49 protein-coding genes (2 of these 49 running past the window's edge) are annotated in these 57,671 nt (G+C 36.7%); 27 read left to right on the plus strand and 22 right to left on the minus strand.

Annotated features, from left to right (window positions below):
* From D017_RS12785 to D017_RS12795, 3 genes are all read left to right on the plus strand, one after another.
* Positions 1–674: the 3' portion of an iron-containing alcohol dehydrogenase gene (locus tag D017_RS12785; RefSeq protein ID WP_035336943.1), read on the plus strand. Its footprint begins 487 nt before the window's first position; the window shows 674 of its 1,161 coding nt (coding positions 488–1,161); the start codon falls outside the window, past its left edge; it ends in the stop codon at positions 672–674.
* 8 nt (positions 675–682) lie between these two features.
* Positions 683–1,489: a type 1 glutamine amidotransferase domain-containing protein gene (locus tag D017_RS12790; RefSeq protein ID WP_192816517.1), complete on the plus strand. Its 807-nt coding sequence runs from the start codon at positions 683–685 to the stop codon at positions 1,487–1,489.
* A 278-nt stretch (positions 1,490–1,767) separates the two neighbouring features.
* Positions 1,768–2,508 (plus strand): SDR family oxidoreductase, encoded by a 741-nt coding sequence (locus D017_RS12795; protein WP_035336944.1) that lies wholly within the window; start codon positions 1,768–1,770, stop codon positions 2,506–2,508.
* A 65-nt stretch (positions 2,509–2,573) separates the two neighbouring features.
* On the opposite strand, the gene D017_RS12800 is transcribed toward D017_RS12795, so the two are convergent.
* Both D017_RS12800 and D017_RS12805 read right to left on the minus strand, forming a co-directional pair.
* Positions 2,574–4,601 carry a M13 family metallopeptidase gene (locus D017_RS12800; protein ID WP_035336946.1) on the minus strand — a complete coding sequence of 676 codons (2,028 nt, stop codon included), beginning with the start codon at positions 4,599–4,601 and terminating at the stop codon, positions 2,574–2,576.
* 25 nt (positions 4,602–4,626) lie between these two features.
* Positions 4,627–5,196, minus strand: coding sequence for a hypothetical protein (locus D017_RS12805; protein ID WP_081804694.1), 570 nt, complete (start codon positions 5,194–5,196; stop codon positions 4,627–4,629).
* Positions 5,197–5,464: 268 nt separating this feature from the next.
* On the opposite strand from D017_RS12805, the gene D017_RS12810 reads away from it, so the two are divergent.
* Positions 5,465–7,105 (plus strand): hypothetical protein, encoded by a 1,641-nt coding sequence (locus D017_RS12810; protein WP_035336948.1) that lies wholly within the window; start codon positions 5,465–5,467, stop codon positions 7,103–7,105.
* A gap of 95 nt (positions 7,106–7,200) precedes the next feature.
* On the opposite strand, the gene D017_RS12815 is transcribed toward D017_RS12810, so the two are convergent.
* The 4 genes from D017_RS12815 to D017_RS12830 all read right to left on the minus strand — a co-directional run bounded on the left by D017_RS12815 (position 7,201) and on the right by D017_RS12830 (position 10,341).
* Complete coding sequence (locus D017_RS12815) at positions 7,201–8,034, minus strand: phospholipase A (protein ID WP_035336951.1); 834 nt, start codon at positions 8,032–8,034, stop codon at positions 7,201–7,203.
* A gap of 95 nt (positions 8,035–8,129) precedes the next feature.
* Positions 8,130–9,470, minus strand: coding sequence for a DEAD/DEAH box helicase (locus tag D017_RS12820; protein WP_035336952.1), 1,341 nt, complete (start codon positions 9,468–9,470; stop codon positions 8,130–8,132).
* Positions 9,471–9,544: 74 nt separating this feature from the next.
* Complete coding sequence (locus D017_RS12825) at positions 9,545–9,994, minus strand: KTSC domain-containing protein (RefSeq protein ID WP_035336954.1); 450 nt, start codon at positions 9,992–9,994, stop codon at positions 9,545–9,547.
* Positions 9,995–10,149: 155 nt separating this feature from the next.
* On the minus strand, positions 10,150–10,341 hold the full coding sequence (locus tag D017_RS12830; protein WP_035336957.1) for a cold shock domain-containing protein: 192 nt from the start codon (positions 10,339–10,341) through the stop codon (positions 10,150–10,152).
* Positions 10,342–10,761: 420 nt separating this feature from the next.
* Here D017_RS12830 and D017_RS12835 point away from each other — a divergent pair, with 420 nt between their 5' ends.
* The gene (locus tag D017_RS12835; protein WP_035336958.1) at positions 10,762–11,088 is read left to right on the plus strand and encodes a hypothetical protein; all 327 of its coding nucleotides are present in this window, start codon (positions 10,762–10,764) and stop codon (positions 11,086–11,088) included.
* A 225-nt stretch (positions 11,089–11,313) separates the two neighbouring features.
* Entirely contained in the window at positions 11,314–11,625 is a 312-nt protein-coding gene (locus D017_RS12840; protein ID WP_192816518.1) for a YtxH domain-containing protein, read from the plus strand.
* 64 nt (positions 11,626–11,689) lie between these two features.
* On the opposite strand, the gene D017_RS12845 is transcribed toward D017_RS12840, so the two are convergent.
* The gene (locus D017_RS12845) at positions 11,690–12,622 is read right to left on the minus strand and encodes an EamA family transporter (protein WP_035336960.1); all 933 of its coding nucleotides are present in this window, start codon (positions 12,620–12,622) and stop codon (positions 11,690–11,692) included.
* Between the two features lie 161 nt (positions 12,623–12,783).
* On the opposite strand from D017_RS12845, the gene D017_RS12850 reads away from it, so the two are divergent.
* Positions 12,784–13,356 carry a Crp/Fnr family transcriptional regulator gene (locus D017_RS12850; RefSeq protein WP_035336962.1) on the plus strand — a complete coding sequence of 191 codons (573 nt, stop codon included), beginning with the start codon at positions 12,784–12,786 and terminating at the stop codon, positions 13,354–13,356.
* A 50-nt stretch (positions 13,357–13,406) separates the two neighbouring features.
* Positions 13,407–14,162, plus strand: coding sequence for an acyl-CoA desaturase (locus tag D017_RS12855; RefSeq protein ID WP_035336964.1), 756 nt, complete (start codon positions 13,407–13,409; stop codon positions 14,160–14,162).
* Here D017_RS12855 and D017_RS12860 read toward each other — a convergent pair.
* The 9 genes from D017_RS12860 to D017_RS12900 form a co-directional block, all read right to left on the minus strand.
* Positions 14,159–14,659 (minus strand): peptide-methionine (S)-S-oxide reductase, encoded by a 501-nt coding sequence (locus D017_RS12860; RefSeq protein WP_035336967.1) that lies wholly within the window; start codon positions 14,657–14,659, stop codon positions 14,159–14,161. The two genes, D017_RS12855 and D017_RS12860, sit on opposite strands and share 4 nt — an antisense overlap.
* Positions 14,660–16,147, minus strand: a complete 1,488-nt coding sequence (gene mqo, locus D017_RS12865) for a malate dehydrogenase (quinone) (protein ID WP_035336970.1) — start codon at positions 16,145–16,147, stop codon at positions 14,660–14,662.
* A 607-nt stretch (positions 16,148–16,754) separates the two neighbouring features.
* The gene (locus D017_RS12870; RefSeq protein WP_035336972.1) at positions 16,755–18,008 is read right to left on the minus strand and encodes an NAD(P)/FAD-dependent oxidoreductase; all 1,254 of its coding nucleotides are present in this window, start codon (positions 18,006–18,008) and stop codon (positions 16,755–16,757) included.
* A gap of 135 nt (positions 18,009–18,143) precedes the next feature.
* A complete protein-coding gene (locus tag D017_RS12875) occupies positions 18,144–20,375 on the minus strand; it encodes a BamA/TamA family outer membrane protein (RefSeq protein ID WP_225969306.1) in 2,232 nt (743 codons plus the stop codon).
* Between the two features lie 42 nt (positions 20,376–20,417).
* The gene (locus tag D017_RS12880) at positions 20,418–25,457 is read right to left on the minus strand and encodes a translocation/assembly module TamB domain-containing protein (protein ID WP_035336977.1); all 5,040 of its coding nucleotides are present in this window, start codon (positions 25,455–25,457) and stop codon (positions 20,418–20,420) included.
* Between the two features lie 218 nt (positions 25,458–25,675).
* The gene (locus tag D017_RS12885) at positions 25,676–26,155 is read right to left on the minus strand and encodes a fasciclin domain-containing protein (protein ID WP_160164973.1); all 480 of its coding nucleotides are present in this window, start codon (positions 26,153–26,155) and stop codon (positions 25,676–25,678) included.
* 291 nt (positions 26,156–26,446) lie between these two features.
* A complete protein-coding gene (locus tag D017_RS12890; protein ID WP_035336981.1) occupies positions 26,447–27,490 on the minus strand; it encodes an NAD(P)-dependent alcohol dehydrogenase in 1,044 nt (347 codons plus the stop codon).
* A gap of 48 nt (positions 27,491–27,538) precedes the next feature.
* Positions 27,539–28,495, minus strand: a complete 957-nt coding sequence (locus D017_RS12895; RefSeq protein WP_035336984.1) for a YihY/virulence factor BrkB family protein — start codon at positions 28,493–28,495, stop codon at positions 27,539–27,541.
* 29 nt (positions 28,496–28,524) lie between these two features.
* The gene (locus tag D017_RS12900; protein WP_035336986.1) at positions 28,525–29,634 is read right to left on the minus strand and encodes an alkene reductase; all 1,110 of its coding nucleotides are present in this window, start codon (positions 29,632–29,634) and stop codon (positions 28,525–28,527) included.
* Positions 29,635–29,840: 206 nt separating this feature from the next.
* Between D017_RS12900 and D017_RS12905 the strand changes: the two genes are divergently transcribed.
* From D017_RS12905 to D017_RS12925, 5 genes are all read left to right on the plus strand, one after another.
* Positions 29,841–30,110, plus strand: coding sequence for an EF-hand domain-containing protein (locus D017_RS12905; RefSeq protein ID WP_013752195.1), 270 nt, complete (start codon positions 29,841–29,843; stop codon positions 30,108–30,110).
* A 108-nt stretch (positions 30,111–30,218) separates the two neighbouring features.
* On the plus strand, positions 30,219–31,619 hold the full coding sequence (locus tag D017_RS12910) for an exonuclease domain-containing protein (protein ID WP_035336988.1): 1,401 nt from the start codon (positions 30,219–30,221) through the stop codon (positions 31,617–31,619).
* Between the two features lie 2 nt (positions 31,620–31,621).
* Positions 31,622–31,906, plus strand: a complete 285-nt coding sequence (locus tag D017_RS12915) for a hypothetical protein (protein WP_035336990.1) — start codon at positions 31,622–31,624, stop codon at positions 31,904–31,906.
* Positions 31,907–32,031: 125 nt separating this feature from the next.
* Positions 32,032–32,916: a 23S rRNA (adenine(1618)-N(6))-methyltransferase RlmF gene (gene rlmF, locus D017_RS12920; RefSeq protein ID WP_343215426.1), complete on the plus strand. Its 885-nt coding sequence runs from the start codon at positions 32,032–32,034 to the stop codon at positions 32,914–32,916.
* 60 nt (positions 32,917–32,976) lie between these two features.
* The gene (locus tag D017_RS12925; RefSeq protein ID WP_035336992.1) at positions 32,977–33,552 is read left to right on the plus strand and encodes a pseudouridine synthase; all 576 of its coding nucleotides are present in this window, start codon (positions 32,977–32,979) and stop codon (positions 33,550–33,552) included.
* On the opposite strand, the gene D017_RS12930 is transcribed toward D017_RS12925, so the two are convergent.
* Positions 33,549–33,995: a cold shock domain-containing protein gene (locus tag D017_RS12930; RefSeq protein ID WP_035336995.1), complete on the minus strand. Its 447-nt coding sequence runs from the start codon at positions 33,993–33,995 to the stop codon at positions 33,549–33,551. The two genes, D017_RS12925 and D017_RS12930, sit on opposite strands and share 4 nt — an antisense overlap.
* A gap of 309 nt (positions 33,996–34,304) precedes the next feature.
* Here D017_RS12930 and D017_RS12935 point away from each other — a divergent pair, with 309 nt between their 5' ends.
* Both D017_RS12935 and D017_RS12940 read left to right on the plus strand, forming a co-directional pair.
* On the plus strand, positions 34,305–34,628 hold the full coding sequence (locus tag D017_RS12935; RefSeq protein ID WP_035336997.1) for a hypothetical protein: 324 nt from the start codon (positions 34,305–34,307) through the stop codon (positions 34,626–34,628).
* An 87-nt stretch (positions 34,629–34,715) separates the two neighbouring features.
* Positions 34,716–35,066 (plus strand): DoxX family protein, encoded by a 351-nt coding sequence (locus D017_RS12940; protein WP_035337000.1) that lies wholly within the window; start codon positions 34,716–34,718, stop codon positions 35,064–35,066.
* Here D017_RS12940 and D017_RS12945 read toward each other — a convergent pair.
* Complete coding sequence (locus D017_RS12945; RefSeq protein WP_035337002.1) at positions 35,059–35,421, minus strand: DoxX family protein; 363 nt, start codon at positions 35,419–35,421, stop codon at positions 35,059–35,061. The genes D017_RS12940 and D017_RS12945 overlap by 8 nt on opposite strands.
* A gap of 133 nt (positions 35,422–35,554) precedes the next feature.
* Between D017_RS12945 and D017_RS12950 the strand changes: the two genes are divergently transcribed.
* Positions 35,555–35,932, plus strand: a complete 378-nt coding sequence (locus D017_RS12950) for a DUF2237 domain-containing protein (RefSeq protein WP_035337005.1) — start codon at positions 35,555–35,557, stop codon at positions 35,930–35,932.
* 70 nt (positions 35,933–36,002) lie between these two features.
* Here D017_RS12950 and D017_RS12955 read toward each other — a convergent pair whose 3' ends face one another.
* Positions 36,003–37,754 carry an ABC transporter ATP-binding protein gene (locus D017_RS12955; RefSeq protein WP_035337008.1) on the minus strand — a complete coding sequence of 584 codons (1,752 nt, stop codon included), beginning with the start codon at positions 37,752–37,754 and terminating at the stop codon, positions 36,003–36,005.
* A gap of 84 nt (positions 37,755–37,838) precedes the next feature.
* Entirely contained in the window at positions 37,839–38,291 is a 453-nt protein-coding gene (locus D017_RS12960) for a Dabb family protein (RefSeq protein ID WP_035337010.1), read from the minus strand.
* A 239-nt stretch (positions 38,292–38,530) separates the two neighbouring features.
* Here D017_RS12960 and D017_RS12965 point away from each other — a divergent pair, with 239 nt between their 5' ends.
* The 4 genes from D017_RS12965 to D017_RS12980 all read left to right on the plus strand — a co-directional run bounded on the left by D017_RS12965 (position 38,531) and on the right by D017_RS12980 (position 41,312).
* Positions 38,531–39,397: an RNA polymerase sigma factor RpoD/SigA gene (locus tag D017_RS12965; RefSeq protein WP_013752207.1), complete on the plus strand. Its 867-nt coding sequence runs from the start codon at positions 38,531–38,533 to the stop codon at positions 39,395–39,397.
* A gap of 403 nt (positions 39,398–39,800) precedes the next feature.
* Positions 39,801–40,277, plus strand: a complete 477-nt coding sequence (locus D017_RS12970; protein WP_081804695.1) for an RNA polymerase sigma factor — start codon at positions 39,801–39,803, stop codon at positions 40,275–40,277.
* Positions 40,278–40,313: 36 nt separating this feature from the next.
* Positions 40,314–40,841 carry a hypothetical protein gene (locus D017_RS12975; protein ID WP_035337014.1) on the plus strand — a complete coding sequence of 176 codons (528 nt, stop codon included), beginning with the start codon at positions 40,314–40,316 and terminating at the stop codon, positions 40,839–40,841.
* 3 nt (positions 40,842–40,844) lie between these two features.
* The gene (locus D017_RS12980; protein ID WP_152023901.1) at positions 40,845–41,312 is read left to right on the plus strand and encodes a hypothetical protein; all 468 of its coding nucleotides are present in this window, start codon (positions 40,845–40,847) and stop codon (positions 41,310–41,312) included.
* 10 nt (positions 41,313–41,322) lie between these two features.
* Here D017_RS12980 and D017_RS12985 read toward each other — a convergent pair whose 3' ends face one another.
* Positions 41,323–42,435 (minus strand): oxidoreductase, encoded by a 1,113-nt coding sequence (locus tag D017_RS12985; RefSeq protein ID WP_035337016.1) that lies wholly within the window; start codon positions 42,433–42,435, stop codon positions 41,323–41,325.
* 69 nt (positions 42,436–42,504) lie between these two features.
* On the opposite strand from D017_RS12985, the gene D017_RS12990 reads away from it, so the two are divergent.
* Positions 42,505–43,716, plus strand: a complete 1,212-nt coding sequence (locus tag D017_RS12990; protein ID WP_035337018.1) for a class I SAM-dependent methyltransferase — start codon at positions 42,505–42,507, stop codon at positions 43,714–43,716.
* Between the two features lie 127 nt (positions 43,717–43,843).
* Here D017_RS12990 and D017_RS12995 read toward each other — a convergent pair whose 3' ends face one another.
* Positions 43,844–46,840, minus strand: coding sequence for a GEVED domain-containing protein (locus D017_RS12995; protein ID WP_035337021.1), 2,997 nt, complete (start codon positions 46,838–46,840; stop codon positions 43,844–43,846).
* A 174-nt stretch (positions 46,841–47,014) separates the two neighbouring features.
* Here D017_RS12995 and purL point away from each other — a divergent pair, with 174 nt between their 5' ends.
* The 6 genes from purL to D017_RS13025 all read left to right on the plus strand — a co-directional run.
* Positions 47,015–50,752, plus strand: a complete 3,738-nt coding sequence (gene purL, locus D017_RS13000) for a phosphoribosylformylglycinamidine synthase (RefSeq protein ID WP_035337023.1) — start codon at positions 47,015–47,017, stop codon at positions 50,750–50,752.
* A gap of 379 nt (positions 50,753–51,131) precedes the next feature.
* Entirely contained in the window at positions 51,132–52,901 is a 1,770-nt protein-coding gene (locus D017_RS13005; protein ID WP_035337026.1) for a long-chain fatty acid--CoA ligase, read from the plus strand.
* Between the two features lie 74 nt (positions 52,902–52,975).
* On the plus strand, positions 52,976–53,410 hold the full coding sequence (locus D017_RS15040) for an isoprenylcysteine carboxylmethyltransferase family protein (protein ID WP_051583910.1): 435 nt from the start codon (positions 52,976–52,978) through the stop codon (positions 53,408–53,410).
* 160 nt (positions 53,411–53,570) lie between these two features.
* Positions 53,571–56,402 carry an excinuclease ABC subunit UvrA gene (gene uvrA / locus D017_RS13015; protein ID WP_035337028.1) on the plus strand — a complete coding sequence of 944 codons (2,832 nt, stop codon included), beginning with the start codon at positions 53,571–53,573 and terminating at the stop codon, positions 56,400–56,402.
* Positions 56,403–56,449: 47 nt separating this feature from the next.
* Positions 56,450–57,139 carry a TIGR00730 family Rossman fold protein gene (locus D017_RS13020; RefSeq protein WP_035337030.1) on the plus strand — a complete coding sequence of 230 codons (690 nt, stop codon included), beginning with the start codon at positions 56,450–56,452 and terminating at the stop codon, positions 57,137–57,139.
* A gap of 93 nt (positions 57,140–57,232) precedes the next feature.
* Positions 57,233–57,671: the start of a metalloprotease gene (locus D017_RS13025; RefSeq protein ID WP_035337031.1), read on the plus strand. The gene runs 2,405 nt beyond the window's last position; 439 of the gene's 2,844 nt are visible here — the first part of the coding sequence; it begins with the start codon at positions 57,233–57,235; the stop codon falls past the right edge of the window.

Consider the following 57,671-nt stretch of genomic DNA (forward strand, 5'->3'; position numbering starts at 1 on the left):
GTCCAGGATTATTTCCAGTATTTTCGATCTTAGATCCGCAGGTTATTACTTCTATTCCAGAACGCCAGCTAGCAAATGGTCTTACAGACGCATTTACTCATGTTCTTGAGCAATATATGACGTACCCTATAGGTGCGCGTTTACAAGATCGTTTTGCCGAGAGTATCTTACAAACACTTATCGAGGTAGCTCCTAATGTTATTAAAGACCCAACAGATTACAAAGCCGCAGCAGATTTTATGTGGAGTTGTACTATGGCTCTTAATGGATTAATCCAAAAAGGAGTTCCTACGGACTGGGCGGTACATGCCATTGGTCATGAACTTACAGCAATGTTTGGTATAGATCACGCACGTACGCTAGCAGTTATTGCTCCTAGTCACTATAAATTCAATTTTGAAGCTAAGAAAGAGAAACTGGCTCAATATGCAGAACGTGTATGGAACGTAACGGATGGTAGTGTAGATGATAAAGCCTATGCTGCTATTGAAAAGACGGAGGCTTTCTTCAAAGAATTAGGAATAGATACGAAGCTCTCAGATTACACAGAAGATTACAAAGGAACTGCTGAGAAAATTTCTAAGCGATTTACAGATCGTGGCTGGGAAGGTCTAGGAGAACACCAATCATTAACTCCTGATAATGTAGAGAAAATAGTCAAAATGGCTTACTAATAACAATTATGAAAATTATCCAATCACTAGCACTTGTGCTTACTATTATTACAGCAACAAGCTGTAAAGAATCAAACACAAAAACAACTTCTGAAAAAGTTTCGGAAGTAACAACAGAAACCAAAAAAGAAAAAGAAATGAACGTTTTATTTGTATTAACATCACACGACCAACTAGGAGACACTGGAAAGAAAACAGGATTTTGGGTAGAAGAATTTGCTGCGCCATATTATTCGTTACTTGACAAAGGTGTAAACATCACAATCGCAACTCCAAAGGGAGGAGCTGCACCTATAGATCCAAGTAGTGACTCTCCAGACGCTGCAACAGAAGCTACAGAGCGTTTTGACAAAGATGAAACTGCAAAAAACCTTATCGCAAACACAAAAGTGCTTGCAGATATGAATGCAGATGATTTTGACGCTGTATTTTACCCAGGAGGTCATGGACCATTATGGGATCTTGCAAATGATGATAAGTCTATCGCACTTATTGAAAAATTTAATAGTCAAGATAAGCCAGTAGCTTTTGTATGTCACGCTCCAGCTGCATTGAAAGGTGTAAAAGGAACTGATGGAAACCCATTAGTACAAGGAAGAAAAGTAACAGGATTTACTAATACTGAAGAAGAAGCTGTACAACTTACTGAGGTAGTACCTTTCTTAGTAGAAGACATGCTTACTAAAAACGGTGGTATCTATTCTAAAAAAGAAGATTGGGCTGCATATGCAATCCAAGATGGAAACCTTATTACAGGTCAAAACCCAGCTTCGTCAGAACTAGTTGCAGATAAATTATTAGAAAGTATCAAGTAATTGATGTAATTATTACAAGTAAAAAGGTTGCCATTTGGCAACCTTTTTTTATGGAATCAAGTGTGGTATTCTTTAGTCTAATTTATTTTGATAAGTCACGCTTTCGCGAAAGCGTAAAAAGCTATAAATGACATTAAAATTATAAATGTTAGTGAAATTAACATCTAGCCCGTAGGTTGACTACAATGCGTTAAAACACTCTTATTGCCTTCTTAAAATACAACTAAGACCTATGGTAAAGCTGCAAAGTCCACTTAACTTTATAAAAAAACAAAATTATGGAACTTACAAATAAGACAATAATCATTACAGGAGCATCAAGTGGTATAGGAGAAGCAACCGCACACAAACTAGCATCACACGGGGCTAATGTGGTATTAATGGCTCGTAGTGAAGATAAATTAAAAGAGTTACAAAAAGCAATCTCAGATAAGGGAGGTAAGGCAATAGTAGCAACAGGAGATGTAACAAGCAAGGATGACTTTGATAAAGGTGTTGAGGCAGCGATAAAGGAATATGGTCAGATAGATGCGCTTATAAATAACGCAGGATTAATGCCGCTATCATTTATAGAAAAACTCAAAACAGATGAGTGGATGCAAATGGTAGATGTAAATATTAAAGGAGTATTAAATGGAGTTGCAGCCGTTCTACCAGAACTGAAAAAAAATAAAGGAGGACATATTATCAATATATCTTCAATGGCAGCACATCGCTATTTTCCTGGTGGAGCTGTGTACTGCGCCACAAAAAGCGCTGTAAAAATGTTTTCTGAAGGATTACGCCAAGAGCTAGCTCCAGAATATGGAATTAACGTAACATCTATTGAGCCAGGTGCCGTAAGTACAAGCCTTACTGAAACAATCACAGACGAGGACGTTAAAGAAATGATGGAAGGAATGCAAGAAATGACAACATTAGAATCTGAAGATATTGCTAATGCAATTTATTACTCATTAAGCCAGCCAGCACGTGTAAATATTAATGATGTTTATATCGTACCAAGTGAGCAAAAGTAAGCTCAGGTAATTATAACAATGCAAATAATATAGGGTATGCTTTCGCAAAAGCATACCCTTTTATTTTACCAAATTTCTATGCGCTCCTCCTCTTTCTTAAAGTTTTCTTGTCCTTCTACTACATCAAAGGCTTCATAAAAAGGTGTAAAGTTCATTAATGGACCGTTTACACGCCACATAGGTGGTGAGTGTGGGTCTGTAGCCACATAATTACGCAAGTATTCATCTCTTGTCTTTACTCGCCAAATACGAGCTACAGACATAAAAAATCTTTGATTAGGCGTGTAACCGCCTATGGAGATCGTATCTTTTCCTTGCTCAGTCATTTTAAAGGCATCATAAGCAATTGCGATTCCGCCATTATCTGCGGTGTTCTCACCTACTGTGAGTGCTCCTTTAAGGTGCACACTATCTAAAACGGTAAAAGAATCATACTGCTCGATAATTTGCTGCGTCTTTGCCTTAAATTTTTTGTAGTCATCATCTGTCCACCAGTTAGTCACATTACCGTCTTTGTCATACTGCGCTCCTTGATCATCAAAAGCATGTGTAAACTCATGACCTATTACCATACCTATACCTCCATAATTTACAGCATCGTCTGCATAAAGATCAAAATAAGGCGGCTGTAATATTCCTGCAGGAAACACTATTTCATTAAGAGATGGGTTATAATATGCTGTAACTGTAGATGGTGTTGTACCCCATTCATCACGATTAGGCGCTTTGTTTAATTGTTTAAGTTCGTAGTTGTAACTGTCTTTACGTAAAGCTACTACGTTTTCAAAAAACTGCCCTCTGTCAATTGACACATCATACTCGCGCCATACATCTGGATACCCTATTTTTTTATTGATAGTATACAGCTTTTCTTTAGCTTTTACTTTAGTACTATCACTCATCCATGCTAGGTTTTCAATGCGAACTTCTAGTGCGCTCTGAAAATTATTTACAAGTTCCAGCGCTCTCTTTTTTGCATCCTCATTGAAGTAACGCTTGACATACAGCTGCCCTAATGCAAATCCTATTTGCCTGTCTACATTACGTACCATGCGTTTAGATCGAGATTGTTGCTCAGACTGTCCAGAAATAACCTTAGTGTAGGCAAATGCAGCATCTTGAAATGGAGTGCTTAAGATATTATCATGACTACTTATAGAATGTGCTTTTAGATATACTTTCCACTGCGCTAGTGGCACACTTGATAACATGCTATTCAATGCATCATAATATGCGGGCTGTCTAACGTCAAGAGAGTCTACATTTGCTCCTAAGTTCTCTAGCATTTTTGGCCAACCTATAGCAGGTTGTTTAGCCGCTAGATCTTCAACTGAAAACTTATTGTAGTTGTCCTTTATGACTCTGCGCTCGATACGTGTTTTATGAGCGCTAGCAAGTTGTTGTTCTATGCTGTATACTGTTTCCGCTTTCGCGAAAGCGTTATCCTCACCCACTAATTCAAATATGGTAGCTATGTACTTTTTATAGGCCTCTTGAATTGCTTTTGACGAGCCATCTTCATTGAAGTAGTAATCACGGTCAGGTAATCCTAAACCAGTCTGACCAACATGCAGAATGTTTACAGTGCTATTTTTTTGATCTGGAGATATGTAAGGAGCTATTACCGAATAATCTCCGCTCATGATTTGATTGCTCACAAAGCCCATCATCTCTGAAACATTATTAATGGATTCAATTCGATTGAGAATGGGCTTCATAGGTTCAATCCCTCGTTTATCAATACTTAAAGTATCCATACCTGACGCATAAAAATCACCTACAAGTTGTTCTACAGAACCTTTGATATGTGTTTCTGTTGAGACTTCTTCTAAGATATTCTTTAATAACTCTTGCTGCGGAATGTTTAAAAATCTATACGCTCCTACTCCTACTTGATCATCTGCAATAACAGCATTATCATACCACGTTTTATTGACGTGATTGTAGAAGTTATCTCCAGGTGCAATGGAGGTATCTATACCGTCAAAGGCAATAGCTTTCTGTTTTTGCTGAGCGATATCTTCATTTCCACTTTTAGTATCACATGAAATCACTAAAACAGCTATGGCTGCTGAGTAAACAAGATTTTTCATAAGGTTATTATTAAATAGATTTAAATTATTCTTCCCATCCCCAAGGTGCGTCTGGAGTTTCTATAGGATTTGTGAGATCCATTACGACTGTAAACAAACGATCTGTACCTAGTCTTCTTAAGTTATATGTAAATGATGTTTCATCTACGGTAATCCACCACACATTAGTCGCTGCTCCGGGAATCATTTGCTGTGTGTGGACATCTGCAGGAAAAAATTGAATATTTGCTTTTCCAGCGTTACTGGCTGTACCACCATAAAAGTTAATTTCATCCTCGCTGCCATCTTCGTGGCGGTGGTCATGTTTTAGAGAGATAATTCCGTCATTAATAGTAAGTATCCACGTACGTGACTTATCATCACCTACAAAAAACGGGATTCTAATCTCGTTTTCACTGCAAGAACGTACATGCATAGTGAGTTGTTTACCACCAAAAGCCTTATCTTCTTTAGGTTGTTTAAGTACTCCTTGGTATGCTTTACCACAATGCGCCTTGAGCGTATTCCAAAATTGTTGAGAAGGTAATTCTGTTTGTGAAGTGGCAGAAACTGAAATTAAACCGATTACGAGAAGAAAAAGAAGATTTTTTATCATTCTCAAATGTAATTAAATTAAGTAAAGTGTAGATATTTAATATTTTAGGGCCACTGTAAAAATTTTTATATCAGCACTTTATAAATTTAAAATCTGAGGTTTTGATAAATATGTGTATTACGTCTGATATAATGAGATATTCATCATATTATATAAGGAATTCCTCTGATACTAAGAAGCATATTCTTACATTAAACAATGTGTGTTATGCGTATCTTGTGCGCGATGTAGAATCCCAAATCAACACATTGAATTTTAAGATTACACTATGAACTACAAAAATCACCTATTCGCATTAGCTTGCACCATACTCGGTAATTTAACGTTAACTGGGCAAGTTGGAATAGGTACTACCTCTCCAGACGCATCAAGTATGCTCGATATCACTTCCGCAGAAGCAGGTATTCTCATTCCAAGAATGACAGAAACAGAAAAAGAGGACATCGATTCTCCAGTAAAAGGACTATTAGTTTTTCAAGATGATGGAAATGAGGGTTTTTGGTATTTTGATGGTACTATATGGGTGCCTATTGATAACAAAGGAGAGTTTGTAAGCATAGGAGGAGTTATAAGAAATACCACAAATAGAAAGGTTGACGACTTTGTAGTAGGAAGTACTTCTCTTCAAAATATAGCTGGAGGCGATGATGATAGACGTTTGTTTTTTGACAAAAGTAGAGGAGCCTTTAGAGCTGGATATAATGATGATGACTCATGGGATGATGCAAACCGAGGAAATTACAGCGTCGCACTAGGCTTTAATAGCGTAGCTAGTGGAACGTTTTCTACAAACATAGGTCGTGGTGGTGATACTTCTGGAGATTATGCAGTCTCAATAGGGCGTGAAAATAAAGTGTCTGGTGCGAATGCTACTAGCTTTGGGTACATTAACGAATCCTCAGCTGCTTATGCAACAACTTTTGGTAGGGCAAATGTTGCAAGTGGCGAGTATGCAATGGCTGGTGTTCTTGCCAGTAAAGCCACAGGACTGCACTCTGTAGCTCTTGGAAATACAAGTACCGCTTCTGGTGAAAATTCATTTGCTCTGGGACGTCTCAATCAAGCTTCAGGACTTAATAGTATAGCTTTTGGATTTACGAATGTTGCAGATAAGGAAGGAGCTATTGCCATGGGAAATGTTAATAGAGCTACTGGTGATCGTAGTGTTGCTTTAGGTAATAACTTGCTTGCGCGTTCTTATAGTGAAGTTGCCGTTGGTTTATACAACACAGATTATACACCTGCATCCACATCATTAACCGTAGGTGAAGATCGAATTTTTAGTGTAGGAAATGGTTTTAGAACTGGTGGTGTAACAACGTTCAATAATGCACTAACCATCTTAAAAAATGGTCATGTAGGTATAGGCACAGATACTCCAGGAGAAGCCTTGGAAATTCATGGTGATGATAACTTTAGTGGTGATGCAGATTTTGATGCTCACAGCTATGGTACTAACATTACTTCATTTCACATCCGTAGTGCTTTTGGGACACAAAACAATCCACAAGCCGTTTCTGGTAAGGCTAATGCAAATTACTATAACATGGAAGCTCAAGGATATGATGGTACTGCATACAGAAATGCATCTGCTATTAGAATGGGGTCTATGGCAAATAATCGTACTGGAGCCTCAGACATGCCAGGACGTATTGACTTTCACACTTCAACAGATGGCACTATTGACAACAAATTGAGAATGCGTCTTGATGACAATGGAAATGTTGGGATAAATACTGGAAACGCTGTTCTTACTGAAAAACTAGAAGTTAACGGTAAGATTAAAGCGGTGGATGTTAACTTTTCTGGGTTGCCTATATTTGAAGATGATGCTACTGCAGGAACAGGTGGACTTACTCAAGGTGATATGTACAGAACAGCCGGAGGAGCTTTAAGAATTAAGCTATAGATTACTGTTGTTTTCCTGATTCTTATTAAAAACTCTTTAAATCAACAAGTGCTCCATGTTGACTGGATAGCTGATTCTGTTTAAATGAAAGTCTTCTATTTCTTACTCCTAAACCAGTTAAACTCTGTACTCTTAATAACGTAACCTAATCTTATGATACTACTTGATTGCTGGTAATCAAGTAATGATTCTGCTTGACCTAAATACCACTCAAGCATGATGTATTGGTTAAGTTTACTTGTTTTAAAAGGATTATAATATAATCTAGAGCGCACCACGCCTCTACCATCAAAACCTAGTCCCTTGCGTAGCATAAGATTTAATGTGAGCTTATCATGTTTAATCTCATGGTTAATGTGTACTTCCCCTACTCCTACATAATCTAAAAGATCTTCATTACTTTCTTGGTAACCAAAAGGCAGCCAAAGCTCAAATCGTGCTGTAGTATTTTTAAAAAGAGGTGTTGTGTATCCAGCGGTAATACGATTCCAACTACGAGAAGATATACTGTCTCTGCCGTTAGATTCATGCTCAAATTCAAGTGAGGCTATACCTCTCAATTGATTGTCCTTATTAAAAATGGCTTTACCTATAGCGATAGACGGATTAAAATTTACATCTCTAAATGGTAATGACTCTTTATAAATATTCCAGAATGCCTTTTGTGTATAAGTCAAATACAAATAGGACTCAAACGGAAGTAAGTCCCTTGAGATAATCTGTTTGAAACTTACTTGAAATTTGGCATCTGCGCTATTGCGATCTATATCTCTGTTTGTAGGTAAGCCCGTAACAAAGTAATTGTCTTGGTAACTAGAGAATGAAGGCAAGTCTTGTAAAGAATCATTAAACTTCTCACGAGTTATTTGCTGGCCTAAAGCAACGCTGCAAGACAGAGTCAGAACAAATATAAATAGTTGTTTTATCATCAGTTTAAGATATGAAATTACTAATACAATGCTGAGCCATTGCAATGAAAACTTAAACTAACTAAAAGAAAACGACAGCTTCTTGTGTTTAGAGCTTATTTTTTCCTCTTCTTTTTTGGAAGCGGCTTAGGTTCGTTACTTTTAAGAGTAGATGCGATACGTTCTGCCATCAGTTTATCAATGAGTTCTTCTTTTGTTAAGTGGTGAAAAACGTTGTGTACTTTATCTTTTAGTTCACTTGCAATTTCTCTGTTAGGCTTCGTTTTGAAGATTTTCTTAGCCCATAGTACCGTATTATTATCCTCAATTTGTTGTGGTGACGCTTTCGCGAAAGCGGAAAAAGAAATACCAAGCTCATGTTCAAACTCAGGAATCTCTTTTACTTCCTCTTCTTGTAATATAGTAAGCGCATATCCAGTTGCACCAGCACGAGCTGTACGACCACTTCTGTGTACATACATATCGTAAAATTCTGGAAGGTGATAATTTACAACGTATTCAATACCTTTTACATCAATACCTCTAGCAGCAAGGTCTGTTGCTACCAGAATGTCAATGTGCCCTTCTCTAAATTGCCCCATCATACGGTCACGTATAGCCTGACTTAAACTTCCATGGATGGCTCCCGAAGAGAATTTATTAATCGCTAGATTTTTGGATAGTTTATTAACTGCTGCTTTTGTTTTACAAAAGATGATACCTCTCTGCCCTATTCTTGAGTTCAAGAAATGCATTAAAACGTCTAGTTTTTCAATAGGCTCAACAACTACATATTCATGTGTAATTTTCTGACTACCTAGGGTCGCCATTTCGGCGCTAACTTCTATTGGGTTCTTAGAAAGGTAATTTTGAACTATTTGTTTGATTGCTCCCGGCATGGTAGCAGATAATAGAAAAGTCCTTCTATTATTAGGCATAGCAGTAACAATAGTATCTAGACTATCTTTAAGTGAGCTTACCATCTCATCTGCCTCATCAAGAACAAGATAATTTGCTTGTGTGATGTTTATAGCCTTGCGCTCCATAAGATCTATAAGACGTCCAGGTGTTGCTACAATAATTTGAGCAGGTTCCTTAAGTCTTTCTATCTGATCTTTTACAGGTACACCTCCATAAAGAACGGCAATACTCACCTTAGGAAGGTTTACCGCAAGTGCCGCCATGTTAGATTGTATCTGTTGCCCTAGTTCTCTAGTAGGTACTAGAATTATTGCTTGGGTAGTCGGATTTGTACGATCTATAAGCTGTAATAACGGTACCCCAAAGGCTACCGTTTTTCCAGTTCCAGTTTGTGCGAGTGCTATGACATCCTTTTTAGACGTAAGCATAGCAGGGATGGCCTGCTGCTGTATATCTGTAGGTGAAGTAATCTCTTGTGATTGTAAAGCTTTCTGGATGGCATCCATCACGCCTAATGCAGTAAAAGTACTTGTCATAGTCTCTGTCTTATTTTAAATCCTATTTATCCTCTTAAATCTATCTGATTATTCAGCTTAAAAAAAAGCTATTTTTAAGCTTCTTGTAAATGTCTTTTAGACTTGCGGTAGTTATGCTTAGGGTAAATATTACGTTTTGCAAAACGATTAAGGTTTCCAGCATTTACCATTTTGATATAAATAGGCTTTGTAACTCCAAAGTACTCATATGTTGTACCGTCTGTAAATGTGATTTCAAGTAGTAATCCTTTGTGTTGATAATCTGCAATGGCAGCCTTAGTTATCGTCTCTGTGTATGCTTCTAAATTTGCGGCTTTGGTCTCTGGAGCCATGCTTACTAGAAAGTGGTAACCATCTATAATACGACGACTTTGTATCTCTGCTTCTTCTTGTTTTGCATCTCCATCTTGAAACTTATCTGGATGCCATTCTTTTACAAGGTTACGGTAGCTCTTTTTAAGTGCTTTAAGGTCAATTTCTTTTTCAACTCCAAAGAGTTTCTTGTACTCATTTATTCTCTTCATAATCAGGGCTTTTATCAGAGCGCGAAAGTACTCCTTTAAAATGGATTATAAATAAATTATAAAGAGTTAATAGTGTATAGCTCACTAATTCACTATAAACAATAAAAGCCCGTCAGTTATGACGGGCTTTTCTCTTAATTGAAAGTATATATAAGTTAGATAACCTTTACGTTAACTGCATTTAATCCTTTGTTTCCTTCTTTAAGGTCAAATTCCACTTCATCTCCTTCTCTAATCTCATCGATTAATCCAGATACGTGTACAAAGTGATCTCTTTCAACTCCCTCTTCAGTTATAAATCCAAAACCTTTAGTGTCGTTGAAAAATTTTACTGTTCCTTTATTCATTGTATTATAATTTAATGTATTAATACCTAGTAATAGGCAAAGATGGTGCCACAAACTACAAAGCAGTATCTCTGTATAGAGTTTTAGGCATATCAATGGATTAGCCGAGATGAGTTATAGAAGTAAAACGTTTTAAGAAAAGTTTTTGAAAGTAAAATGTTAATATCACAGGATTGATTTTTAAAAAGTAAATAGCTCTCTAGAATTAATATGGAAGTAATACACTGTAATCTAGATTGTTGAAATTTAAACTACTGCTAACTATTAAGTTTTTGAACCATGGATTTTATATATTTTACAATACTTCTCTACGACTTGCCATGATTGCTTGTATCGTTAAACTATTTATAAAACGTTCAGCCTTAGATTTTTGTTAACATTTTAGAAATTAAATTTACGAAAACAAAAACATCATAAGCTATGCAACATTCTAACGACACTATCTTAAAAAGCCTCAATGATTTAATTGAATATTCAACAGATTTTAGATTTCAACGTAGTGCTAGCTTTCGACAGCTTCACATTGCATTGATCAAACATTTTTTTAATGCTTCATCTGTTGTCTTAGATATTGATACTAATAAAGTTTGTTTAGGTCTAGACACTCTCAACAAAGGTGCAGAGGTAACTATTGAATATGATAATCTAGAAAAATTCTTAAAATCTTGTATACGAAATACTGCAAGTAATGTAGCATTTTATAAAAATATACTGCATTACTATGCAAGTAATACAGCAGTAGCTTAATAGAAATTAAAGCGATTATTTTTGAGTCGCTATTTTTATGCTTTCGCGAAAGCGTAACCCCAACCCAAACCCCAACAAGTAACATACAGTAAACGCTTGTTATTTCTTAAAAAACAGCTGTTTATTGCCAAAAATGTACTAATTAAAACATAATCCAAACGCGAGAATATTACTTGCTCAGATTTCTCGTTATATTTATGGTACAACAATCAAACCCATATAATTATGAATAATAACACAAAAGGAATATTAGGTCTACTCGCTGTAGCAGCAGGAGCTTTAGGATTATATAAATACAATAAAATGTCTCCTGAGGAGAAAGCAGCTTTAAAAGACAAAGCAAGAAAAGCTGGAGATACTCTTAAAGAAAGCTACAACGAAGTTGAGGACCAAGTTTCTGAAAAACTTACAAGCTTAAAGAACGCCCTAGAGCGCGAAACTGCCAAAGCTAAGAACTCTGTAAACAGAAACGTAGATCACGCAGAAGATGTAATTGATATTACTGCAGAGAATATTGAAAATACAGTAAAGTTATAAAACGATTTCAAGTAAAAAAAGTCCCATCTACATGATGGGACTTTTTTTGTTTTAAGGAAGTGATCTATACTCTACCTCTTCTAAAACGCATCTTCTTTGTTTGCGTCTTATCATTTTTACGTACGCTATTTATAAAATATACACCGCTTAGCAATACACAGGCTGCAATTATAGATTGAGTTGTCACATTTTCATCTAGAAAATACCAACCCAAGAATAAAGCAACGACAGGGTTGATATATGCAGAGGTTGCAACTTTTTCTGTTGAGACATTTTTAAGTAAGTAGTTAAATGATGTAAATGCCGCTATACCTCCAAAAACGATGAGACAAAGCATAGATATTTGTGCTCGCGAACTCCAATCAACCGGAGAACTCCATGTTTCTCCTATAATGAAACTCCATGTCCATAATAAAATACCTGCACTCACCATTTGATATCCAGTGGTGATAAAGAAATTTTTAGGTAAATCTGCTTGTGCGACAAATAGGCTCCCTATACTCCAACTCAAAATACAGGTGAAAATCATTATAATTCCAAGGGTTGCTCCTTCTTGCATAGCAATCTCTCTTTGAGAAACCAATAAATACATCCCTATTAAACCTAAAACTACACCAATTATTGACTTGAGCTTTAATCCCTTTTTCTGTACAATACGCATGAGCAAGAGAATTGACAGAGGCTGTAATGCCGCTAGAAGTGCTGCAAAACCACTATCTACATAGTTGAGAGCCCATACAAAAACACCATTCCCATAAACCAAAAAGAAAAAGCCCGCTAGTACAGAGTTACCTAATTGTTTTTTAGATATTTTGAGTGATTTCCCACTAAGTCCCGCTATTAAAAATATAATGAGACCTGCAGTGGTAAAACGTAAACCGGCCAGCATAAAAGCAGGAACTTCGGTTACTACAATTTTATTCCATAAATAGGTTGACCCCCAAAAAACATAAATTGAGAAAAAAGCTAGTATGGCTAAGTAGGTTTCCTTCTTCATTGTAAGGCCTTAAATGGATTAAAATTTATAAGTTACGAACTTAACTATTTTATGCATGCGGAGTATATCTTTATTTTTAAATAAAACAACAATAGAATTTGTAATTTATTCAAGTAAACTGCGCTCTTGAGTAGTATCTTTACCTTTATTTAAACACCATCTTGGACGAAATACGCACCTATATAAACCAGTTTGCTCCCGTATCTGACATAGATTGGGAACTTTTTACGTCAAAGCTTGTAGAACGCACGTTTAAAAAGAAAGAAACTATCCTTGAAGCTGGTGTAACAGAAAACTATATCTCTTTTATCAAAGAAGGATCTGTGCGTTTATTCATACCTAAAGAGTCATCTGATAAAGAAATCACCTTTGGATTTTGTTTTGAAAACCAATTTGTGAGTGCGTATGACTCATTTTTACTTCAAGAACCATCTGATCACTCTGTGCAAGCGCTTGTTGATACCGTAATTTTGAGTGTTTCTTATAAAGATTTACAAGAAATTTACGAGAAAACAGCTATCGGTAATCTTATAGGAAGACTTACTGCCGAAAATCTTTTTATCACAAAGTCAAAAAGACTACAATCACTACTAGACCAAACTGCAGAAGAGCGTTATTTGAGCATCTTTAAAGAACGCCCTCAGTTACTTAAGGAAATTCCTCTGAAATATATAAGCTCTTACATAGGCGTGACACCACAGGCTCTAAGCCGCATACGCAAACGTATTAGTTAATACAGGTTCATTGTCTGGCATTATTTGTGAAAGTACCTTTGTAAAAAAAAATGCTTATAATATTCTTTATAGTAATCCTCTGGTATAGCGGGTTATTTTTTCAGTCATTCTTTCTCCATAGATATGCAGCTCACCAGACATTTACAATGTCTAAAACCACAGAAAAGATCACATTTATATTAACTTGGCTTTTCCAAGGACCTAGTTATTTAAGTGCTTACGGTTATGGCATCATGCACCGCATGCACCACGCTTATACAGATACAGAAAAGGATCCTCACTCCCCTTCTTACGATGCAAATCTATTTGCAATGATGTGGAAGACTAAGACTATTTATCAAGACATAAATAACGATCGTATTGAGGTAGACCCTAAGTTTAAGAAAAACGTACCACAATGGAAGAGCTTTGATACTTTTGCAAGTTCGCGTCTATCAAGATTACTTTGGGTAGGTCTATATATCGCTTTCTTTGCGGTGTTTGCAACAGCATGGTGGCAATGGTTATTACTACCTATTGCTTTTGCTATGGCACCTATACATGGAGTGATTATCAACTGGTTTGGTCACATACTAGGATATACAAACTTCAAGACTAAGGACACTTCTAAAAATTTATTTCGCTTTGACTTCCTGATGATGGGAGAAGCATATCATAACAACCACCACAAATTTGCGGCTAGACCTAACTTTGGAGGTGTACACTGGTATGAGATTGATGTTACTTATGTAATTATGAAAGTATTACATCGCACAGGAGTAATAAAAATGAAACCTATCACGATAGACGTGCACTCGCACCATTAAAAATTGACCATTCTGTGAGCAAACGTATTCTTAAGTTCCCCCAGCTTAGGTGATATGTAACGCTCACAGAAGGGTTTATTTGGGTTTTTCTTATAGTAATTTGTAATCTCTTCTCTTGAAGGATTAAAGTCTTTAAAAGGCATTACGGCAGTAATTATTTTCTCTTTGCTGCTTTTTTGTAAGGTGTTTAATACCGCTTTCGCGAAAGCGTTATCCTCCTCATTATAAACATACACCGCAGATCGATAGGTATCTCGCATGCTGTGCATTTTTCTACTCTTATGCGTGAGAAGGTGAATTTCAATTAATACCTCCAGAGGTATAACGCTCCTATCATAATGCACAATAACAGCTTCAGAAAAGGAAGCGTGTATTCCCTCTGAAGCAATATATCCTTGCTCTACAGTCAGAACTCCACGTAATGATTGGAAAACCGCCTCTGTACACCAGTGACAGCCACCTCCAAATCCTATTGTATATATTTCTTTATCTTTCAATTAGTCTAGGTTCAATAAAGCAGACGTTCGTTTTAACTCTTGATTAAAATGCTCCTTGGTTATCTCCTGCTTGTAGCTAGGTACAATCTCGCTTAATCGTTGTTTACCTTCAGCTGTTTCCATAATCTCTGGGAAGGCTTTTTCTAGTACGTCTAGCATAATTCTAGGCGCAGTAGACGCTCCTGGTGAGGCACCAAGTAAACAAGTGATTTTCCCATCAGATCCGCTTACGATTTGAGTACCAAATTCAAGTTTTCCGCCTTCAAACTCATCACGTTTTATAGTCTGTACACGCTGTCCAGCTACTTCTATGCGCCAGTCTTCATTCTTGGCATCTTTTATAAAAGTGCGTAAGTCTTTCATGCGGTCGTCAAAGTTCATGGTAATCTGACCTATCAAGTATTTAGTCAAATCTAGATTGTGCCAGAAAGCACCAAGCATAGAAGGTATATTTTTAAACGTCACACTATCAAGTAAGTCAAAATTAGACCCTTGTTTTAAAAACTTAGGACTAAAACCAGCAAAAGGACCAAACATTAATTGTCGCTCCCCATCTACGTATCTAGTATCTAGATGCGGCATACTCATAGGTGGTGCGCCCTCGCCTGCCTTGCTATACACTTTTGCATAATGCTGATCTATGATTTCCTTGTTTTTGCAAACAAGCCACTCTCCACTTACAGGGAAACCTCCAAAACCATCTTTCTCTTCTATTTCAACAGTTTCTAGCAGTAGCAAAGCACCACCACCAGCACCTATAAATATATGATCTGCCTCTATAGATTGCTTAGTTCCTGTTTTTAAATCTTTTGTAATTGCCGTCCAATTACCATTTTCAAGCGGATCGAGATCCTTTACTTCTTTATGGAAATGAACAGGAGTATCAAATTCTGTTTCTAGAATCTCATATAATCGCTTTGTAAGAACGCCAAAGTTAACTTCTGTCCCTCGATCTATGCGCGATCCTGCCATTACCTCATCTTCTGTGCGCTCTCTCATGATAAGCGGAAACCACTCCTTCATTTTTGACACATTGCGAGTAAACTCAATAGTATCAAACATAAAGTGATCTTTAAACGCCTCATAACGCTTCTCTAGATAATCTGCGTTCTTTTCTCCAGTCACCCAACTATGATGTGGTATAGGCTTTAAAAATGCCTGAGGATCCTCTATTAGACCTTCTTCTACGAGATGCGCCCAGAACTGTTTTGTGATTTCAAACTGTTCGCATATTTTAATTGCCTTATCAATAGAAACAGAACCATCACTTTCTTCCGGGCAGTAATTGAGTTCGCAAAGAGCAGAATGACCCGTTCCTGCATTATTCCAAGCAGCCGAACTTTCTTGAGCTACATCTCCTAGTCGTTCTAGAATTAAGATGCTCAACTCTGGTTTTAGCATCTTGGCCAGTAATGCCAGATTTGCACTCATAATTCCTCCGCCTACACAAATGAGGTCGTAATGTTGTTTTGGGATAGCTCCAGTCATAGTAAATTTTTACACTCTAAAGATATTAATAAGCTCGTTGAGTTTGAGTAAAACATCAGAAAAGAATGAGTCGGTAAAGATTGTAAATGATAACAATTACGCTTTCGCGAAAGCTTAAAATGGCAACACAACAATCTTATAGATATGATGAATTGCGACTTTTAGTCTTGTCTAAAAATTAAGTTATTACAGCAATCAAAATCCTCAAAATGACTACTCTTTTAACTATACACATATCATCACAAATTAACTTAAAATCTCTTATACTAATCTTAAATAGCTATTCTTTATGATTAAACTATAACTTTAAAAATACTATATAACTAATTGATTTTAATAATTTTAATATTATTTTAAACTCTATATAGACAACATCTATAGTTGGCAATTACTGATGATTCATTTACCATTGATTTGCTAAACAAAAGTCTTAAACAAGCATTATTTATTGAGTCTGAGGATTCAAAAATTAAGTGCAATTTGCTCGCTATTCTGCTTTATAATTTTCTGAAACTTACTAGTTCTACATCCAGAATGTATGGCACAAAAAAGAGGCGATGATTATAAAATCATCGCCTCTTTCAGGTATTAATTTAGGTTCCTAAAATTACTTTAGAAGACCTTCTATTTTTTCGATTACACCTTCTGCTGCTCTCTCCCCAGAAACCATTGCAGCATTTAACGAACCATTTAATAAATGATCTCCAGCGAGAAAAATGTTATTAGTAAGCTGCGTTTCTGATGGTGCACAATTGTTACGGAGATTGCTAAGCTTAGGTAGTGCTTTTCTTATTTCATATGATTTGAGAAAAGTAGCTCCTTTTATACCACAATATGTACTAAGCTCTGAAGATACCATTGCGCTAAGCGCTTCTATACTCAGATCATTATCATCTACTACAGTAACAGATAATAGACTCTTTGAGCCACTTGTGGCTGTCTCTAGAGTATTGTGATAGAATATGTTATTAATTCTTGTATTCTCATCTGCCACCAGACCAATGAGAGGTTTTCCGTCTTTAGGAGCATCTGCTTCAAAGTATAGGTTTACACATGATTTCCAAGGAGTCTCTTGACCTCTCAGGTTAGGAACTATATGACTTGCTTCTGTTGCAATGATGATGTAGTCACTCTCTAGAACCTCGCCATTTTCTAATTTGATTGTTTGTCCAGACACCTCCTTAACAGCGGTATCTAGTCTAATCTTAGTAGTCGCTAGCTGCTCTTGTAATTGATTTGGTATAGCTCCTATTCCAGCTTTTGGCAATGTTGCCATACCAGTACCAAACATCTTGTAAACGAATTCAAACATCCTACTAGATGTTTCTAGTGAAGATTCTAAAAATATCCCACTAAAGAACGGCTTAAAGAAATCTGTTATCATCGTTTTACTAAAGCCTTTATCTTGCAAATACTTTAAAGTCGTTGTTTCTTCTTCCTCAAAAATAGCCTCTAGCGATTTATTCTTGAGACTTTTATTAAGCTTTAAGATTTTAACCTTATCCCCTAGTGTGCCTATAGATGAGCTCATAGTCGGTATAAGCATTTTGAGACTACGTGTAGGATCTCCTATAGATTGCGAGTTTCTATTTTTATAAATAGTAGCACCAGGTAAAAAGGATTGTAATTCAAGTTTTTTGTAATCGAGATACTCTTTGGCTTTCGGGTAGCTTTCTAGAAGCACTTGAAAACCATGATCTAGCTGGTACCCCTTTACAATATCAGTTTTTACACGTCCTCCTATCCTATCAGTAGCTTCAAGAATTACAGGTGCGTAGCCTTTTTTCTCTAAGTTAATAGCTGCAACAAGGCCGCTTATTCCAGCGCCTATGATGTAAATCTTCTGGTCAGTTTGATTCATAACTCAAAAATAAGGTAAGTATATATTGTTTGGTCTGTTGGTTTAATAATTCTTGTACTATAAAAATCCCCTAGCTCTAGTGTGATTTCTTACTGATAAGGGTTTGTTTTACATTTTCGCGAAAGCGAGATTGTTTTAAAACGGATATCCAATAGCAAAGTTAAAAATTGGTTCGTCAAATTTGAAATCCCATCGCTCGCCCTCTGGTAATGATGGATCGTGAAAAGGCGCTGCGAGATCAAAACGGATCACAAAGCCCTGTACATCTACTCTAAGCCCAAAACCACCGCCTATTCCAAGTTCATTAATAAAATCTGAGGTGAACTTATCTTTACCCTCAAGATCTTCATTTTCTGTGCTATTCCAAATATTTCCAGCATCTACAAAAAAGGCACCCTTGAGGTAATTGAAAATTGGGAAACGATACTCTGCATTTGCCTCTAGCCTGATGTTTCCTATTTGATCAAAGAAGTTTCCGCCAGATTGGTTTCCAGAAGATGTTCCAGGACCTAAAGAGCGTATTCTAAAAGCACGCACACTATATGGTCCACCAGAATAGTATTGCTTTACAAATGGTAATATCTCTGAGTTTCCGTACGCATACCCATATCCTGCAAAGAGTCTCGTCGCGATTTTCTGCTCATTTGCCATATTAAAATGATACCTAAAATCTACATCTAGCTTTGCAAACTGCGCATATTCTAGTCCTATAAATGTCTTATTTTGAGTGTCTGCATCATCTTTACCTAGCAAACTAACGGCGTTACCTGCAAGCTCAAAATTAGAATTGAAAAAGATTTGATGTGTTTTTTGCGTATCTACCATCCCATTATAGGTAAAACTGTAATTGAGTCCCGCAATAAACTGCTGATCAAAACTCTGTCTTAATAAGGGATTTTCGGTGAGTATATCTTCAAATTCTGTCGTGGTATTAGAGAGTCTCGTATAACTCACAGAAATAGGATTAATACGGTGTGTGACATATTTATTTGCATCCCACACATAGCCAAACCCTACATTACCAGATAATAAGGTGTATAATTTAGAACGACTCAAATAATCCACGCCGAGTGCTGCAACCGTTTTTGGAATATTATACTCAAAAAAATCTGTTGAAATATCAATAGGAAATATCACTCTTGGGAATACGAGTTCGCTGGCCAGACCTAACTCTATACTACTTAATGACTCACCTCCTCCTAGTTGTACTTCGTATCCTGCAGATCCTGTGATATTAAGAATCTCTCCGCCGTTAAAAAGATTTCTGTTGCTATAGGTTAAAGCCAATCCAGGTCCAGCAAAGTTGTTTGATTTGGTCACTGCTTGCACTTCAGCTCGTATGGCTCTTTTATTTAATGGCGACAAGTAAATATTTGCCTCAAGAATACCCAAGCTATCTGTGCGCAAGCTATCAATCTCGTCATACTGGATATTTACAAATTTATAAGCTCCTATAGTAGATAGTCGTCGCGCAGTGTTACGGGAGACATCTGGATGATACAATTGCCCTTCTTCAAGTTGTACAAATGGCGCAAGGTATTTAGGTTTAAAATAAAGCTCTTCTTGAATAAAATTAAGACTATCAAAGCGAACCACATCAGATTGTAACGAGTCTTTGAGCGCATAATTAGGATACACATTTACCTTGTTTATCTTGTAAGGTACAATGACCTTATTAGGCACATCCTTCTTAATCTTCAAGAACATATCAAAACGTTTATTGCTGTATTGATTGGTATCTATCTCAAATATTAAAAACGAAGGATTGAAGTTGTAATATCCTTTTCTTTTAAGGAGGTAATCAATGCGATCTCGCTCAAGTTTAAGGTTAGACAAGTCATATCTCATGCCTTTTTCAAGCGGTGAGGAAGCCACCGTGCTTATCATTTCCCTATAAATGGGCGGTGATAATGTATCGAGTTGATACGTCTCCATGCGGTATGGCGTAGGGACTTTTAAATCATATATGATGGAGGCTCTTTTTTTTGTCTCGCTTTCGCGAAAGCGTGAACTCACCGTACTATAGAAAAATCCGCGGTTTTCTAGTCTGTTACGTAGTAATGATTCTACTTCAAACTCCTCTACATCAGATTGATAAACAGGCTCCTCTCCTATCTTTTTATTAAGCCATTTATTGATTACTCCTGGTTTTTCACGCTGTGCTTTGTAATAAACACTTAAATAAGGATAACCGCCTAAGATTTTAGAATTAGGTGTAGGTCGTAAGACGCCTTCAAGCTCTGTTTGTAGCGAGCTTTGATTTGTGATGGTGCTATCTGGCGTTATGATAATTTCAGCGCCAGTATATAAACGTTCTCCCTCTGGAATGTACTTTTCAACACTACAAGATGCGCAAAAAGTAATCAAAACTAGAGCTGAAAAATATGTAGATAATCGGTATTGCACGTGCTAGTTGTTTTTATTGTTTTCAATAGTTTCCTCAGGTGGAGTCGCTTCTTTCTTAGCTTTTTCCTCTTCTACAAGCTGCTGCTGTTTCTTTCTTAAAATAGCATCCCACAGCTGACTAAATTTATTGAACTCTTGCTGGAATATAAGTGAAATACCACTTACAATCGTTTGTCCATCTATTACATTCTCAAACTCACTACGACGAAAACCTTTAAGACGGTATTGACCATCCTCTGTAAGCTCATATTCAAGACTCACATTCCCTATAAGCGGATTGCTCTCGCCAGAGGCACTCTGACCAGCTACATCAACACTACTGCCCACGCGTACTGTAAGCTTATCCCCAAAAAACTTACGTTGTGCTGCAATATCTAGTTGTGTGCGCTCTTGCGGTGTGGTTCCTTGATAATCTGTAAAACTATCTAATCCGAAATCAAGTTGAAATCCTGTTTTACCTAATAACTTATCTGAAAAAATATTAAGCTGGTCCGATAAAGCGTCATTTAAGTTATCTCTTGCAATACTTGCAAAACCACCGCGACTTCCATCAGAATTGGAATCTGGATAAAATCTATTTAATACCAGCAATGAGAATACCTGACGGTTGAGCTCTCCTTCTTGCTGGTTTACTTGCTGCACACGGCTATAAACTTGGCCACCTATGGCGCCTTGTTCGTCTTCTGGTAAATCAAGCGCAAAATTAATTTTTGGACTCAGAAGTTCGCCATCTATATTTAAATATACTAAGAACGGTAGCTGCTGTCTGTATTTACTAATTTGAGCAGGATCTGCTCCTGCATTTGCGCTTGCCATTAAAGGTGATGCAGAAGCCTCAACTTCATATACAGCACGTACATCAAGTTTTGCATCAAATGGATCACCAGACCAGCTTACTCTACTACCAGGATCTAATTTAAATGTGCGGTTCACTAGATTGTAAAGATTCATTTCATACTGACCACTGGTTACGTCGTACACACCCGTGAGCGTCATTCTACCATTAGGTTGTAATGTAAAATTAAAATCTCCTTCTCCTTGTACTTTGAGATTATCACCTGTTTCTTTATCTATAAGAACAGTTACTAGCGCTTCTTTGTTTACCTTAAAAAGTCCTTTAAAATCAAAACCTGTAATTGTACCGGTCTCCTCTTCTGTTCTTGTAAGTATGGCATCTGGATTTTCACGATTTACAAAAACAACAATTCCGTCACTAGATTCTATATTTGCTGCCGCCGTAGGCATCACATAAGTAACATCAGTAGCACCTCCTACTGTCGCGTCTACTGTAACAATTGGAATTTGTAAATCCCCCTTGATACTTGCTTTTGCATCAAAAACAGCCGTACCATAAATGAAGTCATTATCTTCTGGCTTAGCATTTAAAGCCTGAAAATCTTTTGCGTTAATTGTTAAATCAAAAGTTGGATTAATAAAACTCTCCGTACCAATGAGCCCAGAGACTACAAGTGTGTTTTGTTTTTCATCTAATACTGTAAAATTAGACATCGAGATTCCATCGTTATCTAAGGAGATTGTTTCGTTCTTTAAAGAAAAAGGAGCATTGAGCTTTGATACTATAAATCCACCATTCTTAAACCTCAAAAATCCTTGATATTCTAAGCTTGCAAGTGCCCCATTTAATTTAAAATTACCCTCAAGACTTCCTGAGCCATCTTTGAGTTCACCAAGAGAAAAGCCATCTATAGCTTCCATTTTAATCTCATTAATATCGAGATCCATATTAATCAATGCGCCATCTACGTCTGCTACATAATCACCAGTCAGATCAAGGTCTACACTTCCACCTTGCACTCCCAGGTTGAAGTCATAACGATCTCCATTGAGTGACCTACCTGTAAGCTCTGCTGTGCCTAAGTTTTCTCCTAATAAACCTAGCTCTTGCACATATAAGTCTGCCAAAAAACCTAAATCTCCAAAAGGCTCTTCTAACACCAAATCTCCGTTAAGATTTCCAGTAGCTAGTTGCTCATTCGGATTGAGATAAGCTAGAAATTCGCTAATCTTAAAATTCCTAAAGTCTATTGCGATATGGTCTTTCTCAATGGTAGGAAGCTTATCTGTAATCTCTACTGATTGGGTATTTCGCTTAAAGCGAAAATCGTTAAAGGATAATTTTTTATCTGTGATGAGGACTTCATTAGTAACTGGGATTCCCCATTGTTTTTTATTAAAAATCAAACTATCTCTCAATACATGAAAACGGAGATTCTCTCTACTTCCAGTAATTTCAGATTGAACTTGTATAAGCTTCTCTCCTCCCGCATAGGCAAGAAAATCTAATGCTAGCTCATTATTGGTCTGATTACCGCTTATCTCTGTACGCTGAATTGCAAGTGGTCCAGCTTTAATTCCTTTAAAGCCTAGATTGAAATTAAAATCATCCTTATCTGTATTCATTACAAAAGCAAGACTATCAATCTCATTACCTCCATAATTAATATGTGGTGCTTTAATAGAAGCATTTAAGACACGCTCTGCTTGCGCAAAGTCTAGATCAATGGATACCGTGTCAAGATCTTTCATGTTTACTAAAAACACTTCATTAAGCAAAGGCGACTGTCTAATTTTTCCTTTAAGAATAAGATTTACAGGATTCACCAGTGTATCTGCAACAGCCACATCTCTATAGAAATAGCTATAAATGTGATCTTGAAGTGCTGTTGTTATGCGTGCTGGATCTGCATTTGATTTTAAATCAAGATTCATGATTTTATTATCAAAAGTAACTGAGGTACTATCTGGGCGAACTCTCGCAGTACCATCTAGATTCCCGATAAGGTATGAGCGGTCATCGTAAACAATAATACCATCATCCATCGTAGCAGCTACATCATAACTCGTTGCATTACCTTTAAAATTTCCTTTTAGTTTAAAACCTGTGCGCACATCTCTTTGCATGAGACCAAGCGCTTGAAGATCTGCTCCTATAATGTCAAGATCTATTGAGGCTTCAGGAGCTATAGAATCTAACACTACTAAGCCGTCTAACGTCATATTAAGATTTTCATCTTTATAAGTAGATTCAAATGCTCCTTTACCATTTGTGACTTGACCTTTAAGGTTAAGATCCTTAATGGCATACTTATTATATTGGAAAGTATTTACAGTTGCATCTACACTAGCATCGAGTGTATTTATGGTGCTCCCTGATCCACTAGTTTTAACAGATAAGGTGAGTGCTCCTAATTGGTCATTCCCCAATAATTCTCCCATCGCATATTCCTGCACAGCAAGATCTGCCTCAAATGCAATTCTGTTACTATTTTTAAATCTACCAGCTATGGTTGCTGCACCTTGGCTTGTAGTCATTGTTGCGTTCGCTATAATATCCTCAATACTACCTTTTGCACTCCCTACTAGTTTAAACTTCTCAGGTAAATTAATTGAAAGCGAGTCTGTGCTTGTAAACTTTGAAATATCTCGCTTGGTTGTTTGTGCTTGTAATTTTGGTAAGTTCACGTAGAGTTTATCTACATCATTAAGATTACTAAGAGAACCACTTGCTGAAATCGCTGTTTCATTACCCCAATTCACGCGTAATGATGGAACATCAAGTGAAGCCAACGATCCTGTTGCACTTACAGATCCAGTTATTAATTGCTTGCTTAATGCGCTTGCATATTGATTGTTTGCTAAGTCTTTCTGAAATCGATAAGCATCCTTAACATTAAATTTAACGCTTGGTATTGAGACATTTAGAGTTACCTTTTCAGGTTGCGATGTTAATGATTCAAACGAAGGGTAATTCATTGATATATTACCATCTAAAGCACTATTATTTAACTGAAGCTTTAAATCATTGATAGCTAGATTTTGCTCAGAAACGATAAAATCTGTTGCCAAAGATTTGAGATGAATACCACTAAATTCATAACCCGAAAGATGATCGATAGTACTACCCGCTTTAAAATCTTTTAGAAATGTATTTGATGCGTCAAAGGCAATATCTTCAAGAATAACAGCATTGGGATTGAATGTACCTTTAGAAGGAGTTGCTCCATCTACTGTATAGGCAATATCTGTATTTTTTATTAGCGCATCGTTTATTTCAATACTGTAAGCCGGAAAAATGGAACTCGCTACCGTTTCATTATCTGTTGCAGATGCAACAGTGGTCATATCAATACCCAACTTGCTATCTGCAATATTGATTGTATTTACATCTATGGTAAACGTATTAAAATCTGCCTTTGGGATTTCGGTATATAATTCTTGGAAGTCGAAATCAAAATCAATTCCTGCCTCTGTACCAGTATAATTACCGCTAACGTTGTTAAGCGTTAACTCGTCAAACGCTAGAAATGGCAGCGGAATTTCTTCTGCATTAGGATCTGAAGGGATTGGGACTTGGTAAATATTAAAGCGTCCATTTTCAATCAAGCCACTAGTAGCAGTAAATTTTATTGCTTCTAGGTCTACTACATCCACCTCTACTTCAAGAACATCAAATACATAACTACTTGTAATTCCGGTTACGGCATCATTGTAAGTGATGTCAAAATCCTTTAGGGAAATATCTCCTATAATTATATCAAGCGGCTTTGTCGTAGTGGTATCTATCACTGCAGTTGATGGGCTAGCAAATGCTTCTGTAATAAAGTCAAAGTTGAACCCAGAGATACTGTCCTCTCTAATAATATTTGCACGAACGCCTTCCCATTGTGCATCCTCTATCCCTATTCCAGAACCCTGAATTATAGGAAGAAATGGGATATTTGCCTCTAATGATCTGCTGTAAACCAGTGTATCACCTTTCTTATCTTCTATATAAAGTCCTTCGACCGCAATATCACCGTCAAAAGTGATAAACAACCTTTCTAGTTCAACTTTGGTATTTGTTTTTTCAGATAAATAGGTAACTGCTTTTGAAGCTATAATATTCTGTCCCCACTCACTGCGAATGAATAAAATAATTAAGAATAAAATAAGAAGTATGGTCAGTAAGATTCGACCAATAATGCGCAGCCATCGATACTTTCTCTTAGGCTTTTTTTGGATAGACTGTTGTTCTTCTGACAATGAAAATAGAGGGTTTGATAAGCTTTAACAAATTAACGCCCATATTCGCTTTTAACATAATTTGACGATGTAATCTTCTGTTAAATAGTATCGAACTACTATTAAAATTTTAACATTGTTGTGAGTTACGCTTTCGCGAAAGCGTAATTAGAGATTGACATGTGATAATCTAAGTATAAACGAACGACTTCTGGATTGGAGAAAAGCTACTAGTACTGCTAGTCAGCTAGTAAGACATTATCTATTATAAATATAGAGCCATTAGATGGGCTTATATCTGATGTTATAATTCTTGCACTATGGCCAGTATTATCGTTGAGAATAATAGCTGACTTATCTAACTCGGCCTGTATACTGCTTCCATTTTGAGTGGTCAACTCTAGTGAGCCTCCACTATTTATAATTTCTGAAGTTAGTTTTTCGGTAGTCCACTTATTCTTTACAAGGTGATACTTGAGTGCGGTTTTTGCCTCTGCCTTATTATAATTATCAGACTCGTTATCGAGAATGTCGAGGTTCTTATCTTCAAACGCTTCATTTATGGGAGCAAATACAGTAAAGACTCCTTTATTTACTAAGCATTCATCAATGTCTAATTCCCTAATTTGTAATTCAAATTCTGAAAGTTCTTCTTTCTCATTAATTTTTGACACCAAGCCATGAACCTTATTATCTTCGATGGTAATCTGTTCTTTCAAAGCTTTTTCTGATAATTTCTTTTGAAAAATCTCACGTTTCGCTTCTTCTCTTATTTGTTGATTTCTTTGTTTATTATCACAAGAAGATAGCGCCATGAGTGCGGCAACGCATCCTCCTAACAGTATCGATTTGTTTAAAAACATGGTAATTTCTCTTTTTTACAAATATCATAAGGAGACTAAAGAATGACCGCTAAGTAATCGTTAAAACTGAAAGAAAAGACGTTAAAAACATAAAAAGCGAGCCATTATAGCTCGCTTTTTATAACTTTTCAATAAATAAGACACCGATTATAGGGTATCCATATCAATAACAAAACGATATTTTACATCGTTATTTTGTACTCGCTCATAGGCTTCATTGATGTTTTTCATATCAATCATTTCTATATCACTTACAATGTTGTGCTTACCGCAAAAATCAAGCATTTCTTGAGTCTCTTTAATTCCTCCTATAAGAGAACCTGCAACACTTTTACGTCCCATAATAAGATTACCGCCATGAACATCTGGTAATGGTTCTATAGCTCCTACCATACACATAGTACCATCTACACCTAGAAGTGATAAATATGGATTAATATCATGGCTTACAGGTACCGTGTTTAATATAAAATCAAATGTTCCGTGTTGCTCTTCCATCGCATCTTCATCCTTAGAGATAAGAACACTATCAGCACCTAGACGTTTTGCATCATCTGCCTTTCCTTTTGAAGTAGTGATCATTACTGTTTCTGCCCCCATTGCATGAGAAAACTTAATTCCCATGTGGCCTAGACCACCTAGACCTACAATTCCTACTTTCATTCCTTCCTTGATACCCCAGTGGTGTAATGGTGAGAACGTAGTGATACCTGCGCACAATAAAGGTGCAACGGCTTTTAAATCTAGATTACTTGGTATGTTAAGTACAAAGTTCTGATCTACAGTTACTTCTTGAGAGTACCCTCCAAAAGTGTGCCCATCTGTATGCTTGTCTTTACTGTTGTAAGTCCATGTCGCGCCTTCTTTACAGAATTGCTCAAGGTCACTTTTACATGAAGAACATTCTTGACATGAATCAACGAGGCAGCCTACTCCTACAACGTCTCCTTTTTTAAACCCAGTTACTTCAGATCCTACTTCTATTACTTCTCCTACTATTTCATGACCTGGAACTACAGGATACATTGCTGGTCCCCAATCACTTCTTACTGTATGTATATCGCTGTGACAAACTCCACAATATGTGATTTTTATCTTTACATCTGTAGCGAGTGTATCACGACGCTTTATCGTCATTTCTTTTAAATCGGCATCTTTATCTTGGGCACCGTATGCTTTTACTTCTGTCATATTTGGTTATTTAGTTTATTGTTATGTCTAGTTTTCGCGAAAGCGTAACTATTCTTCTTTCTTTTTAAAATGTTGAAATCTTCTGAAACCTACTCCTGTTTTTAACTGGCGAGCTTTATTATAGTAGGCGTCTGCATAGACTCTCGTAAAATTTGCTCCAAAGAATAAAATCAGGCTGCTATAAGAAACCCAGAGCATGATGAGGATTATAGATCCTGCTGCTCCATATGTAGAACCAGGCTCCATAGTATTAAAGTAGTAGGCCATTGCAACTTCTCCTAGTATAAATAGAATGGTTGTAAGACCAGCGCCTACTCGTACTGCTTTCCACCTAATATAAACACTGGGCAAGAACTTAAATAATGCAGCAAATAACGTGTAAATCACTATGAGCGAAATGGATATGTCGATTATAAAAATAAATTCTATTAAAGAAGCTGGTAAGAATTCTGCAAGTCTATTTGAAAAAGCACTAAGTAGTGAAGTGGCTATAAAACTGATGAGAAGCAGGAAACCAATAATCAAAATAAATCCAAAACCCTTTGCTCTACTTTTTATAATATTAAAAATCCCATCTTGCTCATTGAGATTTACTCCCCATATAGTGTCTAGTGCCTGCTGTAATTGAAAAAAAACACCCGTTGCACCATATAATAGTACTAATATACCCACCGTAGCTGTAAAAAAACCAGTTTCTTCATCTCCTCGGTCTACCATCATGAGTCGTATAGACTCGGCTGTTTCTTGTCCTAAAACTTTAGTGATTTCAGCAAGTAGCTCTCCTTGAACAATGTCTCTGCCCCAGACTGCACCTACAATGTTTAAAATAATAACAACAAGTGCAGGTAGTGATAAAATGGCATAATATGCAACAATAGCACTTAGCTTAAATGGCTCTGATGCCATCCAGTTTTTATAAGTGTCAACCGTAAGGCGAGGCACATCCTTTATTTTAAAAGAATGCCTGCCTTGGTCTGCCGTCATATAGTTGTCTATTTCTTCCATAAAAAAACCCTTTTGCAAGGGTTTAAAAGTTATGAGTTCTCTTTTTGCTCTTCGAGTGTTGGGTAATCAATGTAACCTTCTTTACCAAGTGTGTAAAATGTATCTGGATTAGGGTCATTGAGAGAAGCATTTTCTTCAAAACGCTTTACTAAATCTGGGTTTGCTATAAAATTACGTCCAAAAGCGACTAAATCTCCTTTATTATCCATTAAGTCTTGATTTGCCTTTGCAGCATCATAACCACCACTTAGAATAAGCAAACCGCTAAAACGGTCGCGTATATTTTTCTGGATATCTGCCGGTAAGCCAGGTGCACCCATAGACTCGTGGTTTACGAGATGTATATAAACTGGCGCAAGCTCTTCTAATTTTGCAGACAGGTAATCAAATGTTTCTTTCTGACTATCAAAAGGCCCAAGGTCATTCATTGCTCCATTAGGAGAAAGTCTGATTCCCACTTTTTCTTTCCCTATTGCCGCTATAACACGTTCTGTAACCTCAAGTGTAAAGCGGCATCTATTCTCTACAGATCCTCCGTAATGATCATCTCTCTTATTTGTTCCAGTATTTAAAAACTGATCTAGTAAGTACCCATTTGCACTATGTACTTCTACACCGTCAAAACCTGCTTCAATAGCATTTTTTGCCGCAGTAACATATTCTTCTATGGTATTTTCTATATCTTCAACAGTCATCGCTGTAGGCTCTGGGATAGATAATTCACCTTTACCATCTACATACATCTTCGTTTCCTCTGGTCTAATAGCAGATGGTGCAAAAATAACTGCCTCCTCAGACATATTATCTGGATGTGATATACGTCCAGAGTGCATAAGTTGCATAAATATCTTTCCATCATTTTTGTGTACAGCAGCTGCTACTGGCGTCCATGCTTTTACTTGCTCACGACTATAAATACCAGGTATACGAGGATATCCTACACCATTAAGTGATGGCGATGTTCCTTCTGTAATAATAAGTCCTGCTCCTGCACGCTCACCGTAGTATTGAATCATTATATCTGTCGGGATATGTCCCGCAGTAGACCTTGATCTCGTAAGAGGAGCCATTACTACTTTATTTTTTAATGAAAAATGTTCAGTTTTTAATGGGCTTAAGAGTTCTTTATAATCTTTCATGTACCTTTTTATTTGCAAAGCTAGCGCATGCTTTCGCTCATAGCGGTTAAGGCGTTGTTAAAACAGTGTTTTCATTTTCATAAGGTTTTCACTTTCGTGAAAAATTAAAATCATAGCCTTCAATCTATTTGATGCCAGTAAGTGAAGTTGTATTTTTAGACCCTAAGTGAATACAGTAATAGTTCACTTTCACAAAAATCTAGCACATGGCAACTAAAGACATGATTCTCAAGAAACTTCAAATTTTAATCACACAAGAATTTGATAGTCCCGAGCAGGCTTTTGCTTTTTTTGATGAAGATGGTAATGGTACTTTATCCAAAGATGAAATCAAAGAACTTTTGAAAAAAGCAGAAATAAGTGGTTTTATAAGATCTATGGTTGCATCTGCACTCATAGATGGATACAGTAAGGATGGTAATGATAATGTAAGCTGGGAAGAGTTTAAAAAAGCACTTGACGAAATCAAACACTGATTTTCCTCTAATAGCATTCACACTTTTTGAATAGCATTCATAATATTTTCCATTTTTTAGGAATTATTCCTAATATTTCAAAATAAAGAGTAACTTTGTAACTCATTTATGAATGAGACAGAGCCTACATATCATTGTGTTATAGACGTAGAAACTACGGGAAAAGGAATTAACGGCAATCGCATTACAGAAATTTGTGCGGTACGCCTTAAAGATGGTGAGGTAGTAGATAAATTTACTTCACTAGTAAACCCAGAACAATACATCCCGCCATTTATTACCAATCTTACAGGGATAGATGATGCTATGGTGGCAGATGCACCACTGTTTAATGAAATCGCAGATCGCATTATTGAGATATCCTCTGGAGCCATATTTGTAGCACATAATGTCACTTTTGATTTTAATGTATTACGTAGTGAGTTCAAGCGACTCGGTCATTCATTTACTCGAAAGAAACTGTGTACGGTGAGACTTTCGCGAAAGCTTATACCTAGCCTCTTCAGCTACTCGTTAGGCAATCTGTGCGCCTCTATAGGAGTTCCTCTTAACAATCGTCACAGAGCCGAAGGAGATACAGATGCTACCGTTATTCTTTTTAAAAAATTACTAGTAATGGATGAAGATGGAAAAGTAATGAGTTCCTTCCTCAATGTTCGGTCAAAAGAAGCAACGCTCCCACCACATTTACCATCGCGCATTATTCAAGAGTTACCAGAAACTGCTGGAATATACTTATTTAAAGATCGTGCGGGTAAAGTGATTTATGTGGGCAAGGCAATTAATATTAAAAAGAGAGTCCTCTCGCATTTTTACGACAAGAAAAACAAGGAATACTTATTAGGTCAAGAAACCTATCAAATAGATTATGAAGTTACTGGTAATGAACTTTGTGCACTATTATTAGAATCTGAATATATCCAGCAATATTATCCAAAGTTTAATAGAGCGCAAAAAATACCTGCTAGTACCTACTCTATTATGTCCTATGAGAATAGAAAAGGTATCATACAGCTCGCGGTAGCCAAGACAAAATATCGTCATACTGCTACTCAAAAAGTGTACACAAGGGCAAAAGCGACAGAGCGACTCATGGAGCTGTGTGAGATGTTTGAGTTATGTCCTCGTTTTTGCGGACTTCAAGCAACTTTTGATGAATGCTCGCACTACAGTTTAAAAAATTGCAAAGGTATTTGTAGTGATAATGAATCTGTGTCTGATTATAATCTCCGAGTTCGAGCGGCATTAGAATCCTTTGATGCAGAAAATGAGAGTTACATTATTAAAGAAGATGGTCGTACAGATGATGAAACAGCTTTTATATATATAGAGAAAGGTGTTTATAGAGGTTTTGGTTTTGTTCCTGAGACGGAGCAGGTGCGTCATTTTGATGAAGTAGCCTCACATTTATTACCTAAAAAAAGTACGTATCATACAGACATGATATTGAGAAGTTATTTACGTAGACATAAAAACCCGCTTATTGTATCACTTGCTATTTCTGCTTAATTATGGACACAGCCTTAGATTTTAAAACCTATTACCTTGAAATACCTGAACTATTAGTAAGTCATTATCCTGATCTTAATTTTCAAAACCATTGCTATCTACGCATTGCGCTAGATAATGTCATAGGTACAAAGTGGGATACTCAGATTGCTAAGCCAGCATATAAGCATCTTACTATAGATCAAAGAAAACTGGTCATATCTTATCTCTCATCTTATGTGAAAGATAAAAACCTACTTTTATCACATAATATGATTTCTCTAGCATACCGCGGGAAATTAGCATAGATATTTATCTCTTAAAGATTTAAATAAAAAGAGTACCTTTTCTTATTAAGGAAAGTATAATTGGTAATTTTGCACCATTAATCACAGTATATGATATCGAGATATATAGTGGTTTATAAAAGGCCATGATAACATATAATCACGGTACTACTAATTATCTTTCTATGCACCCAAATAACAAAAATATAGGTCCTTATCTCTTTAAACAGCTTAGAAAAGCAAATAAAGAGCTTGCTCCTTATGTTCTAGAAACAGACCGTGGTATTCAAACAATAGATTTTACAAATCCTAAAGCAGTATTAGAACTTAATCGTGCTATTTTATTAAATGACTATTCATTAAACTGGTATGAGATTCCTGAAGGATATTTATGTCCAGCAGTCCCAGGACGTGTAGATTATCTCCATTATCTCAATGATTTTTTAGGCAAGGAAGACGCACATGGACTTGATATAGGTACTGGTGCAAATTTTGTGTATCCACTTCTAGCAGGATCTGTTTTTAAATGGAAAATGAAAGGAGTTGATATTGATGCAAAAGCAATTAGAAATGCAAATGCTATTCTTGAAAAAAACACACACCTCAAAGGTTTTTTAACAGCTACCTATCAACAGGATCGTGCTAATATCTTTAAAGGAGCAATTTTACCTGACGAGCATTACGATTTTACAATGTGTAATCCTCCTTTTTACAGCTCTGAAAAAGACGCTTTTAAAGCGACCAAGGAAAAATCAAAAGGGCTTAAACTCAAAGAAGTTGAGCGTAACTTTGCGGGACAATCTAATGAGCTATGGTGTAATGGTGGAGAAGCACTATTTATTAAGCGCATGGTCAAGGAAAGTGTAAATTTTAAATCCCAAGTAGGTTGGTTTACAACTTTAGTTTCAAAGAGTGAGCACCTTCCTAAGATTAAAAAGCAACTTGAGAAGCTTAAAGCAGAGCATAGAACTGTTGATATGTCTCAGGGTAATAAGAAGTCAAGATTTCTAGCTTGGAGATTTAAAGAATAATATTAAACAATACACTTCTTAACAATCAACTCAATTTCTTTTCTCTTCCTTTAATTAGATATGAGCCATACTCACTTCAAATTATTTAAACCCTATGGTTTTATTAGTCAGTTGCTTAGTAATGATGAGCGCCAGGCTAGGAAAAAGAGATTTTTGAGTGAGCTTTATGACTTTCCTAAGGGCACAATGGCTATAGGTCGTCTTGATGAAAAATCTGAGGGATTATTACTCATGACAACAGATGGTAAACTCTCAGATACCATTAATCGATCAGGTATTGAAAAGGAATATTATGTTCAAGTAGATGGCGATATTACAGACCAAGCGATTGAAGAAATGGCTGCTGGAGTAGAAATAGGTTTTGATGGCAAGAAATACCTTACTAAACCATCAAAAGTAAGGAGACTTGCAGGAACTCCTAACCTTCCGGAACGTTCAAAAAAGATAAGGGATGCTCGTCATGGTCCGGCTCCATGGATATCTGTCACTATTACAGAGGGAAAATTTAGACAAGTACGTAAGATGACGAGTGCTGTAGGATTTCCTACACTCAGACTTGTTAGAATAAGAATAGGCTCACAAACCCTAATGGGTCTGGAGCCTAAACAAGTTATTGAGGTAAAAGAATTACTTTAAGAAACTTTACTCACGCGTACTGCGTTCATTCCCTTCTGTCCTCTTTCTATTTCATAAGACACTTTATTGCCTTCTTTAAGTTCACCATCACGTACTTCAGAAATGTGTACAAAGTACTTCTCTGGAGTATCGGCATCTTTGATAAATCCAAAACCTTTTGAAGAGTCAAAGAATTCTACAAAACCAGTTCTAATAGGATCTGGCTCATCGCCTTCTTCCTTTTTAGGAATACCTAAAACAATATCCTCTACATCTACTTCTTCTTTAAGCGATGGATCTGGTGGCGTATCCACTAGTTGCCCTAAGTGGTTTACGTATACAAATTCGTTTAATTTTTCTCCGCTCTCTTTACGCGCAGCTTTTTTCTTGCGTTTGTCTTCAGCTTTTTTTAGCCTTTTCTTTTCTCGTTCTTTTTTACCAAAGGTTTCTTGTGGTCTAGCCATTAACTCTTTTATCGTATTAAATGAAGTCGCTACAAGAATATCTCGTAACGCTCACGTTTACGCAGTTTAAAATACCATTAAGTCTGTAAAAGAATTTTGAACTGTGCAATCTACCTTTTGATAAGGTATGCGTGAATATTTGTAAAGATACAAAAAATAAAGTGATTTTTTTGCTTTCGCGAAAGCGTAATAACTTATCCACCCCACTACTTCTTGCTTTTAACACCTTTTGTTATCCTTTTCTTATCAATGGGTTAAAGGTCATTTTATTACTTGATTCTGTTCTTAACTTTATAAAAAACAATAGATATGAAAACACAAGCAAATACAAATAACAGGCTTAAGGAAAATCAAAAAGACACATCATACAACTCTGATATTACGAGTGAAGACCTTAAAGTATTAGGACAAGACATCGAAAATAATATCCGTCTGGACGGTGGTGATGATGTGGCGTTAACTAATAGAGTAGAAAAAGTTGACTTTTCTGGGAAAGACCTTGACGTTCCTGGACGCACCGCGGCTAGCAAGAAAACTACAAACCGTATAAAAGATGAAGAAAATATGTTATATAGTCAAGGAGGAGAGTCTAATGAAAACCTTGAAGAACAAAGTAATCAATACATTAAGTAACGATTTGCACTTAACGATAAAAAGCGACCAAATGGTCGCTTTTTATTTATCTGGAAGTTAACTTTACCAATAGCATATATTTATTAAATGACAATAGCACATACAATACTTATCGGTTTAATAGGCTTTTCATTCCTTTATTATGGTGTGAGTTGTTTGTCATCTAATTTCATGACTGCCGAATTTGAGCGTTTTGGGCTATCAACCCTTCAAAGAAAAATTACTGGCGTAGCACAAATTATAGGTGGCTTAGGTGTTTTATTAGGATTTTTCTATAAGCCGCTTCAAGTTGCGGCTCTTATAGGAATCTCATTACTTATGTTATTAGGTTGGGGTGTACGGCTTAAAATAAAAGATACGTTTATAGCCGCTTTACCATCTTTTATATTTTTTGTGCTTAATGCTTACCTAGCATACTATCTAACATTTATTAGATAAGAATAATAAATACCGAAAGTGCTAAAAATAGAAATGCAGGGAAAGATTTCTTCAACGCATCGCCCACTTTTAAATGCATTGCAATCGCGCCTACCATCATTACAGCAATACCCAATGCACTATAAAATTCCAAACTAGGTACCACAATAGATACAAGTAGTCCTACTGCAAGTAAACACTTAATTGTTCCTACGGCTTTCATTGTAGTTTCTGATAAACCATAATGAGCAAACTCTTCTTTTAATGAGTTTGCATCTCCCCCTCTCCAAGGTGAAGATTGTCCTTTACGTAATAGCCATACATTAAGAATGCTTAAGCCAACGATACATTTTAAAACAATCGATAAATACTCCATTTTCTTTTTTTATTTAAAATTAAGATTTTAAGGCAGGTAATGCATACGTTTCATTTAAAATATTAATTTATCTCTTATAATTTACCATTAGATTAAGATTTAAGACCTTTACTTAACAAAATTTAAGTAAAACATGAGCCAAACTAAATCGGTACCTCTCAATGTATTAGAAACGCCATTAATAGCTTGTTGTTATGACCCTATGACAGGATTTTTTAGAGATGGATATTGCAGGACTGCTGCTGTAGATCAAGGAACCCACGTAGTCTGCGCTATTATGACTAAGGATTTCCTTGCATACACAAAATCTAAAGGGAATGACCTCTCCACCCCTATTCCACAATGGAATTTTCCAGGACTCAAACCTGGTGACGGATGGTGTTTGTGTATTTTAAGATGGCTAGAAGCAGAAAAAGCTGGGGTCGCACCAATTATAAAATTGGCAGCCACAGATCAAAAAGCATTAGAATATACTACTATTGATATGCTTAAAAAATATGCCTACGATTAAGAACAAATAGTTCTTGCATATTACTTATACTGTAAGTGAATTGTTTATCTAATAGCTATTTGAAAAATCACTAAATCTTCGCTTGATAGGTGTATAGGTCAAAATACCTTCCTTCTCCCTCAATAAGTTCATCATGGGTACCTTGCTCCGCAATACGACCATCTTCTATGACTAGGATTTGATCTGCTTTCTTAATAGTACTAAGTCTGTGGGCAATAACGATAGTTGTCCTATCTTTTACAAGCTGTGATAATGACTTTTGAATAAGCGCTTCGCTTTCCGTGTCTAGATTTGAGGTTGCTTCATCTAGTATAATGACTTTAGGAGCGGCAAGTATTGCTCTAGCAATGGCAATGCGCTGTCGTTGCCCTCCAGATAGCTTTACACCTCGCTCACCTATAAGTGTATCAAGTCCATCTTCAAAACGATCTGTAAATTCATTTACATAACCCGCCTCTACCGCTTCTTGTAGTCGCTCCTCTGAGGCATTAGGTCTAGGGAACATTATATTATCCCGTATGGTTCCCTCAAAAAGAAATTCATCTTGCAATACAACCCCTAAGTGCTTTCTAAAGCTAGGTAGTTTTACTCGTGATAAGTCTTGCCCGCCTACAGATACCACTCCTTGTTGAGGATTTAAAAATGTTGCAGATAATCCAGCAATAGTAGATTTTCCAGAACCAGAACTACCTACAAGTGCTACGGTTGTTCCGGCTTTTGCTTCAAAGGAAATATTATGTATCACTTCTTTACCTTGTTCATAAGAGAAGGATACATTTTCAAATTTTATATTTCCTTTAAAATTTTCTAGTTCTATATCCCGATTCCCTATTTCATCCTCAGGAGTCATATTCATTAACTCCTCTGTACGATCTAATCCTGCTAGCGCCTCTGTAAGTTGGCTCCCTATATTACTCATTTGTACGATAGGTGCAATCATAAAACCTAGCAAGAGTGTAAAAAACAGAAACTCTCCCGTAGTCATCTCCCCTTGTATCATAAAATAGCCACCTATACCCATAATTCCCACAGATGCTAAACCAAGTAAAAAAGTAGAACTACTTGACATCACCGCTGTGGCAGTAAGACTTTTCTTGACGTTTTGGAATAATCTATCTACACCTTCTTCAAAGGATTTATTTTCTTGTTCTTCTGCTCCAAATCCCTTGATTACTCGCACACCAGATAGCGTCTCGGTAAGTCTTCCTTTTACTTCGGCATTAATTTTACCTCTATTTCTAAAAATAGGACGGATATATTTGAAAGCACGTAAGGCAACATAACCAAAAACGGCTACTGGCAAAAACACAAACAGAGTCATTAAGGCGTTAATTTGTATCAATAGCACTAGTGATATAACTGCTGTTATAGTTCCTCCCACTAGTTGTACTAATCCTGTCCCTATAAGATTGCGCACTCCTTCTACATCACTCATGATGCGTGACACAAGCGCTCCTGATTTTGTGTTATCAAAAAAGCTAATAGGTAGTGACAGTACTTTTTTCTGTACTTGAGCTCTAAGTTCTGAGATGAGATATTGTGCTTGTACACTTAATATGCGTGTCAATAAAAATGATGTGATGGCTTGTATAAGAAGCGCAAATCCTACCATCCATAGCAAATCATACAAGGCAGCCATGTCTTTATTCGGGATAATGTCATCTAGTAAAGCTTTTGATTTCCATGGCAATACAAGGCTAGCGAGACGACCTATTACGATAAGAATGAGTCCAATAAATACTAGCTTTCGTCGTGGCCAGATAATGGTTTTAAATGCAGATGTTATAGTTACTTTACTCTTTTTACTTTGTTCTTTTGACATAGTACAAAACTAGTTATAATTGCGCTTTCGCGAAAGCGTAACTAACCACCGTCATTATATTTGAAAGCTGTAACTATGGGGTAATTATCTTATGCTTGTAGCATCATAAACGATAACTTTTTCCCACAGATGAGCACACTCCTCGATAAACTTTTTATGAGCAGCCTCATCTTGATACGCTTGCTGATCCTTTGCCGAATCAAAACTTAATACCAAATTATAAGTAAAGCTATCATCTACAACCTCTCGGGTAGCCACAGGAGGCGTACCTATAAATTGTGTTTTGGCATATAACGAACTGTCCAAAAAAGTGCGCAGAGATTTTTCAAATAACTGTTTGTCCTCTTCGTTAGTGGGGTCTTTAAACCAAAAATAGACGATGTGGGCATAATTTTCATTAAACGCTGTATGGCTATCTTTTGAACTAATGAGATTATTTTCGACTGCGGTAGTACTCTCAGTAGATTCTTTTTGACCACAAGAGTTTATGAAAATGCTGAAAATGAAAAGAATAATAAGGTGTAATTGTATTTTCATGCGCTATAATTATGAGTTAAATGTAACAAATCTTACCTTTGTACGTTATATATACTCAATAATAGAGTTTATACTTTATTTTAACCTTATCATATCTTAAAATTATCATAACATAATTTTTACTAATTTCAGTTTTACTGGGCTTAGCGTATGTTTTTTAACAGTTTTAGTTAAATACTTGCTTTTATGAATCATTTAGGTTATAATGAGGTAATACTCACTTAATACAAAGATAATACATGAGACAACTCAAAATCACCAAGCAGGTTACTAATAGAGAGACGAAATCCCTGAATAACTACCTTCAGGATGTGAGCAAGATTGATTTAATTACTGCCGAAGAAGAGGTTGAGTTAGCACAACGTATTCAAAAAGGAGATGAAAGAGCACTAGACGCTCTTACAAGAGCAAATCTTCGTTTTGTAATATCTGTAGCAAAACAATATCAAAATCAAGGTTTATCCCTTTCTGATTTAATTAATGAAGGAAACGTAGGTCTAGTAAAAGCAGCAAAACGCTTTGATGAAACTAGAGGTTTTAAATTTATATCATATGCAGTATGGTGGATTAGACAATCTATCTTACAAGCTATTGCAGAGCATGCCCGTACAGTACGTCTACCTCTCAATAAAATAGGTGAGATAAGCAAGATTAACAAGGCAATGGTTTACTTACAACAAGTACACGAACGTAAGCCTACCTCTGGAGAAATAGCAAAGTATCTTGATATTTCTGAAGAAAAAGTAAAGATCTCACTTAAAAACGTAAGTCGTAGTTTAAGTATGGATGCTCCTTTTGCCGAAGGTGAAAATGACAACAACTTATATGACGTTTTAAGTTCTAGCGAGTCACCTCGTCCAGATAGAGAGCTTATGCAGGAGTCTTTGAGCATCGAGATTAACAGAGCACTTGATACACTTACAGAGAAAGAAGCAGAGGTTGTACGTTTAAACTACGGTTTAGGTAATCAACCGGCTATGACACTTCAAGAAATAGGAGATATTTTCGATTTAAGTCGTGAGCGTGTACGCCAGATTAGAGAAAAAGCTATCAAAAGATTGCGTCATACTTCTAAAAGTAAAATCTTAATGAAGTATTTAGGATAATCTCCTTTACTTTATTACAACATAAAAAAAGCCCGTTTTTACGGGCTTTTTTAGGTTAAGTAGGTTAGACATCAGTGCTAGCTTTGGGGTCTAGACACTAAAAAATCTTTGTTAATCAATATATGAATTGGGGATTCTAATTGACCATCTTTTAATGATGATTCAAATATAAAACCCTTAATTCAATCCTACAAGCTATTTGTGTATTTAATCGTTATTAAATGCATTTTATCGATATTAGTAATGTTTACATGTTAATATCTGCCAATTAGGACTACAGATTGTTATCTGGATTAAACCTTTAAGTACATTAGAAGTCTTATAGTTAGTTAAAACGTATCACATAGAAGAGCAAGACCTCATACTCGCATTACAGCAAGATCCCAATAATGGATCATTTGCCATGTTACTTGATAAATATCAAAAGCCATTGTATTGGCACATACGAGGTATTGTAAAAAATCATGAAGATGCAGATGATGTGCTGCAAAACGTCTTTATTAAAGTATATAAGGGTATTAAAAACTTCAAAGAAGATAGTAAGCTCTATACCTGGTTATATAGAATAGCAACCAATGAATCGCTAACGTTTATTAAGAAACGTGCTCGACATTTACAAATTTCAAATGAAGAGCTTCAAACGCGTATGGTAGAAAGTCTAGAGAGTGATGTCTATTTTAATGGTGACGATATACAGCTAGCATTAGAAAAGGCAATAGCCCAATTACCAGAGAAACAGCAGCTCGTATTCCAGATGAAGTACCATCAAGATATGAAATATGAAGATATGAGTGAGATACTTGGTACTTCTGTAGGAGCTCTTAAAAGCTCTTACCATATTGCCACAAAAAAAGTAACCGCCATATTGCAAGCAGATTAAACCTTTTAACTTTTTAAGAGTCTTATTTATAGAACTGTGAAAGAAACAAACAACATACCGTCTAAAAGAGGTTTTAAAGTTCCTCAGGATTATTTTGACACGAGTCGTGATCAAATTCTTGATGATATAACTTTAAAAGCTACATTATCTAGCTCTAGTAATGAGCGCTATGATACTCCTGATGGATATTTTGAGAACTCTAAAAATGAGATTCTTGCTACGCTTTCGCGAAAGCTTGAAGAAGACAATATACCAGCTCAAGAAACTGGCACTAAAGTAATAACTCTAAAAAGCTATTACTATTCCATGGCAGGGATTGCAGCTGCCCTCCTACTCCTAGTTAGCATTGTATGGTCACAACTAGACACAACTGCCGGAATTGAGAGTATTGCTATTGCAGAATATCTTGATAGCGAAGCAAGTGATCTTGAACAAATAGAATTTGCAGATTGGTTATCTGATGAAGACATAGATGCACTTCAAAATGATATTGCCTTAGACGAATCAATTATTATAGACTATCTAGATGATCGCACAGATAGCTACCACTTTTATTTAGATTAAATTATGAGACTACTTATAACATTTATAATTACGATAATGATCACTGCGACTGCAGTAGGTCAAAAAGAAGATAGAAATGCAAAAAAAGAGAGAATACAAGCGCTTAAGGTTGCATATATAACCGAAAAACTAGCATTAACTCCAGATCAAGCACAGGTGTTTTGGCCTATTTATAATACTTACGGAGAACGTATGTCTGAGATTTATAATAGAGAACGAAAAGTTCTTAAAGAAACCAGAGATCTGTTTGAAACAATGGACGAGAATACTGCAAAAAATACACTTGATAACATTCAGTCTTTTGAGCAGCAAAAACTTGACGCTAGAAAAACACTGTTTTTGAATTTGCAAAACAAGCTTTCTTATAAAAAGACACTCATCCTTCTTAAAGCCGAAGGAGATTTTAGACGAGATTTATTGCATAAACTTCGTGGTGACAAAAATGCAAAGCGCGATCACAGAGAGCCGTAACAAAAGCTTATTATCTTTTAAAATTAAGCCTGGCTAATGCATTTTTACCTCCCGCATAAGCTGTAGAATCATTTGCAAATCTTACCGTTAAAAATGGCGCATCAGATAGTTGCTTCCATGAAGCACCTGAGTCGCTTGAGTAAGAAATACCTGTAAATCCAGCTGCAATAATTTCTTTCCCATTTGAATTCGGAACATACTGCACGCAACTTTTATAACCGTTATTTTCACCAGATGCTGTTATCACCCAGGATTTACCACCGTCGCTAGTAGTTGCAATATTATCTACGTTGTCCTCAGGTGTAGTATAATCACCTCCATATATAATACCTGTTTTATTGTCATAAAAATCCATGGTATAAGCACCTTGAGTATCTTTTCCTTGTGCTACAGGAAGGTTATATATGCTCCATGAAAATCCTTTGTTTGCAGAGTAATACATTCTAGAAGTACCACCACCTGTAATTATCCACGTTTCATCTCTTATCGTTTTAATATTAGTATTACTTGCGGCAAAAGCTCCTTCTTTTTCTAATTGATTAGGCAGGGACCCACAATCCAGTTTACCCCAGCTAGTGCCACCATCTCTAGTAATGATAACGGATAAACAACCGTTTACAGAATCCCCTATTGCGATTCCTTCCTCCTCATTCCAAAAGGTCATAGCATCATAAAAAACTCCCTCTTCTTGTTCAGTATAAACAAGGGATACTTGGTTAGTAGTTCTATCATAGCGGTATAGAAGTGCTGGATTTTCTATAGATAATATAAAAAATGCTTTGCTTGTACTAGCAATACTCCTAAAAGCAGGGTTTTTACCTAAGAAATCTATTCTCCCTTTATTTGTAACTTTAAATTGAGAGGCCATCGCTGCATCGGTAGATTTGGTTTGATCCAGATTCATCTCATAAATACCGTAGTGACCATTACTACCCGCATACATGACGGCATCATTAGCAACTTCTATTGCTCGTATGCTCGTACTATCCTGATGTAAAAATTCGATATCCACTTTCGTGAAAACGTTAGCACCCTCAATTACAGCAGTTTGATTATTATTATTTACATCCTTACAAGATGTTACAATTAGAAATAAAAGAAAAAAAGTATATAAAATTCGCATTGTCAAAATTTTAGTAAAAATAGCACTATTCCCTAAAGAACCAATACCTTTACACCCTCAAAATATAGTATGAAATTACACAGAAATTTAGTCTTTGCAGCTGTTGATGCATTAGGAATGATATTTAATGATGGAGAACAAGCTGATAAGGTATTAAGAAAGGTTCTTAAGTTTGATAAAAGATGGGGTTCTCGTGACCGAGGTTTTATTGCGGAGACTGTTTACGACATTGTGCGCTGGCAACGCTTATACTCAGAGATTGCAGAAGTAAAAGCACCGTACAGCAGACCTAATTTATTTAGATTATTTGCAGTTTGGGCTACATTAAGAGGTATTGAAGTTCCAGACTGGAAACAAATGGAACCTATACCTACTCGTAGAATTAAAGGACGTTTTGACGAACTTTCAAAAATTAGAAAATTCAAGGAATCTATTCCAGATTGGATGGATGAGATGGGTGAGAAAGCTCTTGGTAAAAAGTGGGCTGCAGAGCTTGCTGCTTTAAATACACAGGCACAAGTAGTATTACGAGCAAATACATTAAAAACCACTCCAAAGGACTTAAGAAACACCCTTGCAGATCAAGATATAGACACTCGATTATTAGATGGCTATCCTGATGCTGTGGAGCTTGTAGAACGTAAAAATGTATTTACTACAGAAGCTTTTAAAAGTGGTTTCTTTGAAGTGCAAGACGCTTCATCACAAAAAGTAGCACGCATGCTTGATGTAAAACCAGGAATGCGCGTTGTAGATACCTGTGCAGGTGCTGGAGGAAAAACATTACATCTTGCAGCCCTAATGGAAAATAAAGGGCAGATTATCGCTATGGATATCTACGAAGGTAAACTTAAGGAACTTAAAAGAAGATCTAAGCGAGCTGGAGCTCACAACATAGAGACAAGAGAAATTACATCAACTAAGGTATTTAAAAAATTATATAACACCGCAGACCGCGTATTAATTGATGCTCCATGTACTGGGCTAGGAACTATTAAGCGTAATCCAGATTTGAAATGGAAATTACAGCCAGAGTTTATAGATAAGGTGGTGCAAAGGCAAGCAGAATTACTAGATAGCTATAGTAAAATTGTTAAAGACGGCGGTAAAATGCTATATGCTACTTGTTCTATTTTGCCTAGAGAAAACCAAGAACAAGTACAAGCATTTCTAGCTACAGAACAAGGCCAGAAGTTTCAACTAGATAAGGAAGAAACTGTAAGCCCGGCAAAAAATGGTTACGACGGATTTTATATGGCTTTGCTTTCGCGAAAGCAATAAAACCACCCAATCACTTCTCATTAAACATATAAAATGTTTTGAGATTATACTTAAAGAAAGAGCCTTGTTATCGTGTGATAACAAGGCTCTTTCTTTATTAGTATGTTCGAACTGTACAATTTTAAATCTACTGCACTATAATCTTCTTAGTTTTAGTAAAGCGGCCTGTTTGATCATTTACTGTGACTATATAAACTCCTGCCGAAAGATTAGCTAAATTCAATAACACTCTAAAGCCATCATTACCTCTAGCTATCGACTTATACGTTAACTGTTGCCCTAACAGATTTGAAACACCCACATATACCTTACCATCGTAATCTGTTGGCAATTGCACATCAAATTGATTGTCTTCTAAGGATGTGACAACTAAGTCTGTAGTTCCTTGTAAAAAATCATCGATGCTTAATGTATCATCTATAATAACTGTATAATCCTGCACTTCACCAAAACGGAAATCAGAACACGGATTATTAATATCACCTGGCTCTGCACCATCAATAGCTTTGGCACGTAAAATATGGCTGCCTATAGGTGCATCTAATGGAATTACCAGATCAAAACTATCCAAAGTATTTGCTCCTGGAAAAGGAACTCCTTGAATTAATTGCTCAGACTCTTCAAAAATGAAGTTATCATTAAAATCAATCCATACCGAGAGTACTTCGATACCTGCTCCTGCATCATAGTTATGGCGAGCTTGAAGCACATATTCATTTTGACCAGCTACATTACTTAAAGTTGTTTCTAAGTCCGTACGATCTGCATAACCTTGAGGACCGTTTGAAGGTTCTGTATTACATCCATCACCGCCATCATCTACATTAATGGTGTTTAATATAAATTGCTTAATCCCGTCTGCTTGACAACCAGCACCATTAGGTTCGGTGGCACGAGGCATACAAGAGTTAGTTACTTCTGTTGTTGCTACGTCATTTGCTGGGTCTTGATCTCCCAAACTATTTGTTCTTGCTTCTAACTGATAGGTGGTAAATACTGTAATATCTGCTTGAACTGCAAATGAGAATTCTTCTATTGCTCCAGTAGCAATGGAACCCGTAAATGTTTCTACTATAGGAGTTCCTCCGTCTACAGTATACTGTACTTCAAATCCTGACTGCTCGTTTGCTCCAAAATTTTTAATACGAATAACTACTGTTTCTTCAGACAGCCCTCCAGCTGACTCTGGAGCCGTAATACTTAAAACACCTAAGTCATTCTCAAATAAATGAGCTACTGTTTTCATAGCGTCATTATTTACAGGTGCTTGATCAGTTGCTAGACTTGTTTCTGTAACAATATTGTATGATTCTCCTTGAGTAGATAAATCTACGGTTGCTGTAAACTCGTATTCCATATTAGAATTGGCAGCTATTGGCCCAGCGATAACCTCATTTGCTACCACTACCCCATCTATTGATAATGAGATAGGGATATCTACCTGGGCATCTGTCCCAAAGTTTCTAACTGTTACTTGTACAGTTTCCGTAGTTGTGAGAATACCATCTACCGGAGAGTCAATAGCAATTACCCCTACATCATTAGTAAATCCATCTGATAATCTAAAGGAAGCTATCTGCGTATCCCAGAAATTAGTTGCAGAGAAATATTCGGCAGTATGCCAAAAGGAAAAATCATTTGGATCCATTGTTAAATGTGAGTAATCACCAAACCGATTAGAAAAAGTCTGTATACCAGAACCCTGGATAATAACTTCTTCTCCTAGTGTCATCTCTCCAGCGGCATCACCATCAAAACGCCCTGTATAATTTATACCGATAAAATCATTAATGCTTCCTATATTAAATGCAAGTCCTATATTTCCTTGAGCATCCATTGCACCACTTCCCATAAAACGACTTTGACCATCATCTGGGGCATAAGTACCTTGCTGGAAGACACTCCAAGGCTCAGTATCGCTGTTACGTAATTCTGTCCAGCGTATTCCTGATCTATCATTTCCATCTACATCAACATTAAAGGAGATAAGCCACGAGTTATGATCTTCAAAACTCCTATAGTTTGCGGCATATGAAATAACACCTCCTATCATATCTATTTTTCTAGAAGTTCCTGGCTGCGCAAGATCGCCCTCTCCAAATTCTCCAAACACAGAATCAAAAGGAGCAACTGGTATTTCTAATGGCATTGATACGGTTGACTTTCCAGGTTCATCAAAATCCACATCTAACTCCCATACCTTCAAGTGATCTTCTGTAATAGCACCGCCCCAGCCATCGTCTTGTAAATACACAATATAACCTGGTGTATCTTCTGGAAATGAAAACCCAGTTAGGTTTGCTGGTTCTGGACTAAAAACAGTATTCGGGTTACGCACTATACCTGGAAGATTAAAACCTACTAGAGTAACATTTTCCTCTCCAGCGAGCATCGCTGCTCTATCTAATGCGTAGGTCGTGTTTCCTTGGTTTTTGTTTGCAGTTAAATAGTACGCATCTGGCCAGACCGCATAATGTGGATAATCTGGAAAAGCATCTAATTGAAATTGATATAAGAAATAAGCTCCTGTAGGATCTGGAGTCTCAGATACTCCTATTACTAGAATATTATTTAAACTAGCAATGTTAGATGTTTGAAACTGACTTACAAAAAAACGATCTGCTAGTTGATCATACATAACAATGGGATCACCTTCATTTTGTCCATTACCTAGAAAATCACCTAATGATACTGGGCCTAAGAGCTGAGTTCCTTGCTTATCAAAAATATTTATAACGCTATTTATACCTTGTACATAGTGATCAGGCCCTACTGCTCCAGAAGGATCTGGCGGAGTAAAATTAGATTGACTCGAATTTCCACCCCCAAAATTTGCTTCTGTTTCAAGCATTCTAAACTGTCCAGAGGTAAATTGCGCAATTGGATCTGCACCTAGTGGTAGTGCCTGGTCATTTACTTTTCGATTTCCTCGTAAGTTATTAGGAACAATTGTAATCTCTGAGACTCCCTTAAATCTATTTGCAATAATTACAGGCTGATCTCTAAGCGGAGCAGTTTTACCTACAAATTTTCCCTTAGTAATCTCTGAAGGTGGTAATAGCTCCTGTGCAGTGAGATATATTGAAAAAGTGAATAGTAACAGGAAAAGTAGTTTTCTCTTCATAATTTGGGGATTTTATGTTCTTTTTACTAAAGATAACATATTTTGAGACCTTTATCTTTATAAATGGTTAACAACTCGTTAAAAGAACAGGTTAAAGAGATATTATCCTACCTATAATATAAATAAATATTGTAGTAAATTTACGTCCTTAAACAACGCAACAAAACCAATCGGATGATCCACTTCTTTGGAAACCCTCAAGGCACTGTTTACGCAGTACAAAGTACACAAGCATTTACACAGGACGATACCGCTAAGCTCGTATGGCTTTTTGGCAACTCTCAAAAAATTGAAGCGTCTCATATTGACGCTTTTTTTATTGGACCTAGAGCAGCCATGATTACCCCATGGAGTACAAATGCTGTAGAGATTACCCAAAACATGGGAATCTCAAATATTATAAGGATAGAAGAGTTTCACGCTTTCGCGAAAGCGGACTCCTCAACACAGCAAGTCCAAACTAACCCTTTCCCATCTATAGAAGATGCTACAGGCGTAATTACAGAAAGCACTCCTGATTATGATCCTATGATCTCTCAAGAGTACGCTGCATTAAATCAAGATATTTTTACGGTTAACGTTACTCCAGAATCTATTTTATCTATAGAGGATATTGCGGCATATAATGAGCAAGAAGGGTTATCGTTAAGTGATGAAGAGGTTGCTTACCTAAATGGTGTAGCTGCCAAAATAGGAAGACCACTTACAGATTCTGAAGTATTTGGTTTTAGCCAAGTAAACTCGGAGCACTGCCGTCACAAAATCTTTAATGGAACCTTTGTGATTGATGGTGAAGAGATGCCTTCTTCATTATTCAAATTGATTAAAGAAACATCAAAAGCACATCCTAATACGATTGTATCTGCATATAAAGATAATGTTGCCTTTATAGAAGGACCACGTGTAACTCAATTTGCTCCTAATACAGCAGATAAACCTGATTTCTATTCCGAAAAAGACTTTGACTCTGTTATTTCTATAAAAGCAGAAACTCACAACTTCCCAACTACCGTAGAGCCTTTTAACGGAGCTGCTACAGGTTCTGGTGGGGAAATACGCGATAGACTTGCTGGTGGTAAAGGATCACTTCCACTTGCTGGAACTGCAGTGTATATGACTCCTTATTCTAGACTTGAAAAAGAACGTCCTTGGGAACATGGAATGGACGCACGTAAATGGCTTTATCAAAACCCGATAGACCTACTTATTAAAGCTTCAAATGGAGCTTCAGACTTTGGAAACAAGTTTGGACAGCCTTTAATTGTTGGGTCTGTACTTACTTTTGAGCATCACGAAGACGGTCAGCGTCTAGGGTACGACAAAGTAATTATGCAAGCTGGGGGTATTGGTTACGGTAAACGTGAGCAAGCACTTAAAGACACTCCACAAGATGGTGACAAAATTGTAATCTTAGGTGGTGAGAATTATAGAATAGGTATGGGTGGCGCTGCAGTGTCAAGTGCAGATACGGGAGCTTTTGACTCTGGAATCGAGCTTAACGCGGTACAACGTTCTAATCCAGAGATGCAAAAACGTGCTGCAAATGCAGTACGTGGTATGGTTGAGAGTGATGTAAACCCAATCGTATCTATACACGATCACGGTGCGGGAGGACATCTTAACTGTCTTTCTGAACTTGTAGAAGATACTGGTGGTCTTATCGATCTTGACAAGTTACCTGTAGGAGACCCTACCCTATCTGCAAAGGAAATTATAGGAAACGAGTCGCAAGAACGTATGGGACTTGTTATAGGAGAGAAAGACATAGATATGCTACAACGCATTGCAGATCGTGAGCGCTCACCTATGTATGAAGTAGGCGACGTTACAAATGATCATCGTTTTACATTTAAAAGTAAAACAACAGGCTTAAGCCCTATGGACTTGCACCTAGATGATATGTTTGGGAGCTCTCCAAAAACAATAATGACTGACAAGACGGTCGCTCGTGATTATAAAAATCCAGAATATCAACTTGAGCATTTCCACGATTATCTAGAACAGGTATTGCAACTAGAAGCTGTGGCTTGTAAAGACTGGCTTACTAACAAAGTAGATCGCTGTGTAGGTGGTCGCGTTGCAAAACAACAATGTGTCGGCCCATTACAAATACCACTTAACAATGTGGGTGTGATGGCACTTGATTTTAAAAGTACAGAAGGTATTGCTACTTCTATAGGACACTCACCAGTTTCTGGTCTTATTAATCCCGTAGCAGGAAGTAAAAACAGTATTGCAGAGGCACTTACAAACATAGTATGGGCTCCTCTTAAAGATGGTTTACAGTCTGTAAGCCTTTCGGCAAACTGGATGTGGCCTTGTAAAAATGAAGGAGAAGATGCTCGTTTGTATAAGGCTGTAGAAGCAATATCTGCAATGGCAATCAACCTTGGGATAAATGTTCCGACAGGTAAGGATAGTCTCTCAATGAAACAAAAATATCCAGATGGTGATGTAATTGCCCCTGGTACTGTGGTTATTTCGGCAGCTGGAAATTGTAATGACATTAATAAGGTAGTAGAACCTGTACTTCAAAAAGATGGAGGTGCTATTTATTATATTAACATGTCTGGAGATACACATAAACTAGGAGGGTCTAGTTTTGCACAAGTATGTCATGCTATTGGTAATGAAGCGCCAAGTGTTGTGAGTGATACCGCTTTCGCGAAAGCGTTTAACACCATACAACAGCTCATAAAAGACAATAAAATCCAAGCTGGCCATGATATCGCTAGTGGCGGACTTATCACTACCCTACTTGAACTTTGTTTTGCAGATGTAAACTTAGGTGCAAACCTAGACCTGACTGCACTTGGAGAACAAGATCTTATCAAATTACTTTTTTCTGAAAATGCAGGATTAGTTTTCCAAGCAGACCCATCTGTTGAAAATGTACTTGCTGATAACGGCGTTCCTTTCTTTCAAATAGGAACGGTAACAAGCACTGCAGAGCTTACAATCAAAAATAGTGGTGTAGAATTGGGACTTAACATTGCATCGCTACGTGACACTTGGTTTAAGACTTCTTATTTGCTAGATAATAAGCAAACAGCAAATGGTCTTGCAAAAGACCGTTTTGACAATTATAAAGTACAACCATTACAATATACATTCCCTGCACACTTTACAGGAAAGAAACCAGCATTAGACACTAGTAAAGCTAGACCTAAAGCAGCAATCTTACGTGAAAAAGGAAGTAACTCTGAGCGCGAGATGGCAAATGCGATGTACCTCGCAGGTTTTGATGTAAAAGATGTGCACATGACAGATTTAATATCTGGACGTGAAACACTAGAAGATATTCAGTTTCTTGGAGCTGTAGGAGGATTTTCTAACAGCGATGTATTAGGTTCTGCCAAAGGATGGGCTGGTGCCATAAAGTATAATGAGAAAGCAAATAAGGCGATTAAAAACTTCTTTGCACGTGAAGACACACTCTCTGTGGGGATCTGTAATGGTGCTCAATTGTTCTTAGAACTTGATCTTATAAATCCAGACCACGAGAAGTTGGCTAAACTTAAACATAACAACAGCCGCAAGCACGAGAGTAATTTTACTTCTGTAAAGATAGAAGAAAATAACAGTGTGATGCTTTCTACGCTTGCTGGAACTACGCTAGGCGTATGGATATCGCATGGTGAAGGTAGATTTGATTTACCTATGGGAGCAAGTGCTTATGATATCGTAGCGACTTATGGGTATGAAGGATATCCTGCAAACCCTAACGGATCTGACTTTAATACAGCGATGATTTGTGATACTACAGGTCGTCACCTTGCAACGATGCCACATATTGAGCGTTCTACATTCCCATGGAACTGGGCGCACTACCCTGCTGGAAGCAATGACGAAGTGAGTCCATGGGTTGAAGCTTTTGTTAACGCAAGAATTTGGGTTGAGAAAAACTCATAATACCATATACTTTTAATTACAGAATGCCTCACTTTTCACTAAGTGAGGCATTTTTTTTGCGTTCATGATTGAAATAGTGAGAGTCTAATCTGTCTTTGCAGAAATGAGTTTTTAAAGAAATTCATGATTTTTTAGAATCATGTTTGACAAAATTTAAAAATTAAAGCTTATCTTTTTTTACTTTAATACGCGTCATTTTGACCTAAATAAAGCCAAAAACCATATTTTTTAAAAAATTGTTAAAAACTTACTTTAATCGCATCTTAAAGAAAATCAAAGGGATATATTACTTTTGTTAAATATCCTATCTCATTTTATGAATTTCTCAATAAAAACCGTGCAATTTTTCCTATTTTGTAACACTATTTAAAAGCTATCTATGGAAATTACCAGACTTTTTGATTTTCCTTATTATCAACTGGAAAAATTTAATCTCTCAGACGCACTCAACACTAAAAAGAATGGTGTTTGGGTTGCTACATCTACTCAAGAATATATCGATCAAGCAAATGCAATAAGTCGCGGACTATTACGACTAGGTGTGAAGTCTAATGATAAAATTGCTGTCATTTCTATGACAAATCGTACAGAGTGGAATATTTGTGATATCGGAATTTTACAACTAGGAGCTCAAAACGTACCAATTTATCCTACCATTTCAGAAGAGGATTATGCTTATGTACTCAATCACTCTGAGTCTAAGTATGTATTTGTATCGTGTAATGAGGTGCGTGATAAAGTATTGGCAATTAAAGACAAAGTACCTTCTCTTATTGAGGTATACTCTTTTGACGAAATTAATGACTGTAAAAATTGGTCTGAGGTTTTAGAATTAGGAAAAGACACTTCTAATCAGTCTGAGGTAGATGCGCTTAAAGCTGCCGTAACAACTAAGGATCTCGCAACGCTTATATATACTTCAGGTACAACTGGACGTCCTAAGGGAGTAATGCTTTCTCACGAAAACATCGTGAGTAATGCACTCGCTAGTGCATATCGCCTGCCCCTTGCCGAGACAGGTACTAGGGCCTTGAGTTTTTTACCTGTTTGTCATATCTATGAACGTATGTTGATGTATTTATATCAATATAAAGGTGTATCCATTTTCTTTGCAGAATCTTTGGAGACTATTAGTGATAACTTAAAGGAGGTAAAACCTCAAGTTATGACAGCAGTACCTAGACTACTTGAAAAGGTTTATGATAAGATTATTGCAAAAGGTGCAGCTCTTACTGGAATTAAGAAGAAGTTATTTTTCTGGGCTGTAGAGGTTGGACTTAAATATGAACCATATGGTCAGAATGGCTGGTGGTATGAAAAACAACTTGCCCTTGCTCGTAAACTTATATTTTCAAAGTGGAAAGAAGGTTTAGGTGGAAACCTTGACCTTATTGCTTCTGGAAGCGCTGCATTACAGCCAAGACTAGCGAGAATTTTTAATGCTGCCGAAATGGGAATCATGGAAGGTTATGGACTTACGGAGACCTCTCCTGTATGTTCTGTAAACGATATGCGTGATGGTGGTTTTAGAATAGGAACCGTAGGTAAATTACTACCAGGCGTTGAAGTTAAAATCGCAGAGGATGGTGAAGTTCTTGTAAAAGGGCCTAACGTTATGATAGGTTATTATAAAGATGAAGCAAAAACTGCCGAAGTATTAAATAACGGCTATTTCCATACTGGTGATATAGGACACATTGATGAGGATGGATTCTTAAAAATCACAGATCGTAAAAAAGAGATGTTTAAAACCTCCGGAGGTAAATACGTCGCTCCTCAACTTCTAGAAAATAGATTTAAACAATCACGATTTATAGAGCAAATCATGGTGATAGGAGAAGGCCAAAAAATGCCTGCTGCTTTAATCCAGCCTAATTTTGAATTTTTAGAAGAATGGGCAAAGATGAAAAACATAAGCTATTCTAACTTAGATGAGCTTCTTGCATCAGAGCGTGTTCAAGATCGCTACCAGCAGGAAGTAAACGAGGCAAATGAGACATTTGCTAAGTGGGAAAAAATTAAAACCTTCCGTCTTACGCATGATGCTTGGACAGTAGAAGGTGGTCACCTCACTCCTACCATGAAGCTTAAACGTAAAATCATTAGAGAGAATTACATTCACCTCTATAATGACATTTACGACTTATAATATTTAAAAAGGTTGCGCATTGCGCAACCTTTTTTGATTGGAGTAGTATCTAGTTAAAAAAAATCTATCCGTTTATGCCTTTATATTCGATAGCACTAGTTATATCACAGTTGAGCTTAATTATCCTCATCATGTGGAATGGCAAACTTGTACATTGGGATATACCCTCTTTAAGTATTCAATTTTTAGGCATATTTGTCGCATTATGGGGCGTTTTTAGTATAAGGATTGGTAATTTCAATATTCAACCAGAGGTTAAAGCAGAGAATCTTGTCACTAAAGGGATTTTCAGCGTTTTGAGAAATCCTATGTACACAGGAATCATCTTACTATTTTTACCTACGATACTTAAAGCACATAGTGCACTTATGTGGATTTACTATGCATTATTAGTAACCGTGCTCATCCTCAAAATATATAGGGAAGAAATCTTCTTACAAGAAAAATTTGGTGAGGTGTATTCATTATATAAGGCGCGCACGTGGAGAATACTGCCATACATATTTTAATATACAGTGTAGTTTAAAATAGATTTTGTGGGTTATTTATGCTTTCGCGAAAGCGTAACAACAGCAACTATCAATATCCTTAATATTAACAATCTCTTATAGTGTTACTCGCTTTCTATTTAGGGCGCAAAGCGGTAAATTTGTTGCTTTGTAAAAATGTATGATAGATCACGAAGAACGTATTGAAGTTTACGGTGCTCGCGCCCACAATCTGAAGAATATAGATGTGATGATACCGAGAGAAAAACTCGTGGTTATTACAGGATTATCTGGAAGTGGAAAGAGTTCCCTAGCATTTGACACCATCTATGCAGAGGGACAACGTCGTTACATAGAAACGTTTTCTGCATATGCTAGACAATTTCTAGGTGGATTAGAACGTCCAGATGTTGATCAAATATTAGGACTTTCTCCAGTTATTGCTATCGAACAAAAAACCACTAGTAAAAGTCCGCGATCTACCGTGGGAACCATCACAGAAATTTACGATTTTTTACGTCTCCTTTATGCAAGAGCGGCAGATGCTTACTCTTACAATACTGGAGAAAAGATGGTGAGTTATAACGATGAGCAAATCCAACAGCTCATTACTGAAAGCTTTGAAGGAAAAAGGATTAATATCCTCGCACCTACCATACGCTCACGTAAAGGGCATTATAGAGAATTATTTGAGCAAATTGCAAAACAAGGTTTTTTAAAAGTACGTGTAGATGGTGAAGTAAAGGATATCGTAAAAGGACTTAAAGTAGATCGTTACAAAGTGCATGATATTGAGATAGTTGTAGATCGCTTAGTTGTTAAAAAAAGTGATGAAGATGATAAACGCTTGCGCGAAAGCATAAATACCGCAATGTATCACGGTGATGATGTGTTAATGGTGCTTGATCAAGACACGCAGGAGGTACGATATTTTAGCCGAAACTTGATGTGTCCTTCTACGGGTATATCATACCCTAATCCAGAGCCTAACAACTTTTCATTTAACTCACCTAAGGGCGCTTGTCCTAACTGTAATGGTATAGGTGAATTATATAAAGTTAATCCTAAAAAGATTGTTCCAGACCCAACTCTATCTATTAATGCTGGCGGTCTAGATCCACATGGACCTAAAAAGAACAACTGGATATTTAAACAATTACAACTCATTGCAGAGAGGTTTGACTTTAAACTTACAGACCCAATTGAGAAAATCTCAAAAGAAGCCATGGAATTTATATTCTATGGAGGAAACGAGAAATTCTCTGTTTCTTCAAAGCAATTAGGGGTTACTAGAGATTATAAAATAGACTTTGAAGGTGTAGCAAATTTTATAGAAAACACCTATAAGGATAGTGAGTCTACATCTCTCGTAAGATGGGCAAAGGGCTACATGGATAAAGTAGCTTGTCCTGTTTGTGAAGGTTCAAGACTACGTAAAGAATCGCTCTACTTTAAGGTTGATAATCGTAGTATTGCAGATCTTGCTTCTATGGATATACTGGAGCTACAAGAGTGGTTTAGAACAGTAGAAAAACGATTATCTAGTAAACAACTACAGATTGCATCTGAGATAATTAAAGAAATTAATTCAAGGATTCAATTCCTTGTAGATGTAGGTCTTACCTATCTCAACTTAAATAGAAGCTCTAAGTCTTTATCTGGTGGAGAAGCACAACGTATCAGACTCGCTACACAGATAGGATCGCAACTTGTAGGTGTTTTATATATATTAGATGAGCCTAGCATTGGGTTACATCAACGTGATAATGAAAAACTTATTAATTCGCTTATTTCTCTACGTGATATAGGGAATTCTGTCATCGTTGTAGAGCATGATAAAGATATGATTGAGCGTGCAGATCACGTGATTGATATAGGACCACGAGCGGGACGTTTTGGAGGAGAAATTATAAGTGAGGGAACTCCAGATGATTTACTTAATCACCATACACTCACTGCACAATATCTAAATGGAGAGAGAGAAATTACCATACCCAAAAAACGACGTAAAGGAAATGGTAAGTTTATCGAGCTTAAAGGAGCTACAGGAAACAATCTTAAAAATGTATCCATTAAAATTCCTTTAGGTAAAATGATTGCCGTTACGGGAGTTTCTGGAAGTGGTAAGTCTACATTGATTAATGAGACACTCTACCCTATCATGAATGCTCATTATTTTAATGGTGTAAAGATACCTATGCCCTATAAGAGCATTAAGGGACTAGACGAATGCGATAAAGTCATTGATATTAATCAAACACCCATAGGCCGTACACCAAGGTCTAACCCTGCAACATACACCAAGGCCTTTGACGAGATTAGAAGTCTTTTTGCTAAAACTCCTGAAGCCCTTATACGAGGTTATAAACCTGGACGTTTTAGCTTCAACGTTACCGGTGGTCGCTGCGAGACTTGTAAAGGTGGTGGTTTGAGAGTGATTGAGATGAATTTCTTACCAGACGTTTATGTAGAATGTGAGACCTGTCAAGGAAAACGCTTTAATAGAGAAACTTTAGAAATTCGCTATAAAGGAAAGTCAATTGCAGACGTACTTGAGATGACGATGACCGAGGCGACAGAATTTTTTGAACCTATTCCTAAAATATATCGCAAACTCAAAACAATAAAAGACGTAGGATTAGGGTATATTACACTAGGACAACAGAGCACTACCCTCTCTGGAGGTGAAGCGCAGCGTATCAAACTAGCGTCTGAGCTGAGCAAGAGAGATACTGGAAATACCTTTTATATACTTGATGAACCTACCACAGGTCTTCATTTTGAAGATATTAAGGTATTAATGGACGTTCTTAATCGACTTGTAGACAAAGGGAATACTATTCTCATTATTGAGCATAATCTTGACGTGGTTAAAATGGCAGATCACATTATAGATATAGGATACGAAGGAGGAAAAGGCGGTGGCGAGGTAGTTGCCATAGGCACCCCAGAACAAATAATTAAAAAAAACAAAGGATATACAGCACAGTTCCTAAAGAAGGAAATGGCATAGGACCATATGTACAATATGGTTTTAAATTAACAACACTAAACATAATTATGAGCAACGAAAATAGACCTAAAGGCTGGAACGAGAAAAAAACAAATGATTCTTGGGCTATCTTTAAGATAATGGGAGAATTTGTAAATGGATTTGAAAAAATGAGCCGTATAGGTCCATGTGTATCCATTTTTGGTAGTGCGAGAACAAAACCAGACAATAAGTATTATAAACTAGCTACCGAAGTTGCCGAAAAAATTGCAGATAACGGTTATGGCGTTATTACTGGTGGTGGTCCAGGTATCATGGAAGCGGGTAACCGCGGAGCACACCTTGCTGGAGGGACATCTGTAGGACTTAACATTGAACTTCCTTTTGAGCAACACGACAATCCGTATATCGATAGTGATAAAAGTTTAGACTTTGATTACTTCTTCGTACGTAAAGTAATGTTTGTAAAGTACTCACAGGGATTTGTAGTAATGCCGGGAGGTTTTGGTACGCTTGATGAACTTTTTGAGGCAATCACACTTATTCAAACGCACAAAATTCAGAAGTTTCCTATTATTCTAGTAGGTACAGAATTTTGGGGAGGACTTATGGATTGGGTAAAGACCACTTTACTTGATAGTTTCCAGAACATAAGCGCTGGAGATATGGATCTTATACACCTTGTAGATACTTCAGATGAGGTAATTGAGGTGCTTAATAACTTCTATGATGAATACCAATTGAGTCCTAATTTCTAAAGGTGTTACGCTTTCGCGAAAGCGTGAAAACTACATATAACAGTAAAACAAAAACAGCTTTTTCTATTACAAATTAACACATCCCTTTTCTAGTTGAGACAAACCCTAAAATCTCTGTATGCTTTTATCTCATTGCTTCTCTTAAGTGTAGGAGCCACGAGCCAGCATACAATGGAAATTAATGCACAATTGATTCCAGATGAACGGTCTATACATCTCAATCATACTATCACAATTACAAATACGTCTAGTGATATATGGACAGATATATACTTAACAGATTGGGCTCATAGTTTTTCTAGTAAAACCACACCACTGGCAAAGAGGTTTTCTGATTCTTTTGATAAGAAATTTCATCTTGCACCTGATAGTGATCGTGGTTTTACTAAAATGACTTCTATTTCGAGTCAAGAAACAATACTTCAATTTACAAGACCCAAAAGACATCCTGATATTATCAAGGTCTTATTACGTGAACCACTATTACCAGGTGATTCTATAAGAATGACACTTGATTATACAGTGGTACTTC

Origin of the sequence: Dokdonia sp. PRO95, assembly GCF_000355805.1 — a bacterium.
Taxonomy (GTDB): domain Bacteria; phylum Bacteroidota; class Bacteroidia; order Flavobacteriales; family Flavobacteriaceae; genus Dokdonia.

What these genes read in the sequence shown, in the direction of transcription:
- D017_RS12790 (WP_192816517.1), top strand. Translation starts at nt 683, where the DNA reads ATGAAAATTATCCAATCACTAGCACTTGTGCTTACTATTATTACAGCA.
- D017_RS12795 (WP_035336944.1), top strand. Translation starts at nt 1,768, where the DNA reads ATGGAACTTACAAATAAGACAATAATCATTACAGGAGCATCAAGTGGT.
- D017_RS12800 (WP_035336946.1), bottom strand. Translation starts at nt 4,601, where the DNA reads ATGAAAAATCTTGTTTACTCAGCAGCCATAGCTGTTTTAGTGATTTCA.
- D017_RS12805 (WP_081804694.1), bottom strand. Translation starts at nt 5,196, where the DNA reads ATGATAAAAAATCTTCTTTTTCTTCTCGTAATCGGTTTAATTTCAGTT.
- D017_RS12810 (WP_035336948.1), top strand. Translation starts at nt 5,465, where the DNA reads ATGAACTACAAAAATCACCTATTCGCATTAGCTTGCACCATACTCGGT.
- D017_RS12815 (WP_035336951.1), bottom strand. Translation starts at nt 8,034, where the DNA reads ATGATAAAACAACTATTTATATTTGTTCTGACTCTGTCTTGCAGCGTT.
- D017_RS12820 (WP_035336952.1), bottom strand. Translation starts at nt 9,470, where the DNA reads ATGACAAGTACTTTTACTGCATTAGGCGTGATGGATGCCATCCAGAAA.
- D017_RS12825 (WP_035336954.1), bottom strand. Translation starts at nt 9,994, where the DNA reads ATGAAGAGAATAAATGAGTACAAGAAACTCTTTGGAGTTGAAAAAGAA.
- D017_RS12830 (WP_035336957.1), bottom strand. Translation starts at nt 10,341, where the DNA reads ATGAATAAAGGAACAGTAAAATTTTTCAACGACACTAAAGGTTTTGGA.
- D017_RS12835 (WP_035336958.1), top strand. Translation starts at nt 10,762, where the DNA reads ATGCAACATTCTAACGACACTATCTTAAAAAGCCTCAATGATTTAATT.
- D017_RS12840 (WP_192816518.1), top strand. Translation starts at nt 11,314, where the DNA reads ATGAATAATAACACAAAAGGAATATTAGGTCTACTCGCTGTAGCAGCA.
- D017_RS12845 (WP_035336960.1), bottom strand. Translation starts at nt 12,622, where the DNA reads ATGAAGAAGGAAACCTACTTAGCCATACTAGCTTTTTTCTCAATTTAT.
- D017_RS12855 (WP_035336964.1), top strand. Translation starts at nt 13,407, where the DNA reads ATGCTTATAATATTCTTTATAGTAATCCTCTGGTATAGCGGGTTATTT.
- mqo (WP_035336970.1), bottom strand. Translation starts at nt 16,147, where the DNA reads ATGACTGGAGCTATCCCAAAACAACATTACGACCTCATTTGTGTAGGC.
- D017_RS12870 (WP_035336972.1), bottom strand. Translation starts at nt 18,008, where the DNA reads ATGAATCAAACTGACCAGAAGATTTACATCATAGGCGCTGGAATAAGC.
- D017_RS12890 (WP_035336981.1), bottom strand. Translation starts at nt 27,490, where the DNA reads ATGACAGAAGTAAAAGCATACGGTGCCCAAGATAAAGATGCCGATTTA.
- D017_RS12895 (WP_035336984.1), bottom strand. Translation starts at nt 28,495, where the DNA reads ATGGAAGAAATAGACAACTATATGACGGCAGACCAAGGCAGGCATTCT.
- D017_RS12900 (WP_035336986.1), bottom strand. Translation starts at nt 29,634, where the DNA reads ATGAAAGATTATAAAGAACTCTTAAGCCCATTAAAAACTGAACATTTT.
- D017_RS12905 (WP_013752195.1), top strand. Translation starts at nt 29,841, where the DNA reads ATGGCAACTAAAGACATGATTCTCAAGAAACTTCAAATTTTAATCACA.
- D017_RS12910 (WP_035336988.1), top strand. Translation starts at nt 30,219, where the DNA reads ATGAATGAGACAGAGCCTACATATCATTGTGTTATAGACGTAGAAACT.
- D017_RS12915 (WP_035336990.1), top strand. Translation starts at nt 31,622, where the DNA reads ATGGACACAGCCTTAGATTTTAAAACCTATTACCTTGAAATACCTGAA.
- rlmF (WP_343215426.1), top strand. Translation starts at nt 32,032, where the DNA reads ATGATAACATATAATCACGGTACTACTAATTATCTTTCTATGCACCCA.
- D017_RS12925 (WP_035336992.1), top strand. Translation starts at nt 32,977, where the DNA reads ATGAGCCATACTCACTTCAAATTATTTAAACCCTATGGTTTTATTAGT.
- D017_RS12930 (WP_035336995.1), bottom strand. Translation starts at nt 33,995, where the DNA reads ATGGCTAGACCACAAGAAACCTTTGGTAAAAAAGAACGAGAAAAGAAA.
- D017_RS12935 (WP_035336997.1), top strand. Translation starts at nt 34,305, where the DNA reads ATGAAAACACAAGCAAATACAAATAACAGGCTTAAGGAAAATCAAAAA.
- D017_RS12940 (WP_035337000.1), top strand. Translation starts at nt 34,716, where the DNA reads ATGACAATAGCACATACAATACTTATCGGTTTAATAGGCTTTTCATTC.
- D017_RS12945 (WP_035337002.1), bottom strand. Translation starts at nt 35,421, where the DNA reads ATGGAGTATTTATCGATTGTTTTAAAATGTATCGTTGGCTTAAGCATT.
- D017_RS12950 (WP_035337005.1), top strand. Translation starts at nt 35,555, where the DNA reads ATGAGCCAAACTAAATCGGTACCTCTCAATGTATTAGAAACGCCATTA.
- D017_RS12955 (WP_035337008.1), bottom strand. Translation starts at nt 37,754, where the DNA reads ATGTCAAAAGAACAAAGTAAAAAGAGTAAAGTAACTATAACATCTGCA.
- D017_RS12960 (WP_035337010.1), bottom strand. Translation starts at nt 38,291, where the DNA reads ATGAAAATACAATTACACCTTATTATTCTTTTCATTTTCAGCATTTTC.
- D017_RS12965 (WP_013752207.1), top strand. Translation starts at nt 38,531, where the DNA reads ATGAGACAACTCAAAATCACCAAGCAGGTTACTAATAGAGAGACGAAA.
- D017_RS12970 (WP_081804695.1), top strand. Translation starts at nt 39,801, where the DNA reads ATGTTACTTGATAAATATCAAAAGCCATTGTATTGGCACATACGAGGT.
- D017_RS12980 (WP_152023901.1), top strand. Translation starts at nt 40,845, where the DNA reads ATGAGACTACTTATAACATTTATAATTACGATAATGATCACTGCGACT.
- D017_RS12985 (WP_035337016.1), bottom strand. Translation starts at nt 42,435, where the DNA reads ATGCGAATTTTATATACTTTTTTTCTTTTATTTCTAATTGTAACATCT.
- D017_RS12990 (WP_035337018.1), top strand. Translation starts at nt 42,505, where the DNA reads ATGAAATTACACAGAAATTTAGTCTTTGCAGCTGTTGATGCATTAGGA.
- D017_RS12995 (WP_035337021.1), bottom strand. Translation starts at nt 46,840, where the DNA reads ATGAAGAGAAAACTACTTTTCCTGTTACTATTCACTTTTTCAATATAT.
- purL (WP_035337023.1), top strand. Translation starts at nt 47,015, where the DNA reads ATGATCCACTTCTTTGGAAACCCTCAAGGCACTGTTTACGCAGTACAA.
- D017_RS13005 (WP_035337026.1), top strand. Translation starts at nt 51,132, where the DNA reads ATGGAAATTACCAGACTTTTTGATTTTCCTTATTATCAACTGGAAAAA.
- D017_RS15040 (WP_051583910.1), top strand. Translation starts at nt 52,976, where the DNA reads ATGCCTTTATATTCGATAGCACTAGTTATATCACAGTTGAGCTTAATT.
- uvrA (WP_035337028.1), top strand. Translation starts at nt 53,571, where the DNA reads ATGATAGATCACGAAGAACGTATTGAAGTTTACGGTGCTCGCGCCCAC.
- D017_RS13020 (WP_035337030.1), top strand. Translation starts at nt 56,450, where the DNA reads ATGAGCAACGAAAATAGACCTAAAGGCTGGAACGAGAAAAAAACAAAT.